The sequence below is a fragment of the Coprococcus sp. HCN-4056 genome (assembly GCF_037892645.1).
Taxonomy (GTDB): Bacteria; Bacillota; Clostridia; order Lachnospirales; family Lachnospiraceae; genus Coprococcus; species Coprococcus ammoniilyticus.
The window spans coordinates 57,672-115,342 of the sequence record NZ_JBBKBL010000004.1; the positions used below are offsets into that span (position 1 = coordinate 57,672).

At 41.8% G+C, this 57,671-nt stretch carries 48 protein-coding genes and 1 riboswitch (2 of these 49 cut by a window edge); of the genes, 8 read left to right on the plus strand and 40 right to left on the minus strand.

The window, feature by feature from the left end:
* From WKT03_RS07090 to leuC, 9 genes are all read right to left on the minus strand, one after another.
* A protein-coding gene (locus tag WKT03_RS07090; RefSeq protein ID WP_147340228.1) for a hypothetical protein crosses the window boundary here: on the minus strand, nt 1-2,038 show its 5' portion. 20 nt of this gene lie to the left of the window's left edge; the window shows 2,038 of its 2,058 coding nt (coding positions 1-2,038); the start codon lies at nt 2,036-2,038; its stop codon lies off the left edge, out of view.
* Between the two features lie 405 nt (nt 2,039-2,443).
* Nucleotides 2,444-3,529 carry an aspartate-semialdehyde dehydrogenase gene (asd, locus tag WKT03_RS07095; protein WP_008402908.1) on the minus strand — a complete coding sequence of 362 codons (1,086 nt, stop codon included), beginning with the start codon at nt 3,527-3,529 and terminating at the stop codon, nt 2,444-2,446.
* Nucleotides 3,530-3,556: 27 nt separating this feature from the next.
* Entirely contained in the window at nt 3,557-4,720 is a 1,164-nt protein-coding gene (locus WKT03_RS07100) for a phosphoglycerate dehydrogenase (RefSeq protein ID WP_021944399.1), read from the minus strand.
* A gap of 70 nt (nt 4,721-4,790) precedes the next feature.
* Entirely contained in the window at nt 4,791-5,873 is a 1,083-nt protein-coding gene (gene serC, locus WKT03_RS07105; RefSeq protein WP_008402910.1) for a 3-phosphoserine/phosphohydroxythreonine transaminase, read from the minus strand.
* A 33-nt stretch (nt 5,874-5,906) separates the two neighbouring features.
* Nucleotides 5,907-7,589, minus strand: a complete 1,683-nt coding sequence (gene ilvB / locus WKT03_RS07110; protein ID WP_117785426.1) for a biosynthetic-type acetolactate synthase large subunit — start codon at nt 7,587-7,589, stop codon at nt 5,907-5,909.
* A gap of 25 nt (nt 7,590-7,614) precedes the next feature.
* Complete coding sequence (ilvD, locus tag WKT03_RS07115) at nt 7,615-9,291, minus strand: dihydroxy-acid dehydratase (RefSeq protein ID WP_008402912.1); 1,677 nt, start codon at nt 9,289-9,291, stop codon at nt 7,615-7,617.
* A 14-nt stretch (nt 9,292-9,305) separates the two neighbouring features.
* A complete protein-coding gene (gene leuB / locus WKT03_RS07120; RefSeq protein WP_021944396.1) occupies nt 9,306-10,391 on the minus strand; it encodes a 3-isopropylmalate dehydrogenase in 1,086 nt (361 codons plus the stop codon).
* A gap of 259 nt (nt 10,392-10,650) precedes the next feature.
* On the minus strand, nt 10,651-11,136 hold the full coding sequence (gene leuD, locus WKT03_RS07125; RefSeq protein ID WP_117785428.1) for a 3-isopropylmalate dehydratase small subunit: 486 nt from the start codon (nt 11,134-11,136) through the stop codon (nt 10,651-10,653).
* 18 nt (nt 11,137-11,154) lie between these two features.
* Nucleotides 11,155-12,420 (minus strand): 3-isopropylmalate dehydratase large subunit, encoded by a 1,266-nt coding sequence (gene leuC, locus WKT03_RS07130; protein ID WP_021944394.1) that lies wholly within the window; start codon nt 12,418-12,420, stop codon nt 11,155-11,157.
* A 165-nt stretch (nt 12,421-12,585) separates the two neighbouring features.
* On the opposite strand from leuC, the gene WKT03_RS07135 reads away from it, so the two are divergent.
* Entirely contained in the window at nt 12,586-13,626 is a 1,041-nt protein-coding gene (locus WKT03_RS07135) for a LysR family transcriptional regulator (protein WP_340391357.1), read from the plus strand.
* 27 nt (nt 13,627-13,653) lie between these two features.
* On the opposite strand, the gene WKT03_RS07140 is transcribed toward WKT03_RS07135, so the two are convergent.
* From WKT03_RS07140 to WKT03_RS07175, 8 genes are all read right to left on the minus strand, one after another.
* Nucleotides 13,654-15,354, minus strand: a complete 1,701-nt coding sequence (locus WKT03_RS07140; RefSeq protein ID WP_340391359.1) for a DUF6541 family protein — start codon at nt 15,352-15,354, stop codon at nt 13,654-13,656.
* A 198-nt stretch (nt 15,355-15,552) separates the two neighbouring features.
* Complete coding sequence (locus WKT03_RS07145; RefSeq protein WP_340391360.1) at nt 15,553-19,308, minus strand: phosphoribosylformylglycinamidine synthase; 3,756 nt, start codon at nt 19,306-19,308, stop codon at nt 15,553-15,555.
* Nucleotides 19,309-19,477: 169 nt separating this feature from the next.
* Complete coding sequence (locus WKT03_RS07150) at nt 19,478-20,416, minus strand: M14 family metallopeptidase (RefSeq protein ID WP_118484530.1); 939 nt, start codon at nt 20,414-20,416, stop codon at nt 19,478-19,480.
* Nucleotides 20,409-21,353, minus strand: a complete 945-nt coding sequence (locus tag WKT03_RS07155; RefSeq protein ID WP_117785519.1) for a M14 family metallopeptidase — start codon at nt 21,351-21,353, stop codon at nt 20,409-20,411. The genes WKT03_RS07150 and WKT03_RS07155 overlap by 8 nt, the downstream gene beginning before the upstream one ends.
* 168 nt (nt 21,354-21,521) lie before the next feature.
* Entirely contained in the window at nt 21,522-22,334 is an 813-nt protein-coding gene (spo0A, locus tag WKT03_RS07160) for a sporulation transcription factor Spo0A (RefSeq protein ID WP_021944388.1), read from the minus strand.
* 172 nt (nt 22,335-22,506) lie between these two features.
* Nucleotides 22,507-23,331, minus strand: a complete 825-nt coding sequence (gene spo0A / locus WKT03_RS07165) for a sporulation transcription factor Spo0A (protein WP_118484532.1) — start codon at nt 23,329-23,331, stop codon at nt 22,507-22,509.
* Between the two features lie 232 nt (nt 23,332-23,563).
* Nucleotides 23,564-24,676, minus strand: coding sequence for a 4-hydroxybutyrate dehydrogenase (locus WKT03_RS07170; protein ID WP_021944386.1), 1,113 nt, complete (start codon nt 24,674-24,676; stop codon nt 23,564-23,566).
* 103 nt (nt 24,677-24,779) lie between these two features.
* Complete coding sequence (locus WKT03_RS07175; protein WP_340391539.1) at nt 24,780-26,204, minus strand: DUF512 domain-containing protein; 1,425 nt, start codon at nt 26,202-26,204, stop codon at nt 24,780-24,782.
* Between the two features lie 155 nt (nt 26,205-26,359).
* Here WKT03_RS07175 and WKT03_RS07180 point away from each other — a divergent pair, with 155 nt between their 5' ends.
* Entirely contained in the window at nt 26,360-27,202 is an 843-nt protein-coding gene (locus WKT03_RS07180; RefSeq protein WP_207663721.1) for a D-alanyl-D-alanine carboxypeptidase family protein, read from the plus strand.
* A 67-nt stretch (nt 27,203-27,269) separates the two neighbouring features.
* Here the strand turns inward: WKT03_RS07180 and WKT03_RS07185 are convergent, their stop codons facing one another.
* From WKT03_RS07185 to clpX, 4 genes are all read right to left on the minus strand, one after another.
* The gene (locus WKT03_RS07185; protein WP_340391363.1) at nt 27,270-28,073 is read right to left on the minus strand and encodes a hypothetical protein; all 804 of its coding nucleotides are present in this window, start codon (nt 28,071-28,073) and stop codon (nt 27,270-27,272) included.
* Between the two features lie 159 nt (nt 28,074-28,232).
* Complete coding sequence (locus WKT03_RS07190) at nt 28,233-29,975, minus strand: S8 family peptidase (protein WP_340391365.1); 1,743 nt, start codon at nt 29,973-29,975, stop codon at nt 28,233-28,235.
* 62 nt (nt 29,976-30,037) lie between these two features.
* The gene (locus WKT03_RS07195) at nt 30,038-31,915 is read right to left on the minus strand and encodes a DUF885 domain-containing protein (protein WP_340391366.1); all 1,878 of its coding nucleotides are present in this window, start codon (nt 31,913-31,915) and stop codon (nt 30,038-30,040) included.
* 341 nt (nt 31,916-32,256) lie between these two features.
* Nucleotides 32,257-33,723 carry an ATP-dependent Clp protease ATP-binding subunit ClpX gene (gene clpX / locus WKT03_RS07200; RefSeq protein ID WP_186847638.1) on the minus strand — a complete coding sequence of 489 codons (1,467 nt, stop codon included), beginning with the start codon at nt 33,721-33,723 and terminating at the stop codon, nt 32,257-32,259.
* 315 nt (nt 33,724-34,038) lie between these two features.
* Between clpX and WKT03_RS07205 the strand changes: the two genes are divergently transcribed.
* The gene (locus tag WKT03_RS07205) at nt 34,039-34,377 is read left to right on the plus strand and encodes a P-II family nitrogen regulator (protein ID WP_008402931.1); all 339 of its coding nucleotides are present in this window, start codon (nt 34,039-34,041) and stop codon (nt 34,375-34,377) included.
* Nucleotides 34,378-34,638: 261 nt separating this feature from the next.
* Here the strand turns inward: WKT03_RS07205 and proC are convergent, their stop codons facing one another.
* The 12 genes from proC to ribD all read right to left on the minus strand — a co-directional run bounded on the left by proC (nt 34,639) and on the right by ribD (nt 47,162).
* Nucleotides 34,639-35,433, minus strand: coding sequence for a pyrroline-5-carboxylate reductase (proC, locus tag WKT03_RS07210; protein ID WP_340391369.1), 795 nt, complete (start codon nt 35,431-35,433; stop codon nt 34,639-34,641).
* Nucleotides 35,434-35,513: 80 nt separating this feature from the next.
* Nucleotides 35,514-35,960, minus strand: coding sequence for a DUF6465 family protein (locus WKT03_RS07215; RefSeq protein ID WP_021944378.1), 447 nt, complete (start codon nt 35,958-35,960; stop codon nt 35,514-35,516).
* A 253-nt stretch (nt 35,961-36,213) separates the two neighbouring features.
* Entirely contained in the window at nt 36,214-37,581 is a 1,368-nt protein-coding gene (locus tag WKT03_RS07220) for a UDP-N-acetylmuramoyl-tripeptide--D-alanyl-D-alanine ligase (protein ID WP_021944377.1), read from the minus strand.
* 142 nt (nt 37,582-37,723) lie between these two features.
* Nucleotides 37,724-40,267, minus strand: a complete 2,544-nt coding sequence (locus tag WKT03_RS07225; protein WP_340391370.1) for an ATP-dependent DNA helicase — start codon at nt 40,265-40,267, stop codon at nt 37,724-37,726.
* A 32-nt stretch (nt 40,268-40,299) separates the two neighbouring features.
* Complete coding sequence (locus WKT03_RS07230; RefSeq protein WP_021944375.1) at nt 40,300-40,842, minus strand: DJ-1 family glyoxalase III; 543 nt, start codon at nt 40,840-40,842, stop codon at nt 40,300-40,302.
* A 16-nt stretch (nt 40,843-40,858) separates the two neighbouring features.
* The gene (locus WKT03_RS07235) at nt 40,859-41,383 is read right to left on the minus strand and encodes a CYTH domain-containing protein (RefSeq protein ID WP_340391372.1); all 525 of its coding nucleotides are present in this window, start codon (nt 41,381-41,383) and stop codon (nt 40,859-40,861) included.
* Nucleotides 41,384-41,407: 24 nt separating this feature from the next.
* The gene (locus WKT03_RS07240; protein ID WP_021944373.1) at nt 41,408-42,220 is read right to left on the minus strand and encodes a DUF1189 domain-containing protein; all 813 of its coding nucleotides are present in this window, start codon (nt 42,218-42,220) and stop codon (nt 41,408-41,410) included.
* On the minus strand, nt 42,220-43,023 hold the full coding sequence (locus tag WKT03_RS07245; protein ID WP_340391374.1) for an HAD family hydrolase: 804 nt from the start codon (nt 43,021-43,023) through the stop codon (nt 42,220-42,222). Before WKT03_RS07245 ends, WKT03_RS07240 begins: the two co-directional genes overlap by 1 nt.
* 121 nt (nt 43,024-43,144) lie before the next feature.
* Nucleotides 43,145-43,606 (minus strand): 6,7-dimethyl-8-ribityllumazine synthase, encoded by a 462-nt coding sequence (gene ribH, locus WKT03_RS07250; protein ID WP_008402941.1) that lies wholly within the window; start codon nt 43,604-43,606, stop codon nt 43,145-43,147.
* A gap of 100 nt (nt 43,607-43,706) precedes the next feature.
* Entirely contained in the window at nt 43,707-44,903 is a 1,197-nt protein-coding gene (locus WKT03_RS07255) for a bifunctional 3,4-dihydroxy-2-butanone-4-phosphate synthase/GTP cyclohydrolase II (RefSeq protein WP_021944371.1), read from the minus strand.
* A gap of 29 nt (nt 44,904-44,932) precedes the next feature.
* Nucleotides 44,933-45,589, minus strand: coding sequence for a riboflavin synthase (locus WKT03_RS07260; RefSeq protein WP_021944370.1), 657 nt, complete (start codon nt 45,587-45,589; stop codon nt 44,933-44,935).
* 313 nt (nt 45,590-45,902) lie between these two features.
* Nucleotides 45,903-46,034, minus strand: a riboswitch (FMN riboswitch).
* Between the two features lie 33 nt (nt 46,035-46,067).
* Nucleotides 46,068-47,162 (minus strand): bifunctional diaminohydroxyphosphoribosylaminopyrimidine deaminase/5-amino-6-(5-phosphoribosylamino)uracil reductase RibD, encoded by a 1,095-nt coding sequence (ribD, locus tag WKT03_RS07265; RefSeq protein WP_021944369.1) that lies wholly within the window; start codon nt 47,160-47,162, stop codon nt 46,068-46,070.
* 123 nt (nt 47,163-47,285) lie between these two features.
* Here ribD and WKT03_RS07270 point away from each other — a divergent pair, with 123 nt between their 5' ends.
* Nucleotides 47,286-47,792 (plus strand): YqeG family HAD IIIA-type phosphatase, encoded by a 507-nt coding sequence (locus WKT03_RS07270; protein WP_021944368.1) that lies wholly within the window; start codon nt 47,286-47,288, stop codon nt 47,790-47,792.
* A 214-nt stretch (nt 47,793-48,006) separates the two neighbouring features.
* On the opposite strand, the gene WKT03_RS07275 is transcribed toward WKT03_RS07270, so the two are convergent.
* Nucleotides 48,007-50,079: a hypothetical protein gene (locus tag WKT03_RS07275; protein WP_173788563.1), complete on the minus strand. Its 2,073-nt coding sequence runs from the start codon at nt 50,077-50,079 to the stop codon at nt 48,007-48,009.
* Between the two features lie 183 nt (nt 50,080-50,262).
* On the minus strand, nt 50,263-52,041 hold the full coding sequence (locus WKT03_RS07280) for a MutS-related protein (RefSeq protein WP_021944366.1): 1,779 nt from the start codon (nt 52,039-52,041) through the stop codon (nt 50,263-50,265).
* A 292-nt stretch (nt 52,042-52,333) separates the two neighbouring features.
* Here WKT03_RS07280 and WKT03_RS07285 point away from each other — a divergent pair, with 292 nt between their 5' ends.
* Nucleotides 52,334-52,750, plus strand: a complete 417-nt coding sequence (locus WKT03_RS07285; RefSeq protein WP_021944365.1) for a hypothetical protein — start codon at nt 52,334-52,336, stop codon at nt 52,748-52,750.
* A 77-nt stretch (nt 52,751-52,827) separates the two neighbouring features.
* Here WKT03_RS07285 and WKT03_RS07290 read toward each other — a convergent pair whose 3' ends face one another.
* From WKT03_RS07290 to WKT03_RS07300, 3 genes are read right to left on the minus strand one after another with little or no spacing between them, the layout of a single operon-like run.
* Nucleotides 52,828-53,706: a hypothetical protein gene (locus tag WKT03_RS07290; RefSeq protein WP_147340229.1), complete on the minus strand. Its 879-nt coding sequence runs from the start codon at nt 53,704-53,706 to the stop codon at nt 52,828-52,830.
* Between the two features lie 54 nt (nt 53,707-53,760).
* Entirely contained in the window at nt 53,761-54,651 is an 891-nt protein-coding gene (locus tag WKT03_RS07295) for a TPM domain-containing protein (protein WP_117785438.1), read from the minus strand.
* A complete protein-coding gene (locus WKT03_RS07300; protein ID WP_117821924.1) occupies nt 54,652-55,638 on the minus strand; it encodes a hypothetical protein in 987 nt (328 codons plus the stop codon).
* A 222-nt stretch (nt 55,639-55,860) separates the two neighbouring features.
* Between WKT03_RS07300 and WKT03_RS07305 the strand changes: the two genes are divergently transcribed.
* Nucleotides 55,861-56,112 carry a chorion class high-cysteine HCB protein 13 gene (locus tag WKT03_RS07305; RefSeq protein ID WP_117785440.1) on the plus strand — a complete coding sequence of 84 codons (252 nt, stop codon included), beginning with the start codon at nt 55,861-55,863 and terminating at the stop codon, nt 56,110-56,112.
* Here the strand turns inward: WKT03_RS07305 and WKT03_RS07310 are convergent.
* Complete coding sequence (locus WKT03_RS07310; RefSeq protein ID WP_173783371.1) at nt 56,109-56,273, minus strand: hypothetical protein; 165 nt, start codon at nt 56,271-56,273, stop codon at nt 56,109-56,111. The two genes, WKT03_RS07305 and WKT03_RS07310, sit on opposite strands and share 4 nt — an antisense overlap.
* A gap of 109 nt (nt 56,274-56,382) precedes the next feature.
* Between WKT03_RS07310 and WKT03_RS07315 the strand changes: the two genes are divergently transcribed.
* Both WKT03_RS07315 and WKT03_RS07320 read left to right on the plus strand, forming a co-directional pair.
* Nucleotides 56,383-56,994, plus strand: coding sequence for a hypothetical protein (locus tag WKT03_RS07315; RefSeq protein ID WP_021943384.1), 612 nt, complete (start codon nt 56,383-56,385; stop codon nt 56,992-56,994).
* Between the two features lie 77 nt (nt 56,995-57,071).
* Nucleotides 57,072-57,329 (plus strand): hypothetical protein, encoded by a 258-nt coding sequence (locus WKT03_RS07320; protein ID WP_021943383.1) that lies wholly within the window; start codon nt 57,072-57,074, stop codon nt 57,327-57,329.
* Between the two features lie 218 nt (nt 57,330-57,547).
* Here the strand turns inward: WKT03_RS07320 and leuS are convergent, their stop codons facing one another.
* Nucleotides 57,548-57,671, minus strand: the end of a protein-coding gene (gene leuS, locus WKT03_RS07325) for a leucine--tRNA ligase (RefSeq protein ID WP_021943381.1). Its footprint extends 2,294 nt past the window's final position; only the last 124 of its 2,418 coding nucleotides appear in the window; its start codon lies beyond the right edge, outside the window — the gene reads right to left on this strand; its stop codon occupies nt 57,548-57,550.

The following is a 57,671-nucleotide window of genomic DNA, read 5'->3' on the forward strand; positions in this document are numbered from 1 at the left end:
ACGGTATCTTCTGCTTCGGTTTTGCACCTGCATATTTCCTTAATTCATCCTTGTCTCCCTGATATGTATACTTATACAAACAAGCATAATTTGCTGAATCATTTTTCAGAAGATCGGATATATTTTCCTTGTACTGTCGTATATATACACTTCTTGACCGATTTTCATCCGCTTCATAATCATAAATGGTTTTATCTTTGCTTTCACCTGTAATAAGCTTCATGATCGTTGGCATAAACTCTTCCGCACTTACCGGAGAACTGCAAACTGCAAGCCTGTCATTCTTTTTATAGGGTTCTTTGATAAAGAAAATAGGCTGAATACCATCTACCGTCATGATTTTTCCATGATCTGCCGTTATTATGATCGTTGAATTATCATAAACTCCCATATTTTTCAATTCATCAAGAAAAACGTACACATCATTTAGATTATCGTAAGCCGCTTCTGGCAGATTTTTTCCCTTTCCATCCCCATAATCATGCATTCCGCTAAAATGGTAAATTGCAAATGTTCCAGAACTGCTGTTATATTCTAGTCCCTGTGTCTGTAATTTTAAATAAAAATCATCATCCAGGTCCGGCGAATCTTCCCCTCCGCCGGAAGAACTGACCGCACCATCAAAATCACTGGTAACAACTAAAGAAAATCTCTTTAATGCCAGCGGCAATACTTTATACATTGCCCCCTTTATAATATTTTTCCGGACTGCGTGGTAATCGACTAAGATCTCACCATCTGCATTTTCCTGTACATTATCATAATATTCATATAGATTCTTTGCATTAAGAAAACTAACTGTTGCTTTATCCGTATATATATTACAAGAATACTGTTGTTCTTTTAGTGTATTATAAAATTCGACAGCCTTTTCTGAATGAAATGCTTCTTTAGAATATTCCCGACAAGGAATCGTATTATCAAATTCCTGTCCCGTTAACAGATAATTCATTGCCAGCGCTGTTCCGTCATATTTGCTGTCATAATTATCATAATATGTAAAATCATGCAGCGGCTCTAACGCATCCGGATATTGCTCTGTCATTTCGTCAATAAAATCATTGCTGTATGTATCAAGAACAAATACAAAAATATTTTTTTCTTCCGATACTGTATATTCATTTTTGCCTGAAACATAGTAATTTGTAATCTCTGCTTCTGAAGTATTCCTATAACCTCCGGATTTTATAACCAGATATACAGTTGCCGATATCTGAATACATAATAAACACACTGCTACATATTTCAAAATACTAAAGAATTTATTTTTAAATTTTGCAAACAAAATAACCGGAACTACAATACAGATTCCCCATACAATTCCGGTCATGATCATCTTGCCGGAATAATCACTCCATTTAATTGCATAAGCATCCGTAATACCAAGGTCACGATCAAATATCATAACCTGAATATAGGAAGCTACCGCTAATCCCCATAAACAACAACTGATAATCTTTGTTACATTCGTTTTCAATAAACTGACCAGAACAGATATGATAACGGATAAGAAAAAAGACTGCACGATCATACTACCCCAGAAATCAGATAAGTTAAATTCCAAGGTCTTTCGATTGGTATAATAAAATTCCAGTGTATTCTCTATAAATACCCAAAACATCAACAAAAACAGGGAAAGGAAGATATTAAAAAATCTTTTTATAATTCTTTTATATCGAACAACCTGTACTTTTCGGTTTTCTGCTGTTTCTGTAAACAGCCAGTATAACATTCCCGGATTTTTATCAACTGCTCCAAAGGTAAACAAACATAATAAAACAAGCCAGATGATCAATAATAAAGCAAACAGCCAATTTGAAAAATATTGAAAATCATCTGATCTTGCAACGATCATACATATAATAAAGGCAAAGAAGCCTGCAATATTCTGAAGCATATGCATTTCCCAAATGGATTCCCGCAGCTTTTTCATCACCATAAAGAAAGCATTTACCAGATATGACATAATAAAGAATCCCCCGCTGATCCCCCATTCGCCATTTGGAAGATATAACAGGATCAACATTCCCCAAAACATAAACGAACTCATCACTTGTTCATGCCAGTTCTTCAGCACTTTAATTACCCGATTATCTCTTCCAATATGATTGAAAAGGAATGGTAATCCTATTTGAAGAATAACCATGAAAAGAACAATTAGCAGATACAGTATTTTTACACGGCATTTACCAACAAGCACATAGTAAAACAATCCAGTCACATCATACAAATATAAAAAATACGAAAATAACATACATGGATTATTTTCCTTTCTTTTCCATATATAACGAAACACTGTAAGAAAAATAACACATATAATAAACCAGACCCCCAGCATTTTATCCTCCTCATACAAATCTTGCATTATGTTATGAAAGAAAAGAGGCTCTTTTTGTATATTCTAAAAGAACCTCCTTTTTTCAACTTATTGCTTTATGAACATTTATTTCTTTGTGATATATCCCTGTGCTTTTAATAACTCTGCGCAAAGGACAGCACCACCTGCTGCACCTCTGACTGTATTATGGGATAAACCAACAAACTTCCAGTCATATACAGTGTCTTCACGAAGACGACCAACGCTGATTCCCATACCATGTTCAAAGTCAACATCCATTGATACCTGTGGACGATTGTCTTCTTCCAGATACTGGATGAACTGCTTTGGTGCGCTTGGAAGCTCAAGCTCCTGAGGAACGCCCTTATATGATACCAACTTTTCGATCAACTGTTCCTTTGTAGGATTCTTCTTGAACTTAACAAATACAGCTGCTGTATGTCCGTTTAATACAGGAACACGGATACACTGACATGTGATAACCGGTGTTGTTGCAGGAACGATCACTCCATCCTCGATCTTACCCCAGATACGAAGTGGTTCCTTCTCTGACTTTTCTTCTTCTCCACCGATATATGGAATGATATTTCCAACCATTTCCGGCCAGTCCTTAAAGGTCTTACCTGCACCTGAGATTGCCTGATATGTGGTAGCAACCACCTCATATGGCTCAAACTCTTTCCATGCTGTAAGAACCGGTGCATAAGACTGGATGGAGCAGTTTGGTTTTACTGCTACAAAGCCTCTGGTTGTTCCTAGTCTCTTCTTCTGGAAATCAATGACCTTCATATGCTCCGGATTGATCTCAGGTACTACCATAGGAACATCCGGTGTCCAGCGATGTGCTGAGTTGTTGGATACTACAGGAGTCTCTGTCTTTGCATATGCTTCTTCAATCGCCTTGATCTCTTCCTTTGACATATCAACTGCACTGAATACAAAATCTACAGTTGCAGCAACCTGTTCTACTTCATTTACATTATGAACGATGAGCTTCTTAACGCCCTCCGGCATCGGAGTATCCATCTTCCATCTATCGCCGACTGCCTCTTCATATGTCTTTCCGGCACTTCTTGGGCTTGCAGCCACTGTTACAACCTCAAACCATGGATGATTCTCTAATAATGCTATAAATCTCTGTCCTACCATACCGGTAGCACCAAGAATACCAACTTTCAGTTTATCACTCATTTTTACTAATCTCCTAATCTTTTTTTCTTAGATCGCGCGAACCTTGATAACACCATCAATTGCAAGCAACGCATTGATATCGTCTTCTGTAGGAACCTTATCAATGTCAAGGATTGAGTATGCATATTCACCCTTTGCCTGACTGATCATTCCCGATACATTTCCGCCCTGCTTTGCAAATACGCCTGTAAACTGTGTCAGCATGTTAGGAATATTCTTATGGCAGATTGTAACTCTGGCAGTATCACCACATACGCCCATATTTACATTTGGATAATTTACGGAGTTCTTGATATTACCATTCTCCATAAAGTCTGTGATTTCTTTACATGCCATGATCGCACAGTTATCTTCAGATTCTTCTGTAGAGGCACCAAGATGTGGTAATGCAATTACATTTTCTGTACCTGCGATTGCCGGATTAGGGAAATCTGTTACATATTTTGCTACCTTGCCGCTTGCAAGTGCTGCCTTGATATCTTCATCATTTACAAGAACATCTCTTGCAAAGTTCAGGATTCTGACACCATCCTTCATCATGGCAAATGCATCTGCGTTCAACATTCCCTTTGTTGCAGGAAGTGCTGGAACATGGATTGTGATATAATCACATTCCTTATAGATATCTTCTACATTTGTAATATGTTTGATGTATTTGGATAAGCCCCATGCTGCATCAACGGATACAAACGGATCATAACCATATACTTCCATTCCAAGTCTGACTGCGATATTTGCTACCTTGGCACCAATCGCACCAAGACCGATAACGCCGAGCTTCTTGCCGGCGATCTCATTACCTGCATACTGCTTTTTCTGCTTCTCAACTGCTTTTGCAAGGTTCTCGTCAGAAGCATTGTCCTTTACCCAGTTGTATCCGCCCATCAGATCACGGGAAGCAAGAAGCAGACCTGCTACAACCAGTTCCTTAACACCATTTGCATTTGCACCTGGAGTATTGAATACTACAACGCCCTTTTCTGCGCATTTATCAAGTGGAATATTATTTACGCCTGCACCTGCTCTTGCAACACACAGGAGTTTGTCTGAAAGTTCCAGATCATGCATGGATGCACTTCTTACCAGGACCGCATCTGCGTCTGCATAATTATCCGTTATTTCATATGTATCCGGTAACAGCTCCATGCCACATGCAGCGATCGGATTTAAACAATTCACTTTAACTGCCATTTTTTATTTAACTCTCCTTTATATCCGCCTCCGCATGCAATCCCAAAGGACTGCATGCAGAATGCTCTTATTATGAATTCTTCTCTTCGAAATCCTTCATGAATTCTACTAACTTCTCAACACCTTCGATCGGCATTGCATTGTAGATTGATGCTCTCATGCCGCCAACCGTTCTGTGTCCCTTCAGATTTACAAAACCAGCTTCTGTTGCAGCCTTTACGAACTTGGCATCTAATTCTTCATCACCTGTAACAAATGGAACATTCATTAAAGAACGATCCTCTTTTACTACAGTTCCCTTAAACATCTTGGAGCTGTCTAAGAAATTGTAAAGGATTGCTGCCTTCTTCTCATTGTGCTCCTTCATAGCTGCAAGACCACCCATCTCTTTTACCCATTTGAATACCTTGCCACAAATATAGATACCGTAGCATGGTGGTGTATTGTAAAGAGAATCTGCATCTGCCTGTGTCTTATACTTTAACATGGTTGGTGTAAATGGCATAACGTCATCACGGATCAGATCTTCACGGATGATCGCAACTACTACACCGGCCGGACCTACGTTCTTCTGTACGCCAAAGTAGATCATACCATAGTCAGATACATTGACCGGCTGAGACAGAATGTCGGATGACATATCTGCTACCAGAATCTTACCCTTTGTATTTGGAAGCTTGTGATATGTAGTTCCATAGATTGTATTGTTGTGACAGATATATACATAATCTGCATCCTCATCAATCGGAAGATCAGAACAATCCGGGATATAGGAGAATGTCTTATCTGCTGATGAAGCAACAGCATTTACCTTTCCATATTTTTTAGCTTCTTCGTACGCTTTCTTTGCCCACTGACCTGTGATGATGTAATCCGCTACACCATTCTTCATAAGGTTCATAGGTATCGCAGCGAACTGCTGGGAAGCACCGCCCTGTAAGAATAATACTTTGTAATTATCAGGGATTTCCATGATATCTCGAAGATCCTGTTCTGCCTCTTTGATGATCGTATCGAATGCTTTCGATCGATGACTCATCTCCATAACACTCATGCCTGTTCCTCTGTAGTCAAGCATTTCTTCTGCTGCTTCTCTTAATACAGATTCAGGAAGCATGGATGGACCTGCTGAAAAGTTAAATACTCTTGCCATTTTTTATCTCCTTCTTTTTTATTATTGTTATTTTTAATTATCAAGATCTTTGTCTGTGAAACAGGTGTCGATTGCAGCACCCGGAGCTACCATAGGCCATACCTTATCATCGGAATCGATCATAACATCCAGTACGGTCGGACCATCTGCTGTCAATGCCTTCTTAAACTCTGTTTCAAACTCTTCGATCGATGTGATCTTACTTGCATTTGCCCCAAGTGCTTTTGATACTGCTACAAAATCAACAGAATCATCTAATACTGTATTCGAATACCGCTGTCCGTAGAACAGATTCTGCCACTGTCTTACCATTCCGAGAACGTGATTATTTAATACCACCTGAATGATAGGTACTTTATAACGGGCTGCTGTCGCAATCTCGTTCATATTCATACGGAAGCATCCGTCTCCTGCGATATTTACTACAGTCTTATCCGGTCTGCCATATTTTGCGCCGATAGCTGCACCGACACCGTATCCCATAGTACCAAGTCCGCCTGATGAAAGGAAAGTTCTTGGCTCCTTATAAGTGTAATTCTGTGCCGCCCACATCTGGTGCTGACCTACATCAGTAGTGATTATAGCATTTCCTTCGGTAATTTCATAGATTTTTTTGATAGTTGCCGGTCCATTTAAGTGATCCATGTCGTATGTGACCGGATTTTTCTCTGTTAAATCCTTGATTTCTGCCATCCAGGAACGATTTGACTGAGTTGGAAGTTTACTGTTTAATATCGTCAGAACTTCTTTAGCATCACCCACAATGCTTGCATTTGCCGGAATATTCTTATCAATCTCGGCTGCATCGATATCAATATGAATGATCTTTGCATTTGGTGCGAACTTGGAAGCATTTCCAATGACACGGTCGGAGAAACGTGCTCCTACCACGATCACAAGGTCGGATCTGGATACTCCAAGATTCGATACCTTGGTTCCGTGCATTCCGATCATGCCGGTATAACGCTCGCTTGTACCATCATATGCGCCCTTTCCCATAAGTGTATCACATACAGGTGCATCTACCTTCTCGGCAAATTCTTTTAATTCTTCGGAAGCTCCTGAAATGATCACTCCGCCGCCTGCCATGATATATGGTCTTCTGGATACTTTGATCATCTCGATCACTTTATTTATATCTTCTTCCCGGATTGTATCTGTCTTACGCTCGATCACTGCCGGTTCTTCATATGTATACTCTGCCTCTGCAGCCGTAACATCCTTTGTAATATCAACAAGGACAGGACCTGGTCTTCCACTCTTTGCGATCTTAAATGCACGTCGGATCGTCGGTGCCAGATCTTCTACATTTTTTACGATAAAGCTATGCTTTGTGATCGGCATTACAACACCTGCAATGTCGATCTCCTGAAAGCTGTCCTTACCAAGCATATTTACTCCGACATTTGCGGTGATCGCAACCATCGGAACGGAATCCATATATGCAGTCGCAATTCCCGTTACAAGGTTTGTTGCACCAGGACCGGATGTAGCCATACAGACACCGACCTTACCTGTTGCTCTTGCATATCCGTCAGCGGCATGTGCTGCCCCCTGCTCATGTGATGTAAGTACATGCGTGATCTCTTCCTGATGCTTATATAAAGCATCATAGACATTTAAGATTGCGCCCCCCGGATACCCGAACACAATATCAACACCCTGTTCTTTTAAACATTCAATTACTATCTCAGAACCTGATATCTTCTTTGCCATTTTCCTTTTGCTCCTTTAATACTCTCTACTTATCAGCCTTTGGTACCTCTAAGATCGCTCCACGATTTCCTGATGTTACCATAGCGGCATATCTTGCAAGATAACCGGTTGTTACCTTCGGTGTTCTTGGCTTCCATGCAGCCTTTCTCTGTGCAAGCACATCATCCGGTACATCTAACGTGATCGTAGTATTGTTAATATCGATCTTGATGATATCTCCCTCTTCTACGAGTGCGATCGGACCACCAACTGCTGCTTCCGGTGAAACATGTCCGATGGATGCACCACGGCTGGCTCCTGAGAATCTTCCGTCTGTGATCAGGGCTACTGATGATCCAAGTCCCATACCTGCGATCGCTGATGTTGGATTTAACATCTCACGCATACCAGGGCCTCCTTTCGGTCCTTCATAACGAATAACAACGACATCACCGGGTACGATCTTACCGCCCTTGATCGCTGCAATCGCATCTTCTTCACAGTCAAATACTCTTGCAGGTCCTTCATGCACCATCATCTCAGGTACAACAGCGGAACGCTTTACAACAGAACCGTCCGGTGCAAGATTTCCCTTTAATACTGCAAGACCACCGGTCTTACTATATGGATTATCCAGTGTACGGATAACTTCCGGATTCTTATTTGCTACGCCGTCAACAGCTTCACCGATCGTCTTACCGGTTACTGTCATACAGTCTTCATTTAACAGACCTGCGGATTTTAATTCATTCATAACAGCGTATACGCCACCGGCTTCATTCAGATCTTCCATATAAGTAGGACCTGCAGGAGCCAGATGACATAAGTTTGGTGTCTTGGCACTGATCTCATTTGCATAAGAAATATCAAAGTCAAACCCGATCTCATGTGCGATAGCCGGAATATGAAGCATGGAGTTGGTAGAACATCCAAGCGCCATATCAACGGTTAATGCATTGATGATCGCTTCTTTTGTAATGATATCTCTTGGTCTGATATTCTTTCTGTACATATCCATAACAGCCATACCTGCATGCTTTGCAAGCTTCAGACGCTCAGAATACACCGCAGGTATCGTTCCGTTTCCAGGAAGTCCCATACCAAGTGCTTCTGTTAAGCAGTTCATGGAATTCGCTGTATACATACCGGAACAGGAACCGCAGGTAGGACATGCCTTACATTCAAATTCATTTACATCTTCTGCTGTCATGGTTCCTGCCGAATAAGAACCAACAGCCTCAAACATACTGGAAAGACTGGTCTTATGACCTTTTACATGACCTGCAAGCATTGGACCACCGGATACAAATACGGTAGGTACATTTACTCTTGCTGCAGCCATTAACAGACCAGGTACATTCTTATCACAGTTCGGGATCATAACCAGTGCATCAAACTGATGTGCAGTTGCCATTGCTTCTGTAGAATCAGCGATCAGATCTCTGGTTACTAATGAATATTTCATACCGATATGTCCCATAGCGATACCATCACAGACTGCAATTGCCGGGAACATGACAGGTGTACCACCAGCCATAGCAACTCCCATCTTAACTGCCTGTGCGATCTTATCCAGATTCATATGTCCCGGAACGATCTCATTGTAAGAACATACAATACCTACCAGCGGACGTTCCATTTCTTCCTTTGTCATACCGAGTGCATTAAACAGGGAACGATGTGGTGCCTGCTGCATTCCGACTTTTACATTATCACTCTTCATCTCTATACTCTCCTTTATTTTATGCGTTCTGCAATTAAATCTCCCATTTCAGAACAGCTTACCGGTGTCATTCCTTCCGAAATGATATCACATGTTCTGTAACCATCTACCAGTACCTGTTTTACAGCCTGCTCTACTGCATCTGCTTCCTTATCCAAGTCAAATGTGAAGCGAAGCATCATAGCTGCCGACAGGATCGTTGCGATAGGATTGGCCTTGTTCTGTCCTGCAATATCCGGTGCTGATCCGCCGCTTGGCTCATACATACCAAACTTCGTCTCATTTAAGGATGCAGACGGAAGCATACCGATCGAACCTGTGATCATGGATGCCTCATCGGAAAGGATGTCACCGAACATATTCTCTGTTAATACAACATCAAACTGTGCAGGATCCTTTACAAGCTGCATTGCGCAGTTATCAACTAACATATGCTCGTAGCTTACTTCCGGATAATCCTTTGCCACTTCTTCTACGATCTTTCTCCATAATCTGGAAGAATCCAGAACATTTGCCTTATCTACAGATGTAACTTTCTTTCTTCTCTTCATTGCAATATCAAAACCCTTGATTGCAATACGACGGATCTCGTTCTCATTATATACAAGGTTATCATGTGCAGTTAACACACCATCGATCTCCTCTGTACTTCTTGCTCCAAAATACAGGCCACCTGTCAGTTCACGCATGATCATCATGTCAAATCCACGATCTGCGATCTCTTCCTTTAACGGACAGGCACTCTTTAACTCCTCATAAAGATTTGCCGGTCTTAAGTTTGCAAATAATCCAAGCTCCTTACGGATCTTAAGAAGTCCTGCTTCCGGTCTTAAATTTGGAGGAAGCTTATACCATGGCGAGGTAGAAGTATTTCCACCAATGGAGCCTAACAATACGGCATCCTTTGATTTTGCCACTGCTACTGCCTCATCTGTAAGCGGCACTCCGGTTGCGTCGATCGAGCATCCACCCATCAGGATCTGCTCATAATCAAATGTATGACCATATACTTCACCGACTTTATCCAGAACCTTCATTGCTTCTGTTACGATCTCAGGGCCAATACCGTCACCCTTGATCACTGCTAAATTACATTTCATCTTTTATTCCTGCCTTTCTTTACCAAGTAATGCAACCTCGCCTTTCGGCTCGGTTTGTGCTGCGCACTATACATTTGAATAACTCCTATGCTGTATGCAAGCAAGCTTGCATAGCATAGAGTTATTGGCATATGCCTTTTCTTTACCAAGTAATGCAACCTCGCCTTTCGGCTCGGTTTGTGCTGCGCACTATACATTTGAATAACTCCTATGCTGTATGCAAGCAAGCTTGCATAGCATAGAGTTATTCAAATGTGCATTACTTGTTGTTAATGTAGTTAATCAGACCTTCATTCTTAATGATCTCCTGCATGAATGGAGGAAATGCCTGCCCCTTATACCGGGTATCCTTTGTCTTATCGTAGATGATACCACTGTCAAAATCGATCTCTACTTCATCACCGTCCTCGATACCTTCTGCTGCTTCCGGGCACTCAATGATCGGAAGTCCGATATTGATCGAGTTACGATAGAAAATTCTTGCAAATGTATCTGCGATAACACAGCTTACACCGGATGCTTTAATCGCGATCGGTGCATGCTCTCTGGAGGAACCACAGCCAAAGTTCTTCTTTGCCACAATGATATCTCCTGCTTTTACGTTGTTTACAAATTCCTTATCTATGTCTTCCATACAGTGTTTTGCAAGCTCCGCAGGATCTGATGAATTCAGATATCTTGCAGGGATAATAACATCTGTATCTACGTTGTCACCATATTTGTGTACTGTACCATATGCTTTCATTCTGCGTACCCTCCTTAATTATAATCCAAGTTCTTCCGGACTGCTGATCTTGCCTGTGATCGCTGATGCTGCTGCAACAGCCGGGCTTGCCAGATATACTTCTGAATCAACATGACCCATACGTCCTACAAAGTTACGGTTGGTTGTGGATACGGCTTTTTCTCCTGCTGCCATAACACCCATATGTCCACCAAGACATGGTCCACAGGTAGGAGTGGAAACTACAGCGCCTGCCTTTACAAATATCGTCATGAGTCCTTCTTCGATACACTGTAAGTATACTTCCTGTGTTCCGGGGATCACGATGACACGAACACCCTGTGCTACCTGTCTGCCCTTGATGATATCTGCTGCAATACGCATATCGGAAATACGTCCATTTGTACAGGATCCGATCACAACCTGATCGATCTTGATATCGCCAACTTCATCAATTGTCTTTGTATTCTCCGGCAGATGTGGAAATGCAACTGTTGGACGAAGTGTAGAAAGATCAATCGTATACTCTTCATCATAAACTGCATCTGCATCTGCTTCATACTTCTTGTAAGCCTTTGTGGAATGTTCCTTCATATATGCTTCTGTTAATTCATCCACCGGGAAGATTCCGTTCTTGGCACCTGCTTCGATTGCCATATTTGCGATAGTAAAACGATCATCCATGGTCAGGTTCTTAATACCGTCACCAACAAATTCCATAGATTTGTATAATGCGCCGTCTACACCGATCATACCAATGATGTGAAGGATAACATCCTTACCGCTGACCCAAGGTGCTTTCTCTCCTACAATATTAAACTTGATCGCAGATGGTACCTTAAACCATGCTTTGCCTGTCACCATACCGGCTGCCATATCAGTACTTCCAACACCGGTTGAAAATGCACCAAGTGCACCATATGTACATGTATGAGAATCTGCACCGATACAGGTCTCGCCTGCAACGATCAGTCCCTGCTCCGGTAACAGAGCGTGCTCAATACCCATAGAACCTACATCAAAGAAATTCTTGATCTGGTTCTCTGCCGAGAATTCTCTGACACATTTACAATGCTCTGCACTCTTAATATCCTTATTCGGTGTAAAGTGATCCATTACAAGTGCAATCTTATTCTTATCAAATACTTCTTTCTTATTGAATTTGTCCATCTCATGAATTGCTACAGGTGTTGTAACATCATTTCCAAGTACAAGGTCCAAATCTGCCTCAATCAACTGTCCGGCTTCCACGCTGTCAAGTCCTGCATGTGCAGCTAAAATCTTCTGAGTCATTGTCATACCCATGTGCTTTGTCCTCCTGATCCTAAATCTTATTTTGTAAATAACTGTCGCTATTTCACGCATTTTGTTATTGAATATTTTTATTGATTTTACCACACCGGCTGGTATAATTACAATATATAATAGTAATACATTGTATAACTTGTATTTATATATTGGAGGGACGTCATGATCAATAATCTGAATTATTATAATGTGTTTTACACAGTTGCTAAGACCGGCAGCATCAGCCGTGCCGCAAACCAGCTTTATATCAGCCAGCCCGCAGTCAGCAAGGCGATCAGCAATCTGGAAGAAAGCATAGGGATTGCACTCTTTGTCCGCAATTCCAGGGGCGTTGCCCTGACCGAAGAGGGGACGATCCTGTATGACTATATCGAACGCGCGCTGGATAACATTGTAAAGGGAGAAGAAAGTCTGAAAAAATACAACGAACTTGGGATTGGTCATATCCGTATCGGTGTCAGCACCTCTCTCTGCAAGCATATCCTTTTGGACTACTTGAAACCCTTCATCAAAGATAACCCGAATATCAAGGTCAGCATCGACTGCCACTCTACCAAAAATACGATCCGGCTCTTAAAAAATGAAGAAATCGACATCGGTCTGATCTGCGAAACGGAACTACCTAAAAATATCACTTATTCCCATGTACGCTCCATCCATGATATTTTCGTGGCAAATAGTGATTATATCGATAATTTTCCATACCGGGAAACAGAAGCCGGTCTGGAAGCAGGCGAAGAAACCGCCGATACACAACCGGAAGCTGCCAGCTATCCGATTTTTTCCGGCTCAATCATAGGGAACCTGATCCCGCTTATGAATGTACCGCAGTCCGTTTCGGATTCTGAAGTCCTGACCGAAGATCATATCCGGGATATCTTCCGCCACTCTACACTTATGATGTTAGAGGAGGCAAATGTAACCAGAACCCATGTCGATAACTATCTGAATGAACATTCATTCCACTGTAACCAGCTTCTTGAGATCAATAACATGGATCTCCTGCTTGACTTCGCAGCGATCGGTATGGGAATCGCCAGTGTTGTCCGGGAATTCTCTGAAAGCTACCTGAAGGATGGACGTATCGTAGAAATCCCCCTTCCAACACCTATTCCAAAAAGAAGTGTCGGCTTCGCCTATCTGCAAAACCGGCACCAGTCAAAAGCGTTATGTACTTTTTTAGATTATTGTAATATTTCGTGATTTCATCACATAATGCATTCCACAAAATCAGATGTATTGTGTGTCTGTATTTTCCCGTCCACTTTTATGCTTTGTAAGGAACTGGATCACACCAAAAGCAACGATAAGCAACAGACTAAGTAGAGATATCCATTTCGATACTGTCTGCATTATGGTTTTTCCGTACCAGACACAAATCGTTCCGCTTTTCCCATTCAGTTCCAGTCTGACCAGTCCGGTATCCGGATCTTTGGAAACCGGAAGCAGTTCCTGACTGCCGGCCGGATCGGCTACAGTTGCTTCATATCCTTTGTAGTAATATTTCGGAACAACACAACTGTCATAAGTACCATTTACATCAAAGGAATAGCTTCCATCTGAATGATATTCACCTGTCTCCGTCTTCTCATTCTCTCCATACAACCATATCGTTCCACTGTTATCACTGAACACTGTCTGTCCTCTGTCCGCTTCTGATGGCAGCCATTCACAAAAGCCGATCTCATTTGTATTTGCTGGTGTCTCGATAAAGTCATATGAATAATCCATGTGCCGAAGGATCTCCACCTGCCATACGACACTCAGATTAAAGGCACCGACCAATACGCAGAGCACAAAACACAGTTTGCAGTTTTTCTCGGATAAAAGACTGTGTTTATATAATGCATATAACTGGTTTCCGATTCCAAATGCTACAAAAAATTCTGTGAACATATTCAGTCTCCATGGAAACTGCAGACTGATAAGCGGTGTTTTATCTATTAATTTCCATGGGAACAACCGTGTTTCTATGAGTAACAAACCAACTGCAAGGCAAAGGCACAGAATTGCCTTTTTATTTTTTATCTGTGACCGTAGTCCAAGCATTACCAGTAACAGGAAAATACCAAGCTCTGCAAAGGAAACTGACAGTCTTCCACTTACAATACCAAGCATCGTCATCATCTCATCCTGTGTCTCAAATGCCGGATTCGTACTGACATAAAATGTTCCATCCGCAAATTGTTCCAATACCGGAATCCAGTAAAATGCAGTCAGCAGTACACAACCTAAAATCTCAGCCAACACGCCCAAAATACGCTTTTTATCCCATACCTTTCGGATACAGAGCAGCACCCATACCACAGCGATTCCAACACATAACACGAAGCTGATCGTGTGACAGAGCAGCAAACCGGAAAATACCAGACATAACAACCCTTTTCTCCGTTCTTCCCGTTCTGTATAATCATACAATGCCAGAAATACCAGAGGAATGAATGCCATGGCGACAACTTCTCCCATTGCCGACCGTCTGTATATATCTTCCAAATGATAATGTCCCATTGTATAAAGTACCATCGTAACAAGCCCCACAAAATGGTTTTTTCCAATTACTTTTCCTGCCCGGTATGATGTATAACAGGTAAGTAACAGCAACAGGAAAATATATCCCTTCATGGCTCCTGCCGGTGACAGTCCCATAAAACGAAGCAGGATTGCAGGAAGCAGCAGGATATCCGGATAAAAGATTCCTGCTCCATAACCATACCCCTCCAGCAGTTTATCATAAATATATGCAGGGAAACCCTGTCCGGTCTTTATTGCATGATAAACACTTTCTATTCTCAGAATATGAAAAGTCATATCGTCTCCCTGCGGAAGCAGTTTCCCCATACATGGTATCATGCACAGCAGACTGACGACCAGCATTATAACCAGCCATTCCATTCGTTCTCTTCTGTTGTACCCTTTCTCTTTTAAATCCATAGTCCCCACCTCCTTTATATTTACGTCCGAACCCATGAGAAACCTTTTCCCATTTTCCGAATTACCATAGCACTTGTCAAAATCATCCACTTATATGGGCTTTGATAAATAATAAAGCCCGCATAATCCTCTCTCAGCCACCAAACGGTTATGCCTCAATCCTATCATGCGGGCTTTCATTTATGATCTATTATTCTCTTACTTGAAGTAATCTACACCACTTTCAAAGATCTTCTGGTTCTGGTCGCCATAAATATTGACTGCAACCGCACGACCGGTACGCTCTGAATGTCCCATCTTACCAAGTACACGACCATCCGGACTTGTGATACCTTCAATCGCATAGTAAGAACCATTGACATTGTAGTACTCATCCATTGTCGGGTTACCGTTCATATCAACATACTGTGTTGCAACCTGACCATTTGCAAACAGCTTCTCACACCATTCCTTACTTGCAACAAATCTTCCCTCACCATGTGAGATCGGAATTGTGTATACGCCGCCAAGATCAGCTTCCTTTAACCATGGGGACTTGTTTGTTACCACCTTGGTATAAACCATCTTGGACTGATGACGACCGATGCTGTTGATCGTCAATGTAGGTGAATCATCTGTCTGTGGACGGATCTCCCCATAAGGAACCAGTCCGAGCTTGATCAGTGCCTGGAATCCGTTACAGATACCAAGTGCAAGACCATCTCTCTGCTGTAACAGCTTCATAACCTCGTCTGCGATCTTCGAATTACGGAATGCTGTTGCGATAAACTTACCGGAACCATCCGGTTCATCACCTGCGGAGAATCCACCCGGGAACATGATGATCTGGGACTGGCTGATTGCCTTTGTAAATGCATCTACAGAATCACGAATGCCCTGTGCTGTCATGTTACGGAATACAATCGTCTCAACCTCTGCACCTGCACGTTCAAATGCCTTTGCAGAATCATATTCGCAGTTTGTACCCGGGAATACAGGAATGAATACCTTTGGCTTTGCAACCTTATTCTTTGCTGTATATACGGTCTTTGCATCAAAGAGACCGGTCTTGATCTTCTTCTGTTCTACACCGGACTCTGTAGGGAATACCTTCTCCAGTGTCTTTGTCCATGCAGCAAGTGCTTCATCCATTGTAACTGTTACATCACCATAGATAAATGCTGCGCTGTCATTTACAGTACCGATTTTCTTAACCGGAATACCAAGTGTATTTATATTCTCCGGCTTCACTTCAAGGATGATTGAACCATAATCCTTGGAAACCAGTTCTCTCTTTGTAATACAGGTATCAATATCTACACCCAGCTTATTACCAAATGCCATCTTGCTGACAGCTTCGATCATACCGCCAAATCCTACAGCATAAGCAGATTCTACCTTATCTGCGAGGATTGCCTGATGTAACAGATCGTACATGGCAAGTACATTCTGATATACCGGGATATCATTTTCATCTTTTTCTATATCAAGCTTAACAAGCACATTGCCTGCTTTCTTAAGCTCTGGTGTTACTACGTTCATGTAGCTTGCAACATCAACTGCAAAGGAAACCAGTGTCGGAGGAACATCAATATCATTGAAGGTTCCTGACATACTGTCTTTACCACCGATAGATGGAAGTCCAAGTCCGACCTGAACATCATATGCACCAAGCAAGGCTGCAAATGGCTGACCCCATCTGTATGGATCTGTTCCGAGTCTCTTGAAATACTCCTGGAAAGTCAGACGGATCTTTGATACATCACCACCGGCTGCTGCGATCTTTGCTGCAGATGTAACAACTGCATATACGGAACCATGATATGGGCTCCAGCTTGACAGATATGGATCAAATCCATAACTCATCATTGTGATCGTATCGGTCTTACCCTTCATAACAGGAAGCTTTGCGATCATTGTCTGTGTCGGTGTAAGCTGATACTTTCCACCATATGGCATCGTTACTGTGCCTGCTCCGATCGAGCTGTCGAACATCTCAACAAGACCCTTCTGTGAACATACATTCAGATCTGATAATGTGTCGATCCATGCTTTCTTTACATCTTCCGGTTCTTTTACAGAATCGAAATAATTATCTGCCTTTGCAGGAATCTCTACCTTAACATCTGTTTCCTGATGTGCGCCGTTTGTATCGAGGAATGCACGGGAGATATTTACGATCTCTTTTCCTCTCCATGTCAGAACCAGTCTTGGTTCTTCTGTTACTTCTGCTACAACAACGGCTTCCAGATTCTCTTCATCCGCATACTTAAGCATCGTATCTACATCTTTTGGATCTACTACGATAGCCATACGCTCCTGAGATTCTGAAATAGCAAGCTCTGTTCCATCCAGACCTGCATATTTCTTTGGAACCTTGTCCAGATCTACAACTAGACCAGGTGCAAGTTCTCCGATTGCTACGGATACACCGCCGGCACCAAAGTCATTACATTTCTTTATGATAGAAGCAACTTCTTCTCTTCTGAACAGTCGCTGGATCTTTCTCTCTGTTGGAGGATTACCCTTCTGTACTTCTGCACCACAGGTCTCAAGAGACTGGCTGTTATGTGCCTTGGATGATCCGGTTGCTCCACCACAACCGTCACGACCGGTACGTCCGCCGAGAAGGATGATCTTATCTCCCGGATCAGAATTCAGACGTTTTACCGCACGTCTTGGAGCTGCACCCATAACTGCTCCGATCTCCATTCTCTTTGCTACATAATCCGGATGATATATTTCATTTACAAGTCCTGTTGCAAGACCGATCTGGTTACCATATGAGCTGTAACCTGCTGCTGCGGTCGTAACGATCTTTCTCTGTGGAAGCTTTCCAGGAAGAGTATCCTTTAAAGACTTTGTAGGATCTGCTGCTCCGGTTACTCGCATAGCCTGATATACATATCCTCTACCTGACAACGGATCACGGATCGCACCACCAAGACAGGTAGCAGCACCACCAAACGGTTCGATCTCAGTTGGGTGGTTATGTGTCTCGTTCTTGAAGAATACGAGCCATTCCTCTGTCTCACCGTCTACTTCTACAGGAACGATGATACTGCAGGCATTGATCTCATCGGATACTTCCATATCGTCTAATTTGCCCGCTGCCTTTAACTGCTTCATACCCATAAGGGCTATATCCATCAGACAGATGAACTTATCATCTCTGTCCTTGTACATTTCTTTCATCTCTGCCCGGTAAGCATCAAATGTCTTCTCAAGCATATCCTTATAATCACCATCATCAAATTCAACATTTGTAAGCTCTGTTGAGAATGTGGTATGACGGCAATGATCAGACCAGTATGTATCCAGCACACGGATCTCTGTCATAGATGGATCACGCTTCTCTTCACCCTTGAAATACTTCTGGATATGAAGGAAATCCTTAAATGTCATCGCAAGTCCGAGGGAATCATATAACTCCTTTAACTTGTCCTCTGCCATATCCTTAAAGCCATCAAAGACAATAACATCGGCCGGTTCTTCATACTCGGTAACAAGTGTCTCAGGGATCTCCATACCACAGGCTCTGGAATCTACCGGGTTGATACAGTATTCCATAACTGCTTTTAACTGCTCATCCGTTACATTACCGGATAAAATATATGTTGTGGCTGTCTTTATGATAGGATCTTCATCTTCATTTAAAAGCTTAACACATTGTTCTGCTGAATCTGCTCTCTGATCGAACTGTCCCGGAAGGAACTCAACAGAAAATACCTTATCTGTATCTGCCATTGGAAGATTATCTCCCTCGTAGATCATATCGATCGGTGGCTCTGAAAATACTGTAACCAGTGCTTTTTTGTATGTTTCTTCAGACAGATTCTCAATATCGTAACGAACCAGTACTCTTACATACTCAGCATCGATATTCAGATAGTTCTTGATCTCGTCATGAAGTTCCTTTGCCTTAACTGCATAGTCAGGCTTCTTTTCAACATAAACTCTCTTAACTGTGCTCATAAAAACCTCCATTTTTATCATATGTTTTTTCCCATATTGCGGGAATTCATATTATTACAAGCGTTTCACAACGCCTATGATACCACTTTTGAAATTCATTGAATAGCTTTTTTCAGCTTTTCTTTTTAAATTGTTGCTGTTTACCGAATAAACCTCAAAACAGCCATCTTTAATTGTGCAGTCTGCGGATAAGCTTGAATACCACTGAATTCTGATAGATCATCGGTGCATTCTGCGCATAGAAAATAATTCCATCTGTCGGTGCGTAAATATCGGCTGCGATCTCTCCGGTCATCGGATTTATAACATTTGCAATAACATTTCCCCGAACCACTTCATCTCCCGGACTTACAAACCGCTTTAAAAAACCACCGGATTTATCTGACTTTACAGACAGCAGTTCCTCCTCATCAAGAACAGTCGATATATAACCTGCATGACAGTTGTACCGGATGATTCCCATTCTGGTCAGGAATCGGAGTACCGCTGAAACCGCATGTGCTGCACTCTCACTGTCAATCTTCTCCGTCACACCGGAATACACAGAAAACGCCTCTGTTCCTCCGATCTGCCAGTTATAATTTAAAGTTGCCTTATCATATGCCCTCGGTTCTGCTGTCAGAACATAAGGAAGACCAAACAGATTGGCCAGACTGGTACTCTGCTTTCCCGTCTCCATCATTCTGACATGCGGGATAAATTCTCCATCCATATAAAAGCTTGCAAACTGTATTCCATACGCATAATCTTTTACATGATCCATAACCGCTGCCGCTATCCTGCTGGTCGCCTGTCCTTCCGGATTTCCCGGAAAAGCACGGTTCACATCAGAATTATCAGAGATCCAGTATTTCTTACCGACATTAAAGGAACTGTAATTTAAGGATGGAATCAGCAGTATCTGTTTTCCCGATACGATTGCTCCTCTTGTCTCAAGTTCGCTTAATTTTTTTGACAGCAGGGAGCAGATGTATAACTGCTGGAATTCATTTCCGCGCATAGCGCCCATGATACATGCCGCCTTTTCTCCTGTTCCGAAGCTGAAGCCTTTAATGGAATATTCTCCACGATAGGCGGTGTTCATCGTATATATGATCTCTTTACGCATTATTTGTCACACCTCCAAATATTCTGGCAACCAGCGAGCCTTCCTCGATCACCGGATAAGCGCGAAGTGAGAATACCACGCCTCTTCTTGGTGACAGGATCGTCTCTTCGACAGAACCGGTCAGTACATTTACGATCTGTCCGATCACATCTCCCTTTTCGACTACGCCTGAGTGCTTTACCTTTGGTATAAAGATACCACTGCTCTCTGCATTCACAAAAGAAACATCCGTATCTCGGGCAATCTTCGGCATATGTGTATTATATGCGCAGCCATCCCAGATCCCCATATATTCCATCAATGAAAATAATCCTTCAACGATCTGATCCGCATAGTCATAATCGATCATAAGTGCAACACCTGATTCTACGACCATACTCTTTACTCCGATCTCATTTAACGAGTATGCAAGGCTTCCTTCCATAACGGTAGAGGATGGATGCACCCATACAACATCCGTATTCATTCTGGCAGCATACGGAAGAATATCATCGGCAATATCCGAATTCACCCGTACCTGTGGTAATTCTTTCAAATATACGCTGCTGGAATGCAGATCGACGCAGATATCCGAACCTTTAATATCCTGCAGCACAAGTGCCGCCGTATACTCCCCGACCGTTCCTTCTGTAGAACCCGGAAACAATGTGTTCATATCAATATCAAACACGGGAACATCTCTCACCTGTGCTTCTAAGCCCATTGGATTAATAAACGGATATATGTCCACGATTCCTTTTAATTTATCAAAATCCTTTTTGATCCGTCGGATCACCTCATAGCAGATATACTGTCCTGCCACTTCATCTCCATGTACACCGGATACAATACTTAATCTTTTTTCTTTTCCTGTGGCAAAATCGGGAGCCAGACGATTTTTCTTTACCCGCATTACCTCATCGATCAGCATATCTGCTGACGCTACTGTTTCTATCATTTCTTCTTCCTTTACAGCAAAAAACAGAGCCCCCATGGCGCTCTGTTTTGTTTTTTATTTATTAGGATCCCTGTCTTATACAGGATTTCCATCTTTTATTTCAGCACCTTATCTATTATACACGTTTCTCTCGTTATACGTCAACAAACAAGGAACTTTTTATACACATCATGCCCTTTTTCGATATTCGATCCGGAGCTTATCTGCGATCAGTGCAATAAATTCTGAATTTGTTGGTTTACCTTTACCAGCATTCACCGTATATCCAAAAATATCATTGATCACATCGATCTGTCCTCTGCTCCATGCAACCTCGATCGCATGACGAATCGCACGTTCTACGCTGGATGATGTCGTTTTATATTTCTTTGCAATCGTCGGATATAAAAGCTTCGTTATGTAATTCAACATATTGACATCGTTTACTGCCATAATGATTCCTTCACGAATATATTGATAACCCTTTATATTAGCCGGAATCCCTATATCCCTGATAATATCCGTTACATCACTCTCAATATTATTCGCTGCACCAGACAGTCCCTCTCTATTCTGGATGCAGATCAGATCTTTTGAGATCTCAGTCTGAACCTCTTTTCTTCTGTTGTAAATCTGATGAATTCTTGCAATGAGCTGCTCAGAATTATATGGTTTCAATACATAAAAAGATGCCCCCAGTTCGAATGCGCACCGTATCAGTCTCTGCGAACCAACCGATGTTACAATGACAAATAATGTATCTGGGCATTCGCCTGATTCCCGGATCTGTTCCATTACCCCTAATCCATCCAGAACCGGAAGACAGATATCTAAAAGTACAACATCTGGCTGATATTTTTTTATTGATTCGATCGCACTCTCCCCATCACTTACCTTATCAAGAACCCTCATCCCTGTTCTTGTGTTCGCTGCTGTAAGCTGACGTGCTATTAATTCACAGTCGCTATCAGCAATAATAATACTGATTTCTTGATTGTTCATTATTCAATCCCCCTTAATCTTTTTTGTTTGAAAAATCGACTGTTTCTAAAGTATATTTGTGATTTCGACAAATGTCAAGAACTTACCAGGTTCACAGAACCCCCTCTGATAAGTGAATTTTTATCCATTTTTCGACATATTTCGTCGTCACCTGATGGAATGCACCATATTTCTAAGAAATACTTTGCAGGGAATACTCCGTTTTCTGAAGCATACTGCGATTATCCAGTCGAATTTTGTCTGCAATCAATGCAATAAATTCCGAATTTGTCGGTTTGCCCTTTCCCGCATGGATCGTATATCCAAATAATTCATTGATCGTATCCATACTGCCTCTACCCCAGGCAACCTCGATTGCATGACGGATCGCACGTTCCACTCTGGAGGCTGTCGTTCCATATTCCTCTGCAATCGATGGGTACAACTGCTTTGTAATTGAATTCAGGATGTCCATATCGTGAACTGCCATCAGGATCGCACTGCGAAGATACTGATATCCTTTTATATGTGCAGGGACGCCAATCTCATGTATGATATCAGTCACTACGGCTTCCAGCATGGTTCCATCCGAACCTGTTTCCACCAATTTCTGATAATTATCATTTCTTTTAGCCTTCATAACATCCTCAATAATCTCCCGGATCTTTCGTTCATCATATGGCACATCAAGAATTCGCAATACAAGGCGGTCTGCGATCTTATAGTAGATGAAGTCAAGATATTCTTTATGTGTTTTCGATCCGCACAGAAGAATCCTTGTATTCTTCAGATTCTTATAGTGCATGATTTCTTCTGTTATCTCCAGTATATCTTTGCCCGGCAAAACCTCATCCATGATCACAACATCCGGTTCCCGTTCCAGAATCTTCTTCACGGCTTCCTGTCCACTGTCACATATCCCCGAAACTTCATACCCCGGAATCGACTTCACGATAGATACAAGCTGTTCCACTTCTCTTTTGTCGCGCTTTACTATCATTATTTTTACATAATTCATAATGTCCCTCCTGCTCTTCTGCCTTGGACAACATTATATCTCTATGATACCTGCTTTGGAATATACTTCTCTCCGCAAGTTGCGACAGCTTTTCGCCTCTGTGGAACAATTTTGTACCATCTCGACATTTTCCAAGCAGAACTCCGTAGAATTATGTCTGATCTGTGTAATAAAAAAGAAGATGATGTTCCATCTTCCTTTTTTCTCTATGCCCGCCTAGGCTCCGTCCGGATTAAAAGAGTTCTTTATATATCTTGTAAACTCTGTCCCGGTCAAGTTCTACAAAGTTATTCGCCATCAGACGACCCTGATTCGTCATAACGGAATCGGTAAATTCGACAAGATCTTGCTCCGTTACCCCATATTCATGCAATGCTTTCTTTGGAATCAGAATATTTAAAAGATCCTCCAGAGATTCATAGACATTTTCGACATCGCAGCCAAGGATATCTGCAATAAATGCATTTAATTTTGCAATTTCTCCATCCTGTCTGATCTCCATATAATTCTTCATGACTCCGGTAAACATGGCATAGTTCGATTCTCCATGCGCAACATGATAGGTTGCTCCAAGCGGATAGCTTAAGGCATGTACTGCCGCACAGCCAGCATTGCCAAATGCGATTCCGGCGTAGTTTGAAGCTACAAGGAAACGGTCTAACAATGGAATTCTTGCCTCCGGTCCTTTCTCACGGATCTCCATATATCCATGAAGGATCATATCGATCGCCTTATAGCCAAACATACGTGTATATTCATTTCCTTTCGGAGACAAACTGGACTCTACAGCATGGACAAGTGCATCGATCGAACTGGTTGCAAAGAAGCGGAACGGAAGGCCCTTTAACAGCTCCGGTATCAGGACCGCAGAATCTCCATACATCTCATCGACTGCCAGTCCCTTTTTCGTTCCCCTGCTGTTTAATGCAAGAATCGCTATATTTGTTACCTCTGAACCGGTTCCACAGGTAGTTGGGACCAGTACCAGTTCTTTATCTTTTTCTATCGGAAGCTTGCCATCATACAGATCAAGAATCGGGGATACATACTTTAATGCAAACAGCTTTGAAATATCAATTACCGTTCCTCCACCGATTGCTATAATTCTTTTATGTTCACCCTTTATATCCTTATAAATTGCCTCCGCCATATCATCTGAAGGCTCACCTGCACCATATTTTTCCTGAAAGATAACATCACATTCCAGATCCATCTTTCCAAAAAACGGTTCATAGATATATTCATTTGTAATTACCAGATCACCTTTTTCGATATGGAATTCATCAGCAAATTCCTTACATGTGTCATACTTATAAATCGTTGGTTTGAGCATTAACTGTTTCATACGTATCCTCCATTCATTTTCTCTGATATTTCTGTACCAAAATTTTTGCTCACATTGTACCACTATAGAATGAAATTACAATTACCCAAAAAGAGCATCTTTTTTACTCTTCTGTATCATCAAATGCCTGAATATATCCAACGGTTTCATTGTTTCGATCCATCGAATAGGAAGGATCGATGACTGCCTGTATAAAATCTGCACCTCCGGATTCGATCGGTACCACCTTTAAGCCCAACTGCTTCTCTACCTGCGCAACTGTCATATCATCTAAAAATACCTGTTCTCCCATTCGCAGCATATTCGATGGAATGAGCAGCGCTTCTCCCAGATCATCTCCTGCTGCCTGCCGCTCTTTTAACTGGGTCGTCAGATCAATGCCTGTGATCAGTCCGGATACTGTGATTGTTTCTCCAAAAAAGTCATTCCGGATGCAATATACACGGATCGTAAGTCCTGGATATGCCTGCATCAGCCTTGCTGCAAAGTCTACAACCGTACTATATGTCAGTTTTCCGGTTGCCATACAGATCGTACGGCGGAATGTTTCTTTCTGTTCCTGATATTCCGGTGAAGCCAGCAGCTCCTGATAGGCTTCATCAAATTCCTCTAAAAACAAACGCATCATTCCAACGCCATTTTCAAGCTGGATATAACCATCATAGCGTTCTGCTTCCGGAAATTCCCGTCCGGCCGTTATATACCACTCATCACTTGCATGAATAAAATGAAGCGAATACCTTTCATAGAATTTTTTCTGATAACTCTCGATCAGATCGATAACCTGTCCCGCTTCTTCCTTTGTAAATAATTCTAATGGGTACAAACCTTTTCGGAATTTCGTAAGTCCGGCAGGAACAACGGATACACTCCGCATAAATGGCAGATACTTTCCAAGATCCCGGATACTCCGTTCCAACTCTGCCCCGTCATTTACACGCTTGCAGAGAACGATCTGCCCATTCATCTCTACATGCCCTTCAAAAAGACGATCCAGATATTTCAGCCGGTCACCTGCAAAACGATTATGCAACATCTTGCAGCGAAGCTCCGGATTGGTCGTCTGAACCGATATATTGATCGGCGCAAGCTGCATCTTGATGATACGATCCACATCCTCATCTGTCATATTTGTAAGCGTGATATAATTGCCCTGCAAAAAAGACAACCGGGAATCATCATCCTTAAAATAAAGTGTCTCTCTCATCCCCGGCGGCATCTGATCAATAAAACAGAACATGCATTTATTGGTACAGGAACGATAATCGCTCATAAGACCGTTTTCAAATTCCATCCCAAGATCATCATCATAATCCTTCTCGATCTCAAGCAGCCATTCTTCTCCATATGATTTACGGATCAACACCTCTATATATTCATCTTTGATCATATAACGATAATCAAATACATCTTTTATTTCTTTATCGTTGATTGCAAGCAGATAATCACCCGGTTCTATTTCCATCTCTTCTGCAATGGAGCCCGGATAGACTACCGTAATTAAATGTTCTATTTTCTTCACAGTTATTCCTCATCATTTTCTAATGTATCTTCCCCATTATACCATTGCAAAATAAAAAAGAAAGATGATAAATATGCAAAAACGATGCTTTTTTGAGAATTTTTGTATGCTTCTGTGGCGTATCCTTCTGTACATAAACAAAAGACAAAGGAGCGAACATCATGTTGCATATATTTGGAACTGTAATTAAGAAAAAGAAGGTCATAATTCTGGGGATCATCTATATACTGTTACTGATACTTGTAATCCTTGCAGGAAAGGCAAAAAAAATGAAACTTCAGGAACAGGTCTCCCAGTCAGACTCCAGTCCCATCACAACAGAACAGATTTCTGTCTCCGAAGATTCCACCGAGAAAACCAAAGCATCCTCCGGCAGCTATTCTTCCTTTGATACTGCATCCGTTTTACAAACGCTTGCCTCCGCAACAGAAGCAAAAAACAACGGGCTGCTGACACTGGTCAATATGTCTCATACCCTGCCAGCCGACTGGACCGTTGATCTGGTCGAACTGCGAAACGATCAGTCGATCGACCGCCGTGCTTATGACGGGCTTCAAAAAATGATGGACGATGCAAGAGCCGAAGGTCTTGACCCTCTGATCTGCTCTTCCTACCGTACAAATGAAACACAGGAACGGCTCTATACAAATAAAAAGAATTCTTATCTGGAGCAGGGTTACAGCGAAGATGATGCTACAGCCCTTGCTGCTACCTGGGTTGCCTATCCCGGTACCAGCGAACACCAGCTCGGCCTTACCGTTGATATCTGTTCCATTGGCAACCAGGAGCTGGATTCCTCCCAGGAAGATACCGCCACCCAGCAATGGCTGATGGCAAACTGTTATAAATACGGCTTCATCCTCCGTTATCCGGCAGATAAATCCGATATAACAGAAATCTCTTATGAACCCTGGCATTACCGCTATGTTGGTGTTGAAGCTGCTACAGAAATGTACCAGAAGCATCTTTGTTTAGAGGAATATCTGGAACAGCATACCAATTAAAAAAGCAGTTCAGTCTCCGGTGCTCTGTTCTTCACCATCCAGACTGGACTGCTTTTTATTTATATTCTTATTCTGCCGGAATAAATGGAAGGTCGATCGGTTGATCTGCTTTTGTGGATGGATCCGTTGTAGCTTCTGTCGTAGCCTCCGTTGTCTTCTCTTCCGTCGTTTTCTCTTCCGTTGTACGCTCTTCTGTCGTCTTTTCTTCGGTTGTCTTTTCCTCGGTCGTACGTTCTTCCGTCGTCTTTTCCTCAGTCGTCTTCTCTTCGGTTGTCTCCTCCTCGGTTGTCTTCTCTTCTGTCGTCTTTTCTTCCGTTGACGGCTCTTCGGTTACGATTGGCTTCTGTTCCTCGGTCGTTACAACCGGAAGTTCATCTTCGGTTCCCGCTGCCGTTGTTACCTCATACGTCGTAGAGGCTTCCGTAGAGTAAGATGTGTGTGAATCATAGGTATTATATTCCGATGTTACTTCTATTTCTTCTTCATTCTCGGAATCGTCATTAATATTTGTAGTTGGCAAAGGCTCTTCTGTAACAATATTTACTTTCTTCTCCTCAGTAGAACTCTCTTCCTGTTGCGTCTCCTGCTTTGCCTTTTCATATTTTGCTTTATTTGTCTGAAAGAACACACCAAAGAAGGTATATTCACATATGATAAGTACAGCAAACACTGCAACTATGATCTTCAGTATATTATCCTTCCTCCAGAACCGTTTCTTTGCAGGAACTTCATCCGTTTCCAGAACATCTGTCTGATCTGTCTCTTCCGGCTCGGTTTCATCTATATCTTCTGTCTCTGTGATCTCACTTACTTCATCTATATCTTCTGTTTCAAATATTTCTGAGTTATCCGTATGAATCTTTTTATCCATATGTACCTCCGACTATTATTATCCATTCTGGCACATTTTATACATGCCCTTTACCTGTTGGTTACAAACACGTCTTATAGTATAATACACCGCACAAAATCTGTAAAATCATTTTACGAAAAATTATAAATCTTTTACATTTTTGTTACATTTACAGTGTCAGGTCCGGAGCGAATCAAAGGTATTATACACATTCAGGATTCCATAGCCCCACTCCGGATTCGGATATTTCCTTGCAAACAGATATCCCTCTGTATCATTCATGACATATGAAAACGGACTTCCTGCCGTTCCCGGACGAACTGCTCCCCGAATAAAATAATTACGGATCTGATTTCCATTTACAAACCGTGCCAGATCCCGGTCTCTTGCCCATTGCAGGATTAATGCCGCACACCCGGCACAATGCGCTGCTGCAACAGAAGTACCCGTTTTCCTGACAAATGTTCCTGCTCTGCCCGGACCATATACATCAACACCCGGAGCAACAAAATCCGGCTTGATATCATCTGCCGCCGTATATCCCCTGCTTCCATCCAGAAACAGTGTATCCGAATAATGATCATATGCCCCCACTCCCATCGGAACTACTCCTGTAGCCGGATTCACAAGCGTTGTTTCAGGCGTTGGCCTTATAAACCGGGTATCCGGGGAAAGAAATGCCGTGATCGGCAGCCATGCATGAAAGGTCTTCTCGGTATCACCGCTTCCATATACCCGGATCCGCCACAGACCATTTGGCGGATCAAAAAAGCGCATCATGATCAGTTCTTCTCCCGACTGATCCTCTACAAGAAAATAATCGATATATATGATCCCACCACCAAAAACCGGACGTATGACTTCACTTTTATCAAAGCGGGGAGCAATCTGACTTACAAACTCCCCACCCGGAATCTCAAATGCCACAGAATATGTATTGGGAACCGTTCCCCAGATCTCAAGTGTAAAGCTGTTATTTCCCGTAACATTAATCTCCATTTCCGTATAAGCGCTTCCCCCTTCGATCCTGCCTCTGAAATGATGCCCCGCAATTCCCTCATTTCCTGCCGGAACGGACACAGCAACTCCGGTCATGATACCAACATTTGAAAGCAGTGCTTCTAATGCAGAAGAACCAGTATGGCTCCCACTGTTCGAACCAACTCCAATCAGGATTGATATATTTTTCCGAAGTCTGCTTGCCTGTCTCCGCAGAAATGCTACCCCCATCATAATATCATTTTCCTGATATGCTTCTACGTCCTCCGGCACACCATATAATCCTCGCAGATTATTCTTTGCCTGCTTTAATTTTACAATCACATATTCTGCTTCCGGCGCCACTCCTGTGAAATCAGCTGTCCGTTTTCCTGCTGCAATCCCTGCAAGAAAGGTTCCATGTCCATTTGCATCTGTCAGGATATCCGCTTCATTTCGTATGGCTTCATTAATATCCTCCTGCTGATATACCGTTCCATATCCGGGATTTTCTTCCTGATCTGACGGTCCCGGCACGGACTGATCCCATGCTACAAGAATTCTTGTATTTCCGGCAACATCCAGAAACAGATCATTCCGAATATCAATCCCGGTATCGATAATTCCGATCAGAATTCCCTTTCCGGTAAGTCCAAGGATCGATTCCTGCTGTATATTCACAGCTCCGACTGCTTCTACACTACTGGTATCCATCAGCCCATACAATTTGGGGAAAAGTGTATATTCCAGTCTGGAAAAGATCTGCATATAATTCTCCGGCTTCTCCCTGTATAAAACAGCAAACCGCTCATCAATAAAGAGCAGGCAGCCGCTTTCTTTGTAAATATCCAAAACAGTTTCCCGCTCTTCGTTGTATTCAATCAGATAGTCTGCATAATCTTCCCTGTACGCTACATTTTCACATTCCATTTCGATTCCCATCGTATGCTTTTCGTATACAGTCTATTCCGTCTGATTTCTTTCTATACCTTTTTTTGCACCTGTTATATGATCGGCCCCTGCAGCTTCTTATCCACTTGTTCCTTCAGTATATCAAACTGACATGGACCTGTTTCCAGAATAATCGTGTTAAATGTTTTCAGGTCAAAGTCATCTCCCATTTTCTCTTCTGCATAATCCCGCAGTTCTTTCATTTCATAATATCCGGTCGAATAACTCTGATATACTGCCGGATCTCCGACCATTGTCGTGTACAGCTCCTGTGCAGCACTGCCATCCATTCCATTCTTTGTCAGATAATCGGCTGTATCCTGCAACGTCCATCCCTCATAATTGATTCCCAGATCCACTCTTCCCATCATAAGATAACTCATCTCATCATTCAACTGATAAAGGGCTGCAATGGTGTCTCCATATTCCGGTTCCTCATACTCATAGTAATATAAAGAATCATAACATGCATACATCGCCCATCCTTCTTTATATCCTAAGAAGTTCATCAAAGTCCGGACCGGCTCCGGATCCGTTGACATATAATAAGCATTTTGAAGCATATGACCCGGATATCCCTCATGTGCCAGTGTCGTCCACATGCCATCCGTATGCAGACCATTCACCCGGATCAGATTATTATCCGGATCATCGATTGCCGGCGCCATATAATAAGCCAGTACATCATCCATGATCGTTTCGAGGTTCTTATCCAGCGCCTCTGCCTTATAGTTTATCGTTCCTGCATCCGGATAATGCTCTGATGCCGTTTCCATCATTTTATCGACCATTTCCGAAGCTGTCATCTGATCGGTTTCCGCAAATATTGAATCATAATTGGCAGCAAAATATTCATATGCCGCCTGATTTCCCAAATAATACTGATATAACGATACCATGAGTTTTTGAAGCTCTGTATCCAGCATATCGATTACCTCTTCCGGCGACTTGGCTGTTCCTGCAAAATTTTTCAGCAGATATTCATAATATTCCTTGCCACCATCATAGTTGCAGATACCACCATCATTGGTTCCGGTTCCCTTCAGACCGGAAAGCACCGCTGCAACATTCTCAAATGCCGGAAGCAGGGAATTCACAACTGCCTGCTTATTAGCCTCCTTGTATTCTGCCTTTTCCTCATCCGTCAGAAAATCAAGTGCGTCAATATTATCATTAAATGTTGTTACCATAAAATGATTTTCTTTATCTGCAACAAAATCCTTGCACTGACTGATGACTTTATCGCAGACTGCATCACTCATAAAATAACCTTTTTCTGACTTTTCCTGTTCAAAATCCAGATACTCTGCAAAATAATCCGGAATCTGACCAAGCAGTTCAATATAACGTTCCACATCTCCCTTATCATCAAATCGGTAATCTGTGAAATTCGTTGCAATATTGGCCTGAAGTCCACGCATCGGGGAAAACGGCTCATACAGATATACATTATCAAAAATTCCCGCAGACACTTCAAAATACTCATCCAGCACATCATAGGTCAGCTTCTGATCCTCTGTCAGGCAGGAACGGTCAATAGCATCCAGCTTCTTTACCCAGCCTTCAAACTCTTCCTTATCCTGTCCGATCTCCTCTGCTGTCATTCCCGGGTCTCCCAGTGTGACCTCCGGTTCTTCCAGACCGTAATCCGCACCATCCTTAATCGTATAATTATACGTCAACGTGTCGTCCGTAACAACATCCTTAAAATAATCATCCAGATACTGTTCAAATTCCTGCTGCTCCTTCAGCGCATCCTCGGAGAAAGACTCCTGCGCCCTCTCTGTATTTTCAGTTGTATCGTTTTTGTCATTCAAATGTCTGCGCTCTCCCTGTGTCTCCCCACAGGCAGATAATCCAACCGCAAGAGAAATGCAGATAGCCGCAGCCATTACATTTTTACAGGTTCGTAATAATCTCTTTTTTAACATACCCTGCTCCTTTTCGCTTTTTTTCATAGTATCACAGGATTCCCAGACCATCAAGGACTACCTTGATACAAGACTGCGGTATCATCGGAAGATTCCCAGACCGCCTTCCTGCAATACATCTGTATTTTCCTTTTATTTTACCCAGAGATAACCATTTACATACTGATGCCGACGCAATACAATAATTCAAAAGCTCCGGTATTTTTCCGTCTTCGCTCTGCCATATGATTTCACGATCTGGAAATTATGATCCATATAATAAAGGCTTAAAGACCGTATATTTTCTGTATACAATCTTTAAGCCTTATTAATTACAATATTTTCTCTTATAGTATCAATTATTATGATTGTTTTGTCGCACAGGCCTCGATCTGCATCGGTTCTACACCACGAAGCTCGATGATCGGATTGCCCTTGCCATTTACATAATCTCCGGTTATGATCACCCTGCCAATGCTATCATCTCTTGGGATCTGATACATGATATCCAGCATGAATTCCTCAATGATCGCCCGAAGCGCTCTTGCTCCTGTATTCTTTTCAAGTGCTTTTTCTGCGATCGCTTCATATGCAGAATCGTCAAACTGAAGATCTACCTCATCCAGTGCCAGCAGCTTCTTATACTGTTTCAGGATTGCATTCTTCGGTTCCTTTAAGATCTTGATATACATATCCTTATCTAACGCATCCAATGTGAATAAGACAGGCAGTCTTCCAAGAAATTCCGGTATCATACCGAATTCCCTGAGATCCTCGTTGGTCACCTTCTTTAAAATGTTCGGATCTTTGTCGTATTTGTCCTTCAGATCTGCACGGAAACCGATCGAGGACTGTTTATTCAATCTTGCTTTAATGATATCTTCGATTGCCGGGAATGCCCCGCCACAAATAAATAAAATATTCTTTGTATTGACCGTTGTCATAGGAACCATTGCATTCTTGCTTCCGGAACCAACCGGAACCTCAACATCTGCGCCCTCCAACAACTTTAACAAGCCCTGCTGAACGGATTCTCCACTCACATCACGGCTGTTGCTGTTCTGCTTCTTTGCGATCTTATCGATCTCATCGATAAATACAATTCCCTTTTCTGCTTTTTCGACATCATTATCAGCGGCTGCCAACAGCTTTGACAATACGCTTTCTACGTCATCACCGATATAACCGGCTTCCGTCAGTGTGGTCGCATCTGTGATCGCAAGCGGTACATTCAACAGCTTTGCGATCGTTTTTACAATATAAGTCTTACCACAGCCTGTCGGCCCTACCATCAGCATATTGGATTTCTCGATCTCGATATCATCCATAGAGTCTGTCAGCACACGCTTATAATGATTGTATACTGCAACAGACATTACCTTCTTGGCATATTCCTGACCAATCACATATTCATCTAACATTGCTTTGATCTTATGCGGTGCAGGGATCGTTGCAAGTGTCATTTCCTGCTCTTTTTTCTTCGGCTTTGCCGCTTTCTTCTTCACCTTCTGTTTATCCGGTATATCATTCATTCCCATCAGTCTGCTCATGTCAATATTTCCCATATTGGAAAGATTGGAGAGATCCAGAAACTGCATTCCGCCAAATCCGCCCTGATTCAGATTATCAAAAGTCTTCTGCATACAGTCTGCACAGATATGTATATTGCCCGGCATATCGATCAGCTTTCCGGCAACACTTTCCGGTCTTCTGCAGAGATAACAATATTTCTCGTATTCATCCTCACGCTTGTCTTCTGTTTTATGATCATCAGCCACCGTCTGACTGGTCAGTTCTTTATTTTCATCATCATTTCTATAATCAGACATTTTCATCCTCCATACTTTTGTTTCCTGTCTAAAACAGCTATCTATATTAAATGATATAACTCTGCTACATGATACCACAGATTCCACCCATATGAAAACAGTATTATTTCTGGTAAAACGGTTAAATTTTTCTAAATAATTTTCTTATTACCACCCTCGATTAATTAAATTAAGTACAGCTACTCTCATTTCTCCCTGTTTTCCTGTTTTTTCTTCAGATAATATACAAAATCTCCCATTCTGTTCCACTTGTAGAAATGAAACCGAGAATATGGTATCATATTTTTAGTTGTATATGTGAATGGAGGGTTATACATGAAGAAATTATCAATTATTGTCCGTTCTGAAAAACTGGATGATGTAAAAGCCATTCTGGACGAATGCGGATCCACCGGTGCTACTGTATCAAATATTATGGGATATGGTAATCAGAAGGGTTATAAAACAACATACCGTGGAAGTGAATATGTGGTCAACCTGATTCCGAAGATCAAGATTGAAACCATCGTCAAGGATGATGTTGCCGATAACATCATCTTTAAGGTATGTGAAAAGATATCAACCGGAAAAGTCGGCGACGGCAAGATCTTCGTCTATGATGTTGCCGATGTCATCCGTATCCGTACCGGCGAACACGGTGACACCGCCTTATAACATCTACCTGTCATACAAATAAATCCGCTGTGCTATACCACACCTGTTATTACGCAAAACACTTTCGTTCTAGTCCTCGAGCAGCGGTACATAAAGCTGCAAAAGACGCAGCTTAAGTACCGGCCTCGGACAAGGTTTGCTTCATAACAGTGTAATATAGCACAGCGGATTTATTTGTATAACAGCTACGTAAGAATCAAATGCAAGTGTTCTGCGAAATAAAGTTATAGCTACCACAAGCACAGGCTTTTATAGCGGCTGTTATATTCCGCGGGCTTTGCGTACACAGGCTTTCATTGCTTCGATCACGGAGGAACGGAAGCCTTTTTCTTCTAAAACGCGAACAGCTTCTATCGTTGTTCCGCCAGGTGAGCAGACCTGATCCTTTAATTCACCCGGATGTTTTCCCGTTTCAAGTACCATCTTTGCACTTCCAAGCACGGACTGTGCTGCAAATTTATATGCCTGTGCTCTTGGCATACCATCTACCACTGCTCCATCTGCCATAGCTTCGATCAATATATAAATATATGCCGGAGAACTTCCGCTGACCGATACACATACATCCATCAGATTTTCCGGTATTGTCTCTACTTCACCAAAGCTTCCAAGAATCTGAAGAACTGTTGCATAATCTTCATCGGTAACATATTCATTCCGACATGCTCCTGTCATACCCTCACCAACCAGTGCCGGTGTATTTGGCATTGTCCGGACAAGCCTCACAGATCCTCCAAACTGTTCCTGTAACCAGTCTAATGTTTTTCCCGGTGCTATACTGATCACAATCTGCTCTTTACGGACTACGTCCTTTATCTGAGCGATCACCTCCGGATAATACTGTGGTTTTACCGCCAGAACCAGAATATCACTGTTTTCTGTTACCTCCAGATTATCGGTTGATACCTTTACTCCAAGCTCTTTCTGAACTCTGTCAAGTGTCGCTTTCGTCTTTGCAGATGCTATGATATTCTCTGCATCTATGATCTGCTTTCTGATAATTCCCTTTATGATCGATGTTGCCATATTGCCACAGCCAATAAAACCAATCTTCATATTTCACTTCTTCCTTTCTAATTATACAGAAAAAGCAGCATCCTTATGTTAAGAACGCTGCCCTTCCAACTATTTATAGATTAAAGACTGTAAGAACCTGATTCTCCATCAGCTGTATAGTATACCATACCTGTTTCTGGCTGGTAATATACGTTCAATTCCTTAACTGCCTTATTGCCAAGTGCTTCTTTTGCTTTTGCTACAATGTCAGAAACATTGATCTGTCCATTGTTATATTCAACAAAAACTGTCTCTGTTGTCTTAGCTACTGCTGGCTTCTTTGCTGCCGGCTTTTTAGCTGCTGGCTTCTTTGCTTCAGCCTTAACTTCTGTCTTTGCTGGTTCAGTTTTAGCTGCTACAGTCTTAGCTGCTGGCTTTTTCTCTTCTTTTACTTCTGCCTTTACTGCTGCTTTTACTTCTTTAGCAGCTTCAGCTTTCTTTACAGCTTCAGCTTTAGCAACAACGCTTTCTACTGTTGCCTTTTTTGCAACAACCTTTTTTGCATCTTCAGTCTTCTTAGTAGCCATGATTAACACCCTCCGTTTTAAAACTAATTTCTATCACTTTACTTATGTAACAATTCATGTATGTATTCTTTATTCAAGCTAGGATTGATATTACTCCATTTTCCTTTTTTTTTCAATACAAGTACTGTTTTTTCTCCGTTTTGTACCACAGAGTGTTTTTTTTTATGAAAATCAAAGTCATTTTAGACAAACAAAACTACCAAATTTTATGAAATTTGGTAGTTTATATGGTTGTTTTGTATAATTTGTATAATTAATTCGTAAGAATTTTGACAATTTCGTCCATTTTCATGCCGTGTGATCCCTTGATCAAAACAACATCCTCCGGTCTCATAATAGCCATCAGATAAAGTGCCACTTCTTCATTATCCATAAATGAAAATGTTTTTGCATACTTTGTGTCGCAGACATCCAGTGCCTTTTTAATCTCCAAAGCTTCCTTTCCGACTACCACAACCTCATCGATCTTCTTGTCCCGCAGGTATTCTCCGATCTGATAGTGATAGCTGGCACTGTCAGCTCCCAGCTCAAACATATCTCCCAGTACTGCGATCTTTTTTCCCTCGCAGTCCATATCACAAAGCACATCAATGCTTGCCTTCATGGAATCCGGGCTTGCATTATAGGTATCATCGAGGATCGTGTATCGATTCTCCATATGGATAAGTCTCTGTCTCTGTCCTTCAAAATGTTCAAAGGCTTTTGCTGAAATTGTTATCGGAATTCCCATCTGATATGCAACTGCAATACCTGCCAGTGCATTTCTCACGTTATGTTTTCCGAGGATATCCATGGTAACATGAACGGTCTCACCATTATGAGTACAATCAAATTCCATGCCCTGCTCTCCACATTTTACATTGGATCCCTGAAAATCACAAATTTCATCTATACCAAAAGTAAGTGTCCGACATGGCATATCCGCTTTTATCTCACGCAGTAATGGATCATCTCCATTTAACAGCAACAGGCCGTCCTTATTCATATGATTGATAATAGACAGCTTCTCTTTTCTGATATTCTCCTGGGTTTTCATAAATTCAATATGTGCAACACCGATAATCGTCACCACACAGATCGATGGCTTTACAATCTCAGACAATATCTCCATCTGACCAGGTTCACTGATCCCCATCTCGATCACCGCTGCATCATATCCATCTGTCATTCTGGAAAGTGTCATCGGTACACCAATCTGTGAATTTTCATTTCCATTTGTCTGAAAACAGCGTTTTGCTGTGCTGACAGCCGCTGCGATCATCTCTCTGGTCGTTGTCTTTCCTACACTTCCTGTCACTCCGATATACGGAATATCATACCGGTCACGGATATCCATTCCAATTGCCTGAAGTGCTTTCATCGTGTCATCAACACGGATAAACGGCTTCTCTGAAATAACAACATTATCATGCTCCGATGTCAGAGTTGCAGACGCTTTCTCCATAGCGGATTCAATAAAACGATGTCCATCAACTTTATTACCCAACAGAGGAATAAACAAATCTCCCGGCTGTGCTTTTCTGGAATCAATACACAGGCCTGTGATCGGTGTATCTTCATCGCCGCAAAGCAGGAAACCTCCTGTTGCTTTCACAATATCTTTTACTGTAATATTTTCCATTTTTCCCCTATCTGCCTTTCCAGAACAGTTTCATAATTTTATATAAAAGCATGCACTGCATGCAGGCTGTAAAAAATGCCTGCGTCCATTCTATCACATGTATATGCGAATTTCCAGTATTCTTGTATTTATATTCCCGTTTTCAGGAAAGATTAAGATTCGACCAGAACTGTTCTATGCTCTGCGAAATCTGATCAAAATTTCCAAAGACCGCATCCTGCCACTCCACCGGAAATAACGAATTATATTCCCCGGTTCCAAATCGTTCATCTAGCAACAGGATCACTCCGGCATCCGCTTCTGTCCGGATCACGCGTCCGGCTGACTGAAATACTTTATTAATGCCCGGATACAGGTATGCATATTTAAAACCATCAACCGATGAGCCAGCATATGCCTCCATACTCTTTCTGGCATTAAAATAGTCCATCATGATCTTTCTCTCATTGCACACCTGCGGAAGTCCCGGACCTACTACAACCGATCCGATCAGCCGTTCTCCGGTCAGATCAATCCCCTCAGAGAAGATCCCGCCCATGATACAAAAGGCAACCACATTTCTTTTCGCTGAAAAATGATCCAAAAATGCTTCCCGGTCTGCCTCCTTCATGTTCTGTTCCTGACAGAGCAGCTCCATGCCAGAACAATCACCCTCTATCATTTGCTCATAGACCTCCTGAAGCATTTTATAGGATGGCAGAAACACCATATAATTTCCGGAATGTGCGTTAAACAACTGCCTGATATATTCAGCCACGCGCTTATACTCCTTTACAGACCGTCTGGTATATTTCGTAGATACATCCACACCAACCATGATCTGTCGTTTCTCCGGATCAAACGGAGAAGGAATATAGATAGCCTGATCGGTCACCGTATCGGACAGCATCTCCATATAATATTTTACCGGCAGGATCGTTGCCGAAAAGAAAACAGTCGATACACCCTTATCCAGACAAAGCTTCAGATTATTCGCCGGATGGACGCAATATAACCGAACCATAAATCTGCCATCCGACTTAAGCTCATCATAGATCACATAGCTGTCATCGATCAGATCCGCAATATTTAAAAATGTCGTAAGTGCAAAATAAAACTCCAGTATCTCCTTACGTTCCGGGATCTGTTTGTAATCTTCTAAAAAAGCCTCCATCGTCGTATGAAGATGCAGCAGCTTCAGATATAGAACCCCGATATCATTTAAGATCTGATATCCATGCTCCGGACATTTTTTCTTCAATTCCAGAAGCTCCCGGTTGCAGGATTCCAGACTCCGTGCCATTTTTTTGCTGTACGGCATTACCAGCCTCTTTACAGCAAGGAAATCTTCTTTATACAGCGTGGCACTGTACATGGACGATGCCCGGTCCACCAGATTGTGTGCTTCATCTACCAGAAATACATACCGTCCTGTATCATATGCTGTCTGTGAAAAGAACCGCTTCAGATTCACTCTCGGATCAAACACATAGTTATAATCTCCAATAATAGCATCTGCAAACAGGCTTGCATCCAGTCCCAGCTCAAAAGGACAGACCTGATACCTTTCCGCATAAGCCCGGATGATCTCCCGATCCATTTTTTCCTCCTGAGTGATCAATTCAAATAATGCATCATTAACCCGGTCAAAATGTCCTTTCGCATAAGGGCAGTGCTCTGCATCACATTCCATCGTCTCATTCAGACATATCTTCTCTTTGGCAGTCAACATAACGGAAGAAAACTTTACTCCACGTTCCCGTAGCAATGTAAGTGCCTGATCCGGCACGGTTCCGGCGATCGTCTTTGCGGTCAGATAAAAGATTTTCGATACCAGCCCGGTTGCAAATGCCTTAACGGAAGGAAACATCGCTGCCATCGTTTTCCCGATTCCGGTTGGAGCCTGCACAAACAATCTGCGCTCCCCTTCGATCGCCTTATACACACAGGCAGCCATCTGCTTTTGTCCTTTCCGATATTCATATGGAAATTCCAGTTCTGTAATTGACGCATCTCTGCTTCTTGCATGTGATACAGCATGATCAACCCATTTCATCATCTCATCCACTGTATCATGAAACCATTTCTCAAGAAATGAACAAGAAAACACATAAAAAAATTGTTTTACTTCTTCACTTTCCAGATTCACATATGTGATCTGTACATTGATCCGATCCAAAGACTGCTCTTTTGCATAAATATAGGCATAGCACATTGCCTGTGCTACATGAACTGTTTCCGGCACTTCGATATCAGCAAGTTTTCTGTATACACCTTTGATCTCGTCGATCGTAACATCCGCAGGCTCATTCATTTCCTGCATCTGACCGATCGTTCCGGCAGAATTTTGTTCCATGAAGTCTTCACCGACTTCCAGATCCAGACTCTCCGTTTTTTTGAGCAGCAGCCGGTTCCAATATCTATCCTCTACCCGAATCACCTGTCGCTCAATTTCCTTCTTCTTCCTGCTTCGGTTCTTTTCACCTCTCAGATCTATGATCCCATCTGCTCTGCCCTCTACCGTAACATCCAGATCATGAATCCCTTTCTTCATCGTGATCTTTAAAGGAACTTCTGCATCATAATAAGACCCTGCCATTTTCTGAAGCTTCCGATGCATCTTACTTCCTGCATTCATCGCTTCCTTTGACAGAGTCCCATTACTGCTGCTTGTAATATCGCCGCATCTGTATATAAATTCTACCATATGCCTGACCGAAACTTTAAATTCCATAATTCTTATTTGTAAACAATAGCTGCTGCCAGCTTCTCTGATGTATCCTGATCTGTCAGGATCTCAACCAGCTTCAAACCAAAATCAATAGCTGTTCCCATACCTCGGCTTGTAATCACCTTACCGTCTGTTACTACACTGTCATATAATACTTCCGCACAATGAAGTCCCGCCTCCATTCCCGGATAGCAGGTAGCCTTCTTATCCTTTAAGATACCAAATGCTCCAAAAGCAGTAGGTGCTGCACAGATTGCTGCAACATATCTTCCTGCTTCATACTGTCCGCATACAAGATTCTTTACCTTCTCATTTGCGATCAGATTCGTCACACCGGGCATACCACCCGGAAGTACGATCATATCTGCATCATCTGCAAGTTCACTGATTTTCTCATCCATCTTTACTGTGATTCCATGTGAACCTGTAACCGTATCCTGATCGTCTGCTGCCACCATAAGGCAGTCAACCTTTGCACGTCTTAACAGATCTACAACGGTCAATGCTTCTACTTCTTCATATCCTGTTTCAAATAACATTCTGACTTTCATGCTTCTGCCTCCATTCTTAATGTCCGAAAACTCTTGCCATAAATGCAAGTCTCTGTTCTTCATTCATACTGCTTAATGCGCTGTTATGATACGCTCCATCCATAGATACATCTCTGGTAAACCAAGCCGGTGCTGCGAAATTATCTGCATCTTCCTTTGTCTCAAATTCGACTTCTGCATAGATCAGCCCCTGATACAGCCCCTCAAAGACATCCAGTTCAATCTTAAGTCCTGCATCCTTTTCCTTATCGCCGGTTGTTCCCTCTGTATCCGTAAGCGGGATGATATACCGACGTTTCGTCACCAGATTTCCATCAACCTTACCAAGCAACCGTTTATAATCCGTCTCATTCATCGGAAGCTCGAATTCCTGTCGTTCCAGTAATCCGCTTGACTTTACTGTAAGAATATATTGTTCATCTGCCTTTCGGATACGGATGACGGGGCTGGTCGAGATATACCCCTGCTCCAGTTCCTTATATGGATACGCTTCCAGTGAAAACGGTATCTCTTTTATCAGATATTTTCTTTCGATCTCCATAAAAGCCTCCTTTTATATCGCCCTTTATAACCAATCCTCCGGTGGTGCTGTTGTTCCCACATGACTTGCGATACCTCTGTTTATCATGGAAAATGCCAGGATCAGAGTGATCACAAACATGATCGATGATGGAATCAGGAAGTCCAGACAGGTATTCACGGATGTCAGCAGCATCGGTAAAGTCAGTCCGTAAAGACATACCCGGAATACATTTCCATAGGACAGCCCTGTATGAAGACCTTTCGCAAGTGTCCGTGCAACGATCGAAAATACAAGTGCAAGGAAGATCATCTTTATTACACTTCCGAACATAATTGCAATGTACATAATGACAATAGCCACATAGAACGCCGGCACTGCGGATGCAAGCTGATCATTGTTAAACCCATCATAGAATAATTTGTCGAGATCCATCGTTGAATATTCATACGTCTGTCCGCCGTTTATCATTCCCATGACTACATTCTCTTTGCCAAATGCAATATACACGCCATTTGTCTTGATATCATCAAGTGTAATTCTGTCATAATCCGTATTCATATATATCGTTGCATTTCCAATATCCAGTGACATCTCTGATTCTGCCGTAAGCTTACCATCCTCGATCACAAACTGCGGAACCTTATTCGTGATCAGGTTATTTAACCCTCCCACATGCATGATAAAGGTAATGACACCGATTCCAAACTCGATAAAGGTCAGGATAAAAGCGATCAATATCATAAATCCTACCGTCTTGCTCGCTTTTAACTTCGTCAGATGCTTATAATTTTTCGGGCTGGATACTGCGATAGCTAACTGATCGACCATCGTTACTTTTGAATATTCTTCGTCCATTAGATAATCTCCATTTTTTTCATAGCTTTATAGATTCCGTCTTCTCTGACATCATCCGTTACAAGACGGACTTTCTTTCTCAGATACTCCGGACCTTTTTTCATTATAATACTATTTGGCACATATGCCAACATAGGTTCATCATTACTTCCGTCTCCAAATGCATAGGCATTTTCTAATGGCAGGTCAAAATAATCAAGCAGATACCGGATACCGGTTGCCTTCGTATATCCCTTTGGCACAACCTCACAAAAATTTCCCTCTCTCTGGATATACATATAATCTTTTTTCAGATATTTCTTAAATGCTTCCAGATACGGAGTATCTGCATCATACCATGCACAAAACTTATCAAAGATCTGATCGTTTGCCGGATCATCATTCTCCATATAGGTGCTGGTCGCTTTAAAATAACTGATTAGTTCTTTTAAATGCTCATTATCGGAAAAAGCAGCGCTGGTAAATACCTTGTCCGCATGTTCGTATACGGCATCCATTTTATATTCCCGACATTTCCGAATCACACCTGCACAGACCTCATATGGTGTATCATGATGAAACAATGTCTCTCCATTATAAACAATATGCGTTCCGCAGCCGCAGACAAAGCCATCAAAGCCTGCGCTTCTGATCTCTTCTGTCACATTGCAGAATACTCTTCCCGTATTGATAAATGCCAGGTGTCCGTTCTCTCTTGCCTTTTGTATTGCCTCTTTTGCACTGTCCGGAAAATACCGTTTTCCATCATCCGTGATCAGAGTTCCGTCGATATCAAAAAAGAGAATCTTTCTTGTCTTATTCATGTCTATTTCCTCCGTTTATTATCGCATAAGAACAAAAACGCTCCACGCAGTATGAATACATTCAGGGTTCTATGACCTTTGCATCATAAAACCCTGAACCTTCGTTTATGCTATGCAATTTTTATAACTGCTTCATCAGGTCAATCATCTCAAGTGCGCCCATTGCACAATCATAACCCTTGTTACCTGCCTTTGTTCCGGCACGTTCGATTGCCTGCTCAATATTCTCTGTTGTTACAACACCGAACATAACAGGAATACCGGATTCAAGTGAAACAGATGCGATTCCCTTGGACACTTCATTACATACATAATCATAATGACTGGTTGCTCCACGGATAACTGCTCCAAGGCAGATCACTGCATCATATTTTCCTGACATCGCCATCTTCTTGGCTACAACCGGAATCTCAAATGCTCCCGGGACCCATGCAACAGATATGTCATCCGGATTTACGCTGTGACGTAATAATGCATCCTCTGCACCGCTTACCAGTTTTGATACGATAAATTCATTAAATCTTGCTGCTACAATACCGATCTTGGCACCATTTGCTACGATCATTCCTTCAATCTTCTTCATTTTATTATCCTCCTGTTATTGATTCAATCTCAATATTTACAATTGCTTATTCTCTGTTACCACTAAATCATTATGCATATAATTCCCAGTCCATATGGCTTTACAGATCAAGTATATGACCCATCTTTTCTTTCTTTGTCTTCAGATAAAATGCATCAAATTTGCCCGGCTGCATCTGGATCGGTACTCGTTCCACAATCTCAAGATTGTATCCTGACAAACCATATACCTTTAATGGATTGTTCGTAAGCAGTCTCATCTTTCTGACACCAAGGTCTACTAAGATCTGTGTTCCAATCGTGTAATCTCTTGCATCCTCAGGGAAGCCAAGCTTCAGATTTGCCTCTACGGTATCTAAACCCTGATCCTGTAACTGATATGCTTTGATCTTATTGATCAGACCAATCCCACGTCCTTCCTGTCTCATGTACAGAAGCACGCCTCTGCCTTCCTTTGCGATCATCTTCATCGCTGCATCATACTGCTGGCCACAGTCACAACGGGCTGAACCAAGTGCATCTCCGGTCAGACATTCGGAATGAACTCTGCATAATACCGGCTCGCCATCCGTGATATCACCCTTTACCAGTGCCACATGATGCTCGCCATTTAATTTATTGATATATCCATAGATCGTGAACTCCCCATATCTGGTTGGCATCTTTGCCTTTGCTACACATTCTACAAATACTTCATGTTCCTTACGATACTGAACTAACTTTTCGATCGTGGAGATCTTCAGGTTGTGCTCCTCAGCAAATGCAAGCAGATCATCTTTTCTTGCCATTGTACCATCATCCTTCATGATCTCACAGCACAGACCACATGGCTTCAAGCCTGCAAGTCTGCACAGATCAACCGTTGCCTCTGTATGTCCGCCTCGTTCAATCACTCCGCCCGGAACAGCGCGTAGTGGGAACATATGACCCGGTCTGCGGAAATCCTCCGGCTTTGCAGCTTCTTCTACGAACTTTCTGGCTGTAATGCCACGCTCATACGCTGAGATTCCGGTTGTAGTACTTACATGATCAACAGAAACTGTAAATGCAGTACAATGATTATCTGTATTTGTGATGCACATCTGCGGAAGATTTAATTTCTCCACATAAGAATCATCCATCGGCATACAGATCAGACCTCTGGCATATTTTGCCATAAAGTTTACATTCTCCGTGGTTGCGAATTCAGATGCGCAAATGACATCTCCTTCGTTCTCTCTGTCTTCGTTATCGAGCATAACGACAACCTTACCGGCTGCCAGATCTGCTAATACTTCTTCTATACTGTTTAATTCCATCTGTCTTTACCTCCATAGGAACATTTATTTTATAAGAATCCATTTTCTGCCAAAAAATTCATATCTACTTTTTTTCCTGCATCCGGTTCTTCTTTGTCTTTAAAATGGAGCAGCTTATCTACATATTTGCCAATTACATCGTTTTCCAGATTGACCACTGCTCCGGTCTGCCTGCGGATCAGCGTTGTCTCCTCCGCCGTATGTGGGATGATCGAAACCTTGAAGCAGCGATCATCGACATAAGCAACCGTCAGGCTGATTCCATCGATCGTAATCGATCCCTTCTCGATGATATACTTTAACAGCTTTTTATCACATGTTATTGTCACCCAGATTGCATTTTCTTCTCTAGTGTACTCTGTGATCACCCCGGTTCCGTCGATATGTCCGGATACGATATGTCCACCAAATCTTCCATCTGCCGCCATCGCCCGTTCCAGATTTACCCTGCTGCCGGAGCTTAAGGTTCCAAGATTGCTTCTTCTTATCGTCTCTGCCATCACATCTGCCGTAAACAAATGCCCCGACATTCCTGTGATCGTCAGGCATACCCCATTGACAGCTATGCTGTCACCGATCTCGCTTCCCTGCAGAACCTTATCTGCCTCTATGGTCAGGCGACCGGATGATGTGCCTTTTTCTATCTTCTTTATCGTGCCTGTCTCTTCCACAATGCCTGTGAACATGACTGCCTCCTTTTCGGGGACGTTTTTTTGCAAATAGTCATTTCGTCACCCCATTGACTCTACAAAAAAACTGTCAACCTAATTAATTAACAACTTACTCGCTGAATTACTTCTTTTAACATGTTAAGTTCCTATATAACTTAACATAAAAAAAGCCAGAGAACTATGTCTCCGGCGGGTTGTTTGTTATGAAATGTTGCTGCAGATTTCTTTAATATTTTTTCATTCAACAGCATATTGTAAAACATTCAACTACACATTCCATCATGTCCGTATTCATGTTTTAATTTCAATTTGCTATTGAAATTCTCTCTGCATTCTTCTTTCATCCAGACTTTACTGTCGGCTTTGGATTCTCACCAAATCATGCCTTACGGCTCGCGGGCTCACATAGATTACTATGTATACCGCCGGTGGGGAAATGAGCCCCGCCCTGAAGACTTCAACATGGTTATATTGGCACAGTTTGTTATGTTTGTCAAGCTGTTATCTGAAAATACTGAAGCATAATATCTGCTCCAAACCTCTGAATGGAACCAAGCTCAAACGGATAGGCTTCTGCCGGTGATTCTACTCCCACACCACCGACCGGCGTATAGCCTGCACTTCCACCAAAAATCTTCGGTGCTATATAGACATCGACCTCTTTTACAATGCCTGCTTTTAATGCACTTTCATTTAAAGTGCCTCCACCTTCAAGCAGAATTCCGTCTATATTTCTTGCTCCGAGCTGTTTCATCAGTTCCTGCAGATCCACATGACCATCCACACTCTCCGTCTCGATGATCTCAACGCCTGCCCCGATCAGCTTCTGCTTCTTATCTGCCTGATCCTCTGACTGTATGGCTGCAAGAATCGTCGGTACTTCCGATGCTGTTCTAACGATCTGGGAATCCATTGAAATCCGAAGGCTGCTGTCGCAGATAATTCGAACCGGATTTCTTCCTCCCTCTATCCTGCAGGTAAGTGACGGATCATCTTTTATCACGGTCTCGCTTCCGACCATGATACCTGTAAGTGCATTTCTCTGCTCCATTACATGGGTTCTTGCTTCTTCGCCAGTGATCCATTTACTCTTTCCACTGTATGTTGCAATCTTCCCATCCATAGTCATTGCATATTTCATTACGACATATGGTGTCTTATTTACAATATAATGGAAAAATACCGGATTCAGGCTGTCACATTCTTCTTTTAATACATGTGTGATAACTTCAATCCCTGCATCCCGTAGTATCTGATATCCCTTTCCAGATACAAGCGCATTCGGGTCATCCGATCCGACATAGACTCTGCTGATCTTATGCTCGATGATCGCATTCACGCACGGAGGCTGTTTGCCATAGTGGCAGCAGGGCTCCAGCGTCACATACATTTCCGCGCCCGCTGCGTCCTCTGTCAGATGTGCAAATGCATCTCTCTCCGCATGAAGCTCTCCGTATCTTCTGTGATATCCCTCACCAATAATCCGCCCATCCTTTACGATCACTGCTCCAACCAGCGGATTCGGATTTACCGCTCCGATTCCTTTTTTTGCCAATTCAATGGCTCTCCTCATATATATTTCCTGCATACTGTCTAACCTCGTATTTCTTATCTGACCATTATCTGTTTCTTATATACTTCCTGTATATTTCTTGACAAATCCGTTTTACACTATTTATAATTTCACTATCTTATACTATTGGAGTTTAACATGTTTCAGAAATTTTATCCATCAGAATATTATACATCAACCTATGTCATTGATTTTGCCGAATATTATAAAAAGGGCTATCGCGGCATCTTATTTGACATCGACAATACCCTTGTTCCCCATAATGCTCCGGCAACAGAAGAAGCAATCAGACTTATCCAGAAGTTAAAAGAGATCGGATTTGGTATCTGTCTGGTATCCAATAACAAAGAGCCCAGAGTTGCGGAATTCAACAAGCCTTTGGATGTAAAGTACATTTATAAAGCCGGAAAGCCCAAACGTGCCGGTTACCAGAAAGCCATGCAGCTTCTCGGCACCGATACTACAAATACTCTCTTTGTCGGAGATCAGTTGTTTACAGATCTCTGGGGCGCAAATAACACCGGTATCACGTCACTGTTAGTGATGCCAATTGATAAAAAAGAAGAGATCCAAATTGTCCTGAAGCGGATCCCTGAAAAATGGATCTTGCATTCCTACCTGAAAAAACATCAGATTGTACGGTAAATCAGGCAGGCTTCCTTCTAAATATGTATCTATATAAAATGAGAGCTGATACTACTTATTATTACACAAGACGCTTTCGCTCTACCTTCGACGTAACGGTACATAAGGTTGCAAAATACGCAACCTAAGTACCGACGCTCAGGCAGGCTTGTTCCATAATAATAGTATCAGCTCTCATTTTTATTTACACAATTAATTTGTAGCATAATAAATATTATACTAACATATCCATGTTCAGACGTTTGATTACCTGGAAGGATTTTGCACGAAGCTCTTCTGCATCAAACTGTGACAGCATGGTATCTTTGTCCCACTTTGTCTTCATCAATGCATTTAACAGATCTTCGATATACGCCTTTACATATTTTACGTTTTCTTCTGACTTGTCTTTCAGAAGAACTACGATGTTATCGATTGCTTCAATCACACCGGACTCCTGCTGTTTTACAGGTGCCTGACCGGATTCATCGGATAACTCAATAACCTTACCGGTCTTGGTAATGATAACCTTCTTATTTGGAGCACTTGCAGCCTTTGAAGTTCCCTTCTTGTCAAGCATTCTGTGGATTACTTTTACAAGACATGCAACAGCATAAGTTGCTTCTTCTGCGGTTGGCTTCTCAAGCCCCTTGTCATTATGCTGATTCCATAACCACTCAGACTTACACAACATTTCTTCTACAGATGCATCACGTAGTAATCTTGCAAGGTCTGCATCAGCCGCTGAGCTTTTGTTCTTTCCGAAGAAACCACCACCGGATGTCTGTGTCTCCTGACCGTACTTTGCAGGCAATACAATCTTTGCATAAGTTTCCTGTAAATACTTCTTTGCTGTATTCAGATCATATCCTGAGCTGATGATCTGCAGCTTACCACCGCCAAGTCCATTAACGATCATATCTTCAGCAGCCATAAATAACAGGTGCTTCTGTCTGTCGTCGATCATCTTCTTGATCTCATAGTTGGTCTTGCTCTTCTCAAGGATTGAATTCTTACGAACCTTAAATGCCTTGATCTTTTCCTTTACACTGAAGAACTGCTTCAGAAGATTTGGATTTGCATTTACATAATTATTGATCCATGTTAATTCAATGTACTGATGCTCGATCTTATTTGAAATCTCATATACATTGTATCCGTCAAATACAACATTTAATGTTGTATAGAGAAGTTCAAGCATCTCATACTTTTCTTCCCATGAACGTGTTGACATATCCTGATTTACGATTGCCTTGATACCACATTCGTAGAATACAAGGTTATATTCATACAGACCTTCAAAGATATTTGTCTTGCCATTCAACTGAGAACCGGTTCCAAGTGTCTGAAGATTCTTCTTCATCTCCGGTTCATCCTCGATATATTTGTATACCTTCTTGATAAATCCTGAAACCTCAGCAAGAAGAGTATCGATCCTCTTGTTGTAAATCTCCTGCTTGGAGATAGCAGATACAACGCTTCTGGACAGTACACTTGTACTCTGTGCACTGTTACAGTTACGAATCAGCTCCTTGAAATTCTCATATACCGCAAGATTGTCAATTGGAATGTATTCTGCATTTAATCCGTAGAATTCAAATGCTTTTCCATAATTCTTGTCATTGATATATGCATTAAACAAGCCAATGCTGAACTGAATCTTATAATCATTTCCAACATGTGGATCTTCCACTACATAGTCAAAGAGAACTTCCAGATTGTTGATGTATGCATCTGATTTTGCTGATGAAAGTGGGAGTCCCATCTCCATTACAACATTGATCAGATCCAGATATCCCATCACTGCCTTATCAAAGTTCTTTGGTCTGTCGTCATCCTCTAAGATCTGATAACTTACATTGATAAGTAATGGTGCGATACGCTCGCCGATCAGCCGCATAGCCTCCGGGAACTTCTCTGTCTGATACAGATAGATCAACCAGATGCTGTATCTGTAAATACCAGTTGCACTGATAGGTGCATCGATGTCTGATGGATCAATATCACCATAAATAAATTTAAATAATGGCTCTATCCACTCTTCAATCTCATAACGTCCGGTTGCCTTAATATTAAAATCAACGAATTCAGCAAGCTCATATAACTTTGTACACTGAGCCTTTACTTCATCATCAACCATCATGGATGATAAATCAAAATTACTGTCTTTCAGATAATCAATAACAAGTGCATAAAAACCGTCCTCAACCTGCTCGTTCAAAAATCTGATCAGTAATCCTTTGTTATTGGATGCTGCTATGGATAGAACATTATTATCATTGTCTGATGCAATGTTAGCTGGTAGCATATTCTATTCCTCCTTTTTTGTCTATTCTTTGTATGCTTTCGATAAAATTTCCTTCATATTTATAACTATATCACAAAACATTTTACTCTTCAATCAGTTTTTGGTAATTTCTACAAATCGTCATTGTGCATAATTGCTGAAAATACAAATCCTATGAATTGAAAATCGTTTTGTCAGTATTTACTAATCAAGTCCTGCCATATGAAGGATTGCCATCGCATTTGTCGTTGTACATCTGCCATCCTTCTTCTTATAATCAAACTTTAACTGATCACCTTCATAGTACTCCTCAAAATGATAATTTGCTGCCGGCACTCCGCTCTCACTCTTCAGCTCACACAGTTCAAAATCGTGCGTAGATACAAGTGTCATGGAATGATCATCCGACAGCTTTCGGATCACCTGGGTTGCTCCTACAATACGGTCTGCCGAATTTGTACCTTTAAATATCTCATCGATCAGACATAACATCGGCATTTCATTCTTCTTATATTCAACCATCGACTTGATCCGGAGTATCTCTGCATAAAAGGTTGATATACCATTACTGACATCATCCGTCACGCGCATGGATGTAAATATCTTCATGTAATCTGCATGCATTTTCTCTGCGCATACCGGAGCTCCGGCATATGCAAGGATCAGGTTGATGCCAAGGGTTCGTAAAAATGTTGTCTTGCCGGACATGTTAGAACCGGTAATGATCGTAGCTCCCCCTTTAAAGGCTGCATCATTTGGAACTACCTTCGACGGATTGATCAACGGGTGACGCAAATTTTCTGCTGATACTTCTACTTTCTCATGTCTTGTCACCTCCGGATAGGACACCTCTCTGGTACGGGCAAGTACTGCAAAGGATAACAATTCCTCCATTCTTGAAATCGCATGGATCCAGTCCTTCACCTGACTGCCATACTGGTCTCTCCACTTATCCATCATAATTCCAAGATGAAAATCCCATAAAAACAATCCACATAATACCTGATGTACGATTGGATTATAACGGATATTGAATGCTGCGCTGATACGCTCCAGCTTCTTTACAGCATTCAGTGCTCCGGAATCTGTAGAGATTGTATTCTTGATATCATTCAACAACTCTGAATCAAATGTTTCACCGGAGACCAGTTCAAACATCCGGATATAGTCATTGATCACATATCCAAATGAGATCATCGGCATAACCGCCTGTCCTGCAACACCTGATGTGATCCATGCAAACAGCAAAACTACAAAAAAGGAGATCAGGGAATATCCCAGATTGACTTTTCCCATAATACCCAGAATCAGAAGCACGATCGTTATCAACGGAAGCAGAAAACGAAGCACTTGGAAAATCTCCGGTATATGATCATCACTGGTACAATAGGCAACAAATTCATCGGATGAATATTTTTTCTTCTTTCCGGTTTCTGACTTCACACACAATGTCTCAAAGTCCATGGAGAAGTCATGCTTCTCTGCAAGCTCCTGTATCGCGATCTGACGTTTCGTTCTGTCCTCTGCCGCAAATTCAGGCTGTCTTAACGTTTCAGCAAGCATCTGCCTGCCATCCTCTGTTCCTGCCACACAGATAAACTGATAGATGGAATTCTTTCCCATAATATCCAGATCCTTTGCTACAAGATCATCATCGGTCAGATACTCGGAGCCATCTTCTGCGAACTCCTTCCAACTATCATCATAACGTTTCATATACCGCTCATATACGATCACCTTTGCTTTCGTATATTCCAGTTCCTCATTCAGCTTACCATGCCGGAACACCAGCAGTACAAAAATAACGACAGCCACGATACCTACTGCAAGAAACGGTATATTGGAATCATATAGTCCGACGATCAGTCCGCCCAGCATCACAAGGAACATCAGGAACCGGATTGTACCAATATTGGAATAACTATGTTCCAGCTCCTTCTGTCTCTTTTTTAAATCTTCTAACTCTGTCTTAAATCGACCCATTTTTCTTCCCCCTCTGATCTCTGCTATTTTTATTTGTTCTTAATTTTATCTTCATATATGTCCTTTCAATCCTCTTCCAGGAAAATCCTCACGCTGATCAATATACGATCATATATCTTTCAAAACTATAGCATACTTCATCTTATCAGGCAAATGTTAAAAGTTCGTGAAATCTGCCTGCATTCCCTTTTTGTTTATCATTGTTTTCTTGCTTTTTCCGTGTATACATATTAAAATTATGGAAACGTTATTTATAACGACTTTACATCATATATAAAGGAGATTATGTATTATGGGAAAAGGTAAATTATTCAAAGCCGCTGCTACGATCGCTGCGATCGGCGGTGTTTGCTATGTATTCCGGGATAAGATTAAAAATTCTACTGTATACCAGTCATTGGATATGGATGACAAGGTAGAGAAAGTAAAAAATACGATTAAAGAAAAAATGCCTGCAAAGGAAGAACCGGAGCGTAATTATTTCTCTTTAGATGATGCTCCTGTGGAAGGAACAATCGATCAGCAGTCAGAAAACACCTCTGACATTTCGGCAGATAATGCCAAACCGGAGGAAACAGAACATTCCACTGAAGAAGCAGCCACTGTTACAGAAGAAATTGAAAGCCCGATTCTTTATGAAAATGAAGGCTTATCCGATGTATCAGAGGATCTCGATGTGATCGAAGAACAGGACAAACTGGATGTATAAGCACATCACCAAATGATTGCTTTGCAGTATAGCTATTAAAAAACGGGGCAGACCCAGTAACACTCCACTGTGTTATCCTATCTGTCCCGTTTTTTCTTTTGTATATATGGCAATATTGTATCCAGGATCTTCTCATCATGAAAATCATGCTCAAATATTGCACCATTTGCATTTGAAATGATCAGCTTGTACACATCCCGCGGCGGCATCCATGGCAGTATTTTCTTTGTTTCCTTATGTCTGGAAACCACATCGATATCCCGCAGCACAATGATATCCGTCCGGAATGGGGTCCAGATTACCAGATATTTTCTGGTCACATAACAATTTCCTGTTTCATAAACCAGTGCATCATGCAACTGACGGTTAATATCTCCTGTTAACAGCTTCTTGTCACGATATCCTTTCATCTGACGAATCTGTGGATGCTTCCATGGATAAAACCAGTATACAATTCCCTCAATGATCGATAATATAATCACTGCAAATGCAATGATCAACGCAGCCTTTACGATCATATAAAATGTCTTTGGATAATCCACCTCACTGATCAGATAATCGTATGTGATAGTCTCTAACTGCTGCTGTTCGATTCCTACACTCTCCGCACATTCTGACAATATATAATTATATGCCGCAGGATCCTTCTTCAACTGTCCCTGCACCAGATAATCACAGATGATCGTCTCATCACTGTCAAGCAGAACAACCATAAATTTACCATTTACCCAGACATAATAATAACCGCCTACCCGTTCTCCATCTATCTCATAATCGTATCCCATATAGGTCAGCTTCTGAAACCGCATTTCTACATTAGTGGTGCCTGCATCATATAAGACTCCTAATTGCTGCGGATCATCCACATGATAAAAATCCAGATTATTCAACAGATGAAAATGCCGCATACCGCCAACGATCAGCAACATGATCACGATCGTAGGCAGTAATGACATTCCTGTATTCTTTAATAATAATATATTTAACTTCTTGTTCTCTAGCATTTCGTTTTAAAAATGGCTTCCGCCACCACCGTGGCTGCCGCCTCCTCCACCGCTGCTGCCGCCTCCGCCGCTGCTGGATGATTCGATCTTAACACTGGTAACTTCCTTGCGGACAAATATATCCCTTCTGTCCAGTACCTGCGCATTTCCATTTACATATGTATTCAGATTAGTTGTCGTTTCGCCTGCCTTCTTTGACATATTCGTTATAAAGAATATAGCTCCACAGATCAACACCAGAATCACAATATAAAATGGGGGAATCTTCAGGCCGCCACCACTGGAGCTCTTCATACACTGTACCGCCCCCTGGATCATAGTTGCAAACCCCTTCTCTGCATCCTCTCTCAGGTACTTGCCACCTTTCTCTGTTAGGCTGGATGCTTTGGAATCACTGATCCTTGCTCTGACTCTTGTTCCTGTTGTGCTCATCCATACATCACCAGCTTCATAATTTGCAGCTATAATGATGCTGTCGCTTGGTACATAGCCATCGCTGGTGCTCCGGTTACTTTGTGGGTTGTATTCCCAGTTTTCCCAACCAAAGCGTTCCTGCTCACTGAAGCTCTTGGCAACTGTCTTGATTGCCTCAAATTCTTCATAATAAGTATCGTCCATATAAGTACCGAACATACTCTGTGCCTGTGCATTATCGATCGTCATTACAACGATATCCATGCCTGTTTTGTCTTCCCATTTTGCAATCTTTTTTTCCAGTGACTGTTCCTCATTGCCTGTCAGTTTATCTGCATAATCAAACACACGCTGATCTGTCCTGCATTCCGTATTACTCCGTGCATCATGCTTCAGATTGCTGTTTGAAACGATCAGTCCCATGATCATAAATACAATACCGATCGCAAATAATATAAGAACTGTTATCCTGAATTTTTTCATTTACAACACCTCCAGAAGCATAGCAATTCCACTGGCACAAGCCGCAACCGATGCAGCAAATGCTGCTGTCAGTCCGATTGCACGGCTGACACTTCTTGGCGGAGTTCCAACACACTTTCCAGTCTGGCCATTTACATAAAACATATAATTCTGTCCTTGATACCGATATTCATAAATCCACACCGGCATCAAAGCAAATTTATTTCCAAGCAACTGATTATTGGCATTCATGTTTTTAGTCAACAACGAATTATATCCACTGGCTTCACTTTTTGCCCACTCCATGGATGTATCGTTGATCTTTTTAACCGCACGTCCGGATAACTGATCTGGGGTATAATTATAAACCTCTGCCTCAAAGCCTGACATGAACTTATTATCATGCTTTAACAGCGCATCATATCCATAAGGCTCCATCAGGTCCATAATTCCATCCGGCATCTCGACTGATGCATCAACCGGAATTCCGTTGTATTTGATATGCAATTTCCGGTATACATCAAAATAAGATGTCTCCGTGTATCTCCTGTCTCCGGATGTCCATGTCCGCACCTTCGTACCAATTGCGGTATAATCAACATTGGAATCAAAATCATATATCCAGAATGGAACATATACTCCCCGAAGCTTTTCCAGTGTCTTTGTCGATAAAAAGTCCGCTGGCAGGAATAACTTTTTTCCAAATTCTTCCTTTAGCTTCTCTTCTGCCAGATGTTTTGAAAACTTAAATGGCAGGATCATATCCGGTCCATACGGATACACCACAAAGTCATCTCTGATCAGAAATGTACCACAGGCTGGACATTTTCCTGCTGAACCATATTCATTCCGATATGTGATCTGTGATCCGCAGGACGGACAGATCATCGGTGTCTCCGACGGTATACTCTGCTCACAGTCACTTCCACCACAGCTCAGGCATTTCATATGTCCACTTTGTGGATCAAATACAACATTTCCACCACAGTTTACACATTTATAAATCATACTGTTATCTTCTCCTGTTTTTACCCCTTTATAAGCGCTTTTGCGTTCATTATTTCGTGAGCATAACTCACTCAATGCATTCGAAAAATCGTCCTTACAAGCAAGCGATTTTTCACCATTATATCATATCTATGGTTTTTTCGTATATTGTTTTTGTATTTTTGTCACATTTGTCTTTCCCCGGAATACTCTATAGCATAAAGAAAATTGGAGGTATTTACCATGAGTGATTTATCAGCAACACAGTGCGGTTGTGGAAAAAATGGAATGTTTGGTTTTGGTGGAGGCAGCAGCTGCTCTTGCATCATCATCCTTCTTCTTCTCTTCTCCTGCTGCGGAAATGGTTTTGGAAATGACTGTGGCTGTGGCGGCGGAAGTAATGGCTGTGACTGCATCTGGATCATCCTGATTCTCCTTTGCTGCTGTGGTGGATGCGGCAATGGAAATGACTGCGGTTGTGGCTGTGGATGCTAACAGCAACCATTCCCTTTCATTTCAAAATGATGCGGGAACATATGAAATGCGATCAGTGACCATTTCACCAATATAACAAGCATGCTACCGGAATTGTCCCATGCCTTACCGCTGGCAGTTCCGGTTATTCTTGCAGCATCCATTTTCTGTTTATTATGCATAATTACACCTGACTATTCATAAATAACACTATGAAACTTATAACAGAAAACGGGTAACCGGCTAACCATCCGGAAACATCCGTATCACAGTACTCATAAGGAGGTTTCCATGAATCAGATTCCGCACTCCCATCCACTTGACAAATTAATATCGGATGACCGTCTGTTTCTTCTGGAAGCAATCCTACCCTTTGTGGAAGGACCTATGCGCATGCCACTCGTTATCTATCTGAAAATGATGGAACTCCAACAGATCATGCGTGTGATCAACAATCAGTCCTATATCCGTCAGTGTGATTTCAACCGTGATCTTCATAATCAAAATGATATTCTGGCATCGCTGGCCCAGTGTGGCTTTCCGGATATCGCCGATCAGATGAAAAATATGCAGCAGGCAATGAATATGATGCAGGTTATGAATGCCATGAACCGGACCGATTCTGAGTTTCCGGATTTTCAAAGCATTTTCCAGGCTTATGACCAAACCGTTCAAGCTGAACCGGATAACACATCTATATCCACAGATACAGAATATACAAATAATAATCCGTCCATACAGGGGAACAGAACAGATGAGAAAATTCACGATTCCTCCACACATGAAAACACGAAAAATACCAGTACGACTGATCAATCATTATCCCAACATAGCGACAATTCCATAGATCACATCATGCAGTTGTTACAGGAATACGACACGAACACCCGGTCTGCAACCTGACCGGTCATTATAGATTATAAATACATATAACCGGAATCAAAATAAATCCTATAAAACAGAAAGGACGATCCATTGCCATGAATCAATTTGAAAACGATCCCCGTCTGAAAAACCTTATGCCCCTGAAACGTCAGATTATTCTGGAACTTGCAAACGGTTCCCACAATGCTACTATGGAACAGATGTTTCCTCAGATCATGCAGTTAAACCGGGAGCTTCAAAAACGTAATCTTTCTTTCTCAAAAGAGGAATCCAATCTCATCATGGATATTATGATGGAACAGGCTTCCCCTGCTGAACGCCAGAAGATCGCCATGTTTCGTAATTTCCTGTAAAATATAAATAAGCAGCTTTGCCTGCCTTGCAGGCTCACTGCTTATTTTGTATTTATATTTATGAAATAATATGATTTCTACGTTCTTCGAACTCCCGAAATCATCCCACAACATGCGCATTCCGAGCATCCGCTCTACATGCTTATGTTGTTTTTTCCGTCAAATAAATAAGCAGCTTTGCCTGCCTTGCAGGCACACTGCTTATTTGCTTGACAGATTTATTTCATCACAATGTTTACAATTCTTCCCGGTACATAAATTTCTTTTACGATATTGCCAGTCAGCTTGTCTGCGATAGCTTCTTTTGCCTTTGCAATAACATCATCCTTTGGATCAGCCTTA

Coding starts and splice junctions, on each gene's coding strand:
- WKT03_RS07285 (WP_021944365.1), top strand. CDS start 52,334: ATGGGAAAAGGTAAATTATTCAAAGCCGCTGCTACGATCGCTGCGATC.
- ilvB (WP_117785426.1), bottom strand. CDS start 7,589: ATGGCAAAGAAGATATCAGGTTCTGAGATAGTAATTGAATGTTTAAAA.
- WKT03_RS07320 (WP_021943383.1), top strand. CDS start 57,072: ATGAATCAATTTGAAAACGATCCCCGTCTGAAAAACCTTATGCCCCTG.
- WKT03_RS07255 (WP_021944371.1), bottom strand. CDS start 44,903: ATGGAATTAAACAGTATAGAAGAAGTATTAGCAGATCTGGCAGCCGGT.
- ribH (WP_008402941.1), bottom strand. CDS start 43,606: ATGAAGAAGATTGAAGGAATGATCGTAGCAAATGGTGCCAAGATCGGT.
- WKT03_RS07290 (WP_147340229.1), bottom strand. CDS start 53,706: ATGTCATTACTGCCTACGATCGTGATCATGTTGCTGATCGTTGGCGGT.
- WKT03_RS07305 (WP_117785440.1), top strand. CDS start 55,861: ATGAGTGATTTATCAGCAACACAGTGCGGTTGTGGAAAAAATGGAATG.
- WKT03_RS07185 (WP_340391363.1), bottom strand. CDS start 28,073: ATGGATAAAAAGATTCATACGGATAACTCAGAAATATTTGAAACAGAA.
- spo0A (WP_021944388.1), bottom strand. CDS start 22,334: ATGAACAATCAAGAAATCAGTATTATTATTGCTGATAGCGACTGTGAA.
- WKT03_RS07235 (WP_340391372.1), bottom strand. CDS start 41,383: ATGGAGATCGAAAGAAAATATCTGATAAAAGAGATACCGTTTTCACTG.
- WKT03_RS07315 (WP_021943384.1), top strand. CDS start 56,383: ATGAATCAGATTCCGCACTCCCATCCACTTGACAAATTAATATCGGAT.
- WKT03_RS07180 (WP_207663721.1), top strand. CDS start 26,360: ATGTTGCATATATTTGGAACTGTAATTAAGAAAAAGAAGGTCATAATT.
- WKT03_RS07170 (WP_021944386.1), bottom strand. CDS start 24,676: ATGAAACAGTTAATGCTCAAACCAACGATTTATAAGTATGACACATGT.
- WKT03_RS07260 (WP_021944370.1), bottom strand. CDS start 45,589: ATGTTCACAGGCATTGTGGAAGAGACAGGCACGATAAAGAAGATAGAA.
- proC (WP_340391369.1), bottom strand. CDS start 35,433: ATGAAGATTGGTTTTATTGGCTGTGGCAATATGGCAACATCGATCATA.
- spo0A (WP_118484532.1), bottom strand. CDS start 23,331: ATGAATTATGTAAAAATAATGATAGTAAAGCGCGACAAAAGAGAAGTG.
- clpX (WP_186847638.1), bottom strand. CDS start 33,723: ATGTCTGATTATAGAAATGATGATGAAAATAAAGAACTGACCAGTCAG.
- WKT03_RS07220 (WP_021944377.1), bottom strand. CDS start 37,581: ATGGAAAATATTACAGTAAAAGATATTGTGAAAGCAACAGGAGGTTTC.
- WKT03_RS07155 (WP_117785519.1), bottom strand. CDS start 21,353: ATGATAGAAACAGTAGCGTCAGCAGATATGCTGATCGATGAGGTAATG.
- WKT03_RS07275 (WP_173788563.1), bottom strand. CDS start 50,079: ATGCTACCAGCTAACATTGCATCAGACAATGATAATAATGTTCTATCC.
- WKT03_RS07215 (WP_021944378.1), bottom strand. CDS start 35,960: ATGGCTACTAAGAAGACTGAAGATGCAAAAAAGGTTGTTGCAAAAAAG.
- WKT03_RS07300 (WP_117821924.1), bottom strand. CDS start 55,638: ATGATTTATAAATGTGTAAACTGTGGTGGAAATGTTGTATTTGATCCA.
- leuB (WP_021944396.1), bottom strand. CDS start 10,391: ATGAAATGTAATTTAGCAGTGATCAAGGGTGACGGTATTGGCCCTGAG.
- ribD (WP_021944369.1), bottom strand. CDS start 47,162: ATGCAGGAAATATATATGAGGAGAGCCATTGAATTGGCAAAAAAAGGA.
- WKT03_RS07150 (WP_118484530.1), bottom strand. CDS start 20,416: ATGCGTAAAGAGATCATATATACGATGAACACCGCCTATCGTGGAGAA.
- WKT03_RS07245 (WP_340391374.1), bottom strand. CDS start 43,023: ATGAATAAGACAAGAAAGATTCTCTTTTTTGATATCGACGGAACTCTG.
- serC (WP_008402910.1), bottom strand. CDS start 5,873: ATGGCAAGAGTATTTAACTTTTCAGCAGGTCCATCCATGCTTCCTGAA.
- WKT03_RS07140 (WP_340391359.1), bottom strand. CDS start 15,354: ATGGATTTAAAAGAGAAAGGGTACAACAGAAGAGAACGAATGGAATGG.
- WKT03_RS07280 (WP_021944366.1), bottom strand. CDS start 52,041: ATGGGTCGATTTAAGACAGAGTTAGAAGATTTAAAAAAGAGACAGAAG.
- asd (WP_008402908.1), bottom strand. CDS start 3,529: ATGAGTGATAAACTGAAAGTTGGTATTCTTGGTGCTACCGGTATGGTA.
- WKT03_RS07295 (WP_117785438.1), bottom strand. CDS start 54,651: ATGAAAAAATTCAGGATAACAGTTCTTATATTATTTGCGATCGGTATT.
- WKT03_RS07205 (WP_008402931.1), top strand. CDS start 34,039: ATGAAGAAATTATCAATTATTGTCCGTTCTGAAAAACTGGATGATGTA.
- leuC (WP_021944394.1), bottom strand. CDS start 12,420: ATGGGTATGACAATGACTCAGAAGATTTTAGCTGCACATGCAGGACTT.
- WKT03_RS07230 (WP_021944375.1), bottom strand. CDS start 40,842: ATGAAAGTCAGAATGTTATTTGAAACAGGATATGAAGAAGTAGAAGCA.
- WKT03_RS07225 (WP_340391370.1), bottom strand. CDS start 40,267: ATGGTAGAATTTATATACAGATGCGGCGATATTACAAGCAGCAGTAAT.
- WKT03_RS07145 (WP_340391360.1), bottom strand. CDS start 19,308: ATGAGCACAGTTAAGAGAGTTTATGTTGAAAAGAAGCCTGACTATGCA.
- WKT03_RS07270 (WP_021944368.1), top strand. CDS start 47,286: ATGTTTCAGAAATTTTATCCATCAGAATATTATACATCAACCTATGTC.
- WKT03_RS07240 (WP_021944373.1), bottom strand. CDS start 42,220: ATGGACGAAGAATATTCAAAAGTAACGATGGTCGATCAGTTAGCTATC.
- WKT03_RS07195 (WP_340391366.1), bottom strand. CDS start 31,915: ATGTTAAAAAAGAGATTATTACGAACCTGTAAAAATGTAATGGCTGCG.
- WKT03_RS07135 (WP_340391357.1), top strand. CDS start 12,586: ATGATCAATAATCTGAATTATTATAATGTGTTTTACACAGTTGCTAAG.
- WKT03_RS07310 (WP_173783371.1), bottom strand. CDS start 56,273: ATGCATAATAAACAGAAAATGGATGCTGCAAGAATAACCGGAACTGCC.
- WKT03_RS07100 (WP_021944399.1), bottom strand. CDS start 4,720: ATGGCAGTTAAAGTGAATTGTTTAAATCCGATCGCTGCATGTGGCATG.
- leuD (WP_117785428.1), bottom strand. CDS start 11,136: ATGAAAGCATATGGTACAGTACACAAATATGGTGACAACGTAGATACA.
- ilvD (WP_008402912.1), bottom strand. CDS start 9,291: ATGAAGAGTGATAATGTAAAAGTCGGAATGCAGCAGGCACCACATCGT.
- WKT03_RS07190 (WP_340391365.1), bottom strand. CDS start 29,975: ATGGGAATCGAAATGGAATGTGAAAATGTAGCGTACAGGGAAGATTAT.